50 protein-coding genes and 1 pseudogene (2 of these 51 running past the window's edge) are annotated in these 57,671 nt (G+C 43.0%); 24 read left to right on the forward strand and 27 right to left on the reverse strand.

Annotation, left to right across the window (positions count from 1 at the left end; translation table 11 throughout):
• The 3 genes from MNQ98_RS28920 to MNQ98_RS28930 form a co-directional block, all read right to left on the reverse strand.
• A protein-coding gene (locus tag MNQ98_RS28920; protein WP_241931262.1) for an ABC transporter permease crosses the window boundary here: on the reverse strand, positions 1-922 show its 5' portion. The gene continues 677 nt to the left of window position 1, outside the view; only the first 922 of its 1,599 coding nucleotides appear in the window; its start codon is at positions 920-922; its stop codon lies beyond the left edge, outside the window.
• Positions 915-1,628 (reverse strand): ABC transporter ATP-binding protein, encoded by a 714-nt coding sequence (locus tag MNQ98_RS28925; protein WP_241931263.1) that lies wholly within the window; start codon positions 1,626-1,628, stop codon positions 915-917. The genes MNQ98_RS28920 and MNQ98_RS28925 overlap by 8 nt, the downstream gene beginning before the upstream one ends.
• A 259-nt stretch (positions 1,629-1,887) precedes the next feature.
• Complete coding sequence (locus MNQ98_RS28930) at positions 1,888-2,772, reverse strand: AraC family transcriptional regulator (protein ID WP_241931264.1); 885 nt, start codon at positions 2,770-2,772, stop codon at positions 1,888-1,890.
• A gap of 183 nt (positions 2,773-2,955) precedes the next feature.
• Between MNQ98_RS28930 and MNQ98_RS28935 the strand changes: the two genes are divergently transcribed.
• From MNQ98_RS28935 to MNQ98_RS28950, 4 genes are all read left to right on the forward strand, one after another.
• Positions 2,956-3,636, forward strand: coding sequence for a response regulator transcription factor (locus MNQ98_RS28935; RefSeq protein WP_241931265.1), 681 nt, complete (start codon positions 2,956-2,958; stop codon positions 3,634-3,636).
• Positions 3,637-3,727: 91 nt separating this feature from the next.
• Entirely contained in the window at positions 3,728-4,651 is a 924-nt protein-coding gene (locus MNQ98_RS28940; RefSeq protein WP_241931266.1) for an ABC transporter ATP-binding protein, read from the forward strand.
• On the forward strand, positions 4,644-5,441 hold the full coding sequence (locus MNQ98_RS28945) for an ABC transporter permease (protein ID WP_241931267.1): 798 nt from the start codon (positions 4,644-4,646) through the stop codon (positions 5,439-5,441). The genes MNQ98_RS28940 and MNQ98_RS28945 overlap by 8 nt, the downstream gene beginning before the upstream one ends.
• 11 nt (positions 5,442-5,452) lie before the next feature.
• On the forward strand, positions 5,453-6,346 hold the full coding sequence (locus MNQ98_RS28950; protein ID WP_481856693.1) for a sensor histidine kinase: 894 nt from the start codon (positions 5,453-5,455) through the stop codon (positions 6,344-6,346).
• A 304-nt stretch (positions 6,347-6,650) separates the two neighbouring features.
• Here MNQ98_RS28950 and MNQ98_RS28955 read toward each other — a convergent pair whose 3' ends face one another.
• Positions 6,651-8,663, reverse strand: a complete 2,013-nt coding sequence (locus tag MNQ98_RS28955) for a PTS fructose transporter subunit IIABC (RefSeq protein WP_241931269.1) — start codon at positions 8,661-8,663, stop codon at positions 6,651-6,653.
• A 244-nt stretch (positions 8,664-8,907) separates the two neighbouring features.
• A complete protein-coding gene (locus tag MNQ98_RS28960; protein ID WP_241931270.1) occupies positions 8,908-10,860 on the reverse strand; it encodes a BglG family transcription antiterminator in 1,953 nt (650 codons plus the stop codon).
• A gap of 260 nt (positions 10,861-11,120) precedes the next feature.
• On the opposite strand from MNQ98_RS28960, the gene MNQ98_RS28965 reads away from it, so the two are divergent.
• The 3 genes from MNQ98_RS28965 to MNQ98_RS28975 all read left to right on the forward strand — a co-directional run bounded on the left by MNQ98_RS28965 (position 11,121) and on the right by MNQ98_RS28975 (position 14,658).
• Positions 11,121-12,182, forward strand: a complete 1,062-nt coding sequence (locus MNQ98_RS28965; protein WP_241931271.1) for an endonuclease/exonuclease/phosphatase family protein — start codon at positions 11,121-11,123, stop codon at positions 12,180-12,182.
• A gap of 216 nt (positions 12,183-12,398) precedes the next feature.
• On the forward strand, positions 12,399-13,820 hold the full coding sequence (locus tag MNQ98_RS28970; RefSeq protein WP_481856694.1) for an MFS transporter: 1,422 nt from the start codon (positions 12,399-12,401) through the stop codon (positions 13,818-13,820).
• A 205-nt stretch (positions 13,821-14,025) separates the two neighbouring features.
• Positions 14,026-14,658 carry a sterol desaturase family protein gene (locus MNQ98_RS28975; protein WP_241931273.1) on the forward strand — a complete coding sequence of 211 codons (633 nt, stop codon included), beginning with the start codon at positions 14,026-14,028 and terminating at the stop codon, positions 14,656-14,658.
• Between the two features lie 98 nt (positions 14,659-14,756).
• Here MNQ98_RS28975 and MNQ98_RS28980 read toward each other — a convergent pair whose 3' ends face one another.
• Positions 14,757-15,893 carry a VanZ family protein gene (locus tag MNQ98_RS28980; RefSeq protein ID WP_241931274.1) on the reverse strand — a complete coding sequence of 379 codons (1,137 nt, stop codon included), beginning with the start codon at positions 15,891-15,893 and terminating at the stop codon, positions 14,757-14,759.
• Positions 15,894-16,313: 420 nt separating this feature from the next.
• On the opposite strand from MNQ98_RS28980, the gene MNQ98_RS28985 reads away from it, so the two are divergent.
• Positions 16,314-17,048 (forward strand): glycosyltransferase family 2 protein, encoded by a 735-nt coding sequence (locus tag MNQ98_RS28985; RefSeq protein ID WP_241931275.1) that lies wholly within the window; start codon positions 16,314-16,316, stop codon positions 17,046-17,048.
• Position 17,049: 1 nt separating this feature from the next.
• Positions 17,050-17,769 carry a glycosyltransferase gene (locus MNQ98_RS28990; RefSeq protein ID WP_241931276.1) on the forward strand — a complete coding sequence of 240 codons (720 nt, stop codon included), beginning with the start codon at positions 17,050-17,052 and terminating at the stop codon, positions 17,767-17,769.
• Positions 17,770-17,831: 62 nt separating this feature from the next.
• On the opposite strand, the gene MNQ98_RS28995 is transcribed toward MNQ98_RS28990, so the two are convergent.
• Entirely contained in the window at positions 17,832-18,185 is a 354-nt protein-coding gene (locus MNQ98_RS28995; protein ID WP_241931277.1) for a helix-turn-helix domain-containing protein, read from the reverse strand.
• A 277-nt stretch (positions 18,186-18,462) separates the two neighbouring features.
• On the opposite strand from MNQ98_RS28995, the gene MNQ98_RS29000 reads away from it, so the two are divergent.
• Entirely contained in the window at positions 18,463-18,744 is a 282-nt protein-coding gene (locus MNQ98_RS29000; RefSeq protein ID WP_241931278.1) for a hypothetical protein, read from the forward strand.
• A 126-nt stretch (positions 18,745-18,870) separates the two neighbouring features.
• Here MNQ98_RS29000 and MNQ98_RS29005 read toward each other — a convergent pair whose 3' ends face one another.
• Together MNQ98_RS29005 and MNQ98_RS29010 are read right to left on the reverse strand one after the other, a co-directional pair.
• Positions 18,871-19,611, reverse strand: coding sequence for a Bax inhibitor-1/YccA family protein (locus MNQ98_RS29005; protein ID WP_241931279.1), 741 nt, complete (start codon positions 19,609-19,611; stop codon positions 18,871-18,873).
• Between the two features lie 135 nt (positions 19,612-19,746).
• Positions 19,747-20,613: a LysR family transcriptional regulator gene (locus tag MNQ98_RS29010; RefSeq protein ID WP_241931280.1), complete on the reverse strand. Its 867-nt coding sequence runs from the start codon at positions 20,611-20,613 to the stop codon at positions 19,747-19,749.
• Between the two features lie 161 nt (positions 20,614-20,774).
• Between MNQ98_RS29010 and MNQ98_RS29015 the strand changes: the two genes are divergently transcribed.
• Complete coding sequence (locus MNQ98_RS29015) at positions 20,775-21,737, forward strand: DMT family transporter (RefSeq protein ID WP_241931281.1); 963 nt, start codon at positions 20,775-20,777, stop codon at positions 21,735-21,737.
• Positions 21,738-21,894: 157 nt separating this feature from the next.
• Here the strand turns inward: MNQ98_RS29015 and MNQ98_RS29020 are convergent, their stop codons facing one another.
• Positions 21,895-22,806: a LysR family transcriptional regulator gene (locus tag MNQ98_RS29020; RefSeq protein ID WP_241931282.1), complete on the reverse strand. Its 912-nt coding sequence runs from the start codon at positions 22,804-22,806 to the stop codon at positions 21,895-21,897.
• Between the two features lie 128 nt (positions 22,807-22,934).
• Here MNQ98_RS29020 and MNQ98_RS29025 point away from each other — a divergent pair, with 128 nt between their 5' ends.
• A complete protein-coding gene (locus tag MNQ98_RS29025) occupies positions 22,935-24,125 on the forward strand; it encodes a coenzyme F420-0:L-glutamate ligase (RefSeq protein ID WP_241931283.1) in 1,191 nt (396 codons plus the stop codon).
• A 182-nt stretch (positions 24,126-24,307) separates the two neighbouring features.
• The gene (locus tag MNQ98_RS29030) at positions 24,308-25,027 is read left to right on the forward strand and encodes a hypothetical protein (protein ID WP_241931284.1); all 720 of its coding nucleotides are present in this window, start codon (positions 24,308-24,310) and stop codon (positions 25,025-25,027) included.
• Here the strand turns inward: MNQ98_RS29030 and MNQ98_RS29035 are convergent.
• The 3 genes from MNQ98_RS29035 to MNQ98_RS29045 are packed head-to-tail and all read right to left on the reverse strand — an operon-like array spanning position 24,981 to position 28,030.
• The gene (locus MNQ98_RS29035) at positions 24,981-26,132 is read right to left on the reverse strand and encodes a DHHW family protein (RefSeq protein WP_241931285.1); all 1,152 of its coding nucleotides are present in this window, start codon (positions 26,130-26,132) and stop codon (positions 24,981-24,983) included. The two genes, MNQ98_RS29030 and MNQ98_RS29035, sit on opposite strands and share 47 nt — an antisense overlap.
• Before the next feature lie 20 nt (positions 26,133-26,152).
• Positions 26,153-27,538: an MBOAT family O-acyltransferase gene (locus tag MNQ98_RS29040; RefSeq protein WP_241931286.1), complete on the reverse strand. Its 1,386-nt coding sequence runs from the start codon at positions 27,536-27,538 to the stop codon at positions 26,153-26,155.
• Positions 27,539-27,544: 6 nt separating this feature from the next.
• Complete coding sequence (locus MNQ98_RS29045; RefSeq protein WP_241931287.1) at positions 27,545-28,030, reverse strand: DUF4358 domain-containing protein; 486 nt, start codon at positions 28,028-28,030, stop codon at positions 27,545-27,547.
• Between the two features lie 343 nt (positions 28,031-28,373).
• Here MNQ98_RS29045 and MNQ98_RS29050 point away from each other — a divergent pair, with 343 nt between their 5' ends.
• The 7 genes from MNQ98_RS29050 to MNQ98_RS29080 all read left to right on the forward strand — a co-directional run bounded on the left by MNQ98_RS29050 (position 28,374) and on the right by MNQ98_RS29080 (position 38,154).
• Positions 28,374-29,720, forward strand: coding sequence for an extracellular solute-binding protein (locus tag MNQ98_RS29050; protein WP_241931288.1), 1,347 nt, complete (start codon positions 28,374-28,376; stop codon positions 29,718-29,720).
• Positions 29,721-29,833: 113 nt separating this feature from the next.
• Positions 29,834-30,724, forward strand: coding sequence for a carbohydrate ABC transporter permease (locus tag MNQ98_RS29055; protein ID WP_241931289.1), 891 nt, complete (start codon positions 29,834-29,836; stop codon positions 30,722-30,724).
• 16 nt (positions 30,725-30,740) lie between these two features.
• On the forward strand, positions 30,741-31,622 hold the full coding sequence (locus tag MNQ98_RS29060) for a carbohydrate ABC transporter permease (RefSeq protein WP_241931290.1): 882 nt from the start codon (positions 30,741-30,743) through the stop codon (positions 31,620-31,622).
• 95 nt (positions 31,623-31,717) lie between these two features.
• Positions 31,718-33,571: a sensor histidine kinase gene (locus tag MNQ98_RS29065; RefSeq protein WP_347272238.1), complete on the forward strand. Its 1,854-nt coding sequence runs from the start codon at positions 31,718-31,720 to the stop codon at positions 33,569-33,571.
• Entirely contained in the window at positions 33,556-34,716 is a 1,161-nt protein-coding gene (locus tag MNQ98_RS29070; RefSeq protein WP_241931291.1) for a helix-turn-helix domain-containing protein, read from the forward strand. The genes MNQ98_RS29065 and MNQ98_RS29070 overlap by 16 nt, the downstream gene beginning before the upstream one ends.
• A gap of 474 nt (positions 34,717-35,190) precedes the next feature.
• Entirely contained in the window at positions 35,191-37,176 is a 1,986-nt protein-coding gene (locus MNQ98_RS29075; protein WP_241931292.1) for a methyl-accepting chemotaxis protein, read from the forward strand.
• Positions 37,177-37,350: 174 nt separating this feature from the next.
• On the forward strand, positions 37,351-38,154 hold the full coding sequence (locus MNQ98_RS29080) for an AAC(3) family N-acetyltransferase (RefSeq protein WP_241931293.1): 804 nt from the start codon (positions 37,351-37,353) through the stop codon (positions 38,152-38,154).
• A 133-nt stretch (positions 38,155-38,287) separates the two neighbouring features.
• Here the strand turns inward: MNQ98_RS29080 and MNQ98_RS29085 are convergent, their stop codons facing one another.
• Positions 38,288-38,602: an antibiotic biosynthesis monooxygenase family protein gene (locus tag MNQ98_RS29085; protein WP_241931294.1), complete on the reverse strand. Its 315-nt coding sequence runs from the start codon at positions 38,600-38,602 to the stop codon at positions 38,288-38,290.
• A gap of 136 nt (positions 38,603-38,738) precedes the next feature.
• On the opposite strand from MNQ98_RS29085, the gene MNQ98_RS29090 reads away from it, so the two are divergent.
• Positions 38,739-39,620 carry a LysR family transcriptional regulator gene (locus MNQ98_RS29090; protein ID WP_241931295.1) on the forward strand — a complete coding sequence of 294 codons (882 nt, stop codon included), beginning with the start codon at positions 38,739-38,741 and terminating at the stop codon, positions 39,618-39,620.
• Between the two features lie 242 nt (positions 39,621-39,862).
• On the opposite strand, the gene MNQ98_RS29095 is transcribed toward MNQ98_RS29090, so the two are convergent.
• From MNQ98_RS29095 to MNQ98_RS29120, 6 genes are all read right to left on the reverse strand, one after another.
• Positions 39,863-40,771, reverse strand: coding sequence for an SMI1/KNR4 family protein (locus MNQ98_RS29095; protein WP_241934075.1), 909 nt, complete (start codon positions 40,769-40,771; stop codon positions 39,863-39,865).
• 109 nt (positions 40,772-40,880) lie between these two features.
• Positions 40,881-41,489: a response regulator transcription factor gene (locus MNQ98_RS29100; protein WP_208916981.1), complete on the reverse strand. Its 609-nt coding sequence runs from the start codon at positions 41,487-41,489 to the stop codon at positions 40,881-40,883.
• A 4-nt stretch (positions 41,490-41,493) separates the two neighbouring features.
• On the reverse strand, positions 41,494-42,606 hold the full coding sequence (locus MNQ98_RS29105; protein ID WP_241931296.1) for a sensor histidine kinase: 1,113 nt from the start codon (positions 42,604-42,606) through the stop codon (positions 41,494-41,496).
• 14 nt (positions 42,607-42,620) lie between these two features.
• Positions 42,621-43,790 (reverse strand): DUF418 domain-containing protein, encoded by a 1,170-nt coding sequence (locus MNQ98_RS29110; protein ID WP_481856804.1) that lies wholly within the window; start codon positions 43,788-43,790, stop codon positions 42,621-42,623.
• Between the two features lie 225 nt (positions 43,791-44,015).
• Positions 44,016-45,668: a glycoside hydrolase family 13 protein gene (locus tag MNQ98_RS29115; RefSeq protein WP_241934076.1), complete on the reverse strand. Its 1,653-nt coding sequence runs from the start codon at positions 45,666-45,668 to the stop codon at positions 44,016-44,018.
• Between the two features lie 95 nt (positions 45,669-45,763).
• Positions 45,764-46,768: a LacI family DNA-binding transcriptional regulator gene (locus MNQ98_RS29120; protein ID WP_241931298.1), complete on the reverse strand. Its 1,005-nt coding sequence runs from the start codon at positions 46,766-46,768 to the stop codon at positions 45,764-45,766.
• 399 nt (positions 46,769-47,167) lie between these two features.
• Between MNQ98_RS29120 and MNQ98_RS29125 the strand changes: the two genes are divergently transcribed.
• Positions 47,168-48,613: a DEAD/DEAH box helicase gene (locus tag MNQ98_RS29125; RefSeq protein WP_241931299.1), complete on the forward strand. Its 1,446-nt coding sequence runs from the start codon at positions 47,168-47,170 to the stop codon at positions 48,611-48,613.
• Between the two features lie 344 nt (positions 48,614-48,957).
• Here MNQ98_RS29125 and MNQ98_RS29130 read toward each other — a convergent pair whose 3' ends face one another.
• The 4 genes and pseudogenes from MNQ98_RS29130 to MNQ98_RS29145 form a co-directional block, all read right to left on the reverse strand.
• A complete protein-coding gene (locus MNQ98_RS29130) occupies positions 48,958-50,070 on the reverse strand; it encodes a transposase (RefSeq protein WP_241931300.1) in 1,113 nt (370 codons plus the stop codon).
• A gap of 412 nt (positions 50,071-50,482) precedes the next feature.
• A pseudogene (locus MNQ98_RS29135) lies at positions 50,483-51,003 on the reverse strand (hypothetical protein).
• Positions 51,004-52,083: an ankyrin repeat domain-containing protein gene (locus tag MNQ98_RS29140; protein WP_241931301.1), complete on the reverse strand. Its 1,080-nt coding sequence runs from the start codon at positions 52,081-52,083 to the stop codon at positions 51,004-51,006.
• 142 nt (positions 52,084-52,225) lie between these two features.
• On the reverse strand, positions 52,226-52,975 hold the full coding sequence (locus MNQ98_RS29145; protein ID WP_241931302.1) for a hypothetical protein: 750 nt from the start codon (positions 52,973-52,975) through the stop codon (positions 52,226-52,228).
• Positions 52,976-53,420: 445 nt separating this feature from the next.
• Here MNQ98_RS29145 and MNQ98_RS29150 point away from each other — a divergent pair, with 445 nt between their 5' ends.
• Both MNQ98_RS29150 and MNQ98_RS29155 read left to right on the forward strand, forming a co-directional pair.
• Positions 53,421-53,843: a DUF4259 domain-containing protein gene (locus tag MNQ98_RS29150; protein WP_241931303.1), complete on the forward strand. Its 423-nt coding sequence runs from the start codon at positions 53,421-53,423 to the stop codon at positions 53,841-53,843.
• Positions 53,844-53,974: 131 nt separating this feature from the next.
• Positions 53,975-54,517: a hypothetical protein gene (locus tag MNQ98_RS29155; protein WP_241931304.1), complete on the forward strand. Its 543-nt coding sequence runs from the start codon at positions 53,975-53,977 to the stop codon at positions 54,515-54,517.
• A 441-nt stretch (positions 54,518-54,958) separates the two neighbouring features.
• Here the strand turns inward: MNQ98_RS29155 and MNQ98_RS29160 are convergent, their stop codons facing one another.
• The 3 genes in view from MNQ98_RS29160 to MNQ98_RS29170 are tightly spaced (at most 41 nt apart) and all read right to left on the reverse strand, a layout consistent with a single transcriptional unit that may run on beyond the window.
• On the reverse strand, positions 54,959-55,642 hold the full coding sequence (locus MNQ98_RS29160) for an MAE_28990/MAE_18760 family HEPN-like nuclease (protein ID WP_241931305.1): 684 nt from the start codon (positions 55,640-55,642) through the stop codon (positions 54,959-54,961).
• Positions 55,635-56,747, reverse strand: coding sequence for a GmrSD restriction endonuclease domain-containing protein (locus MNQ98_RS29165; protein ID WP_241931306.1), 1,113 nt, complete (start codon positions 56,745-56,747; stop codon positions 55,635-55,637). Before MNQ98_RS29165 ends, MNQ98_RS29160 begins: the two co-directional genes overlap by 8 nt.
• Positions 56,748-56,788: 41 nt before the next feature.
• On the reverse strand, positions 56,789-57,671 hold the 3' portion of the coding sequence (locus MNQ98_RS29170) for an Eco57I restriction-modification methylase domain-containing protein (protein WP_241931307.1). 653 nt of this gene lie beyond the right edge of the window; 883 of the gene's 1,536 nt are visible here — the last part of the coding sequence; the start codon falls outside the window, past its right edge; it ends in the stop codon at positions 56,789-56,791.

A 57,671-nucleotide genomic window follows, 5' to 3' on the forward strand; every position in this document is an offset into this window, starting at 1 on the left:
GACGCAGCTCCTTCTTGTACAGTGCACGAAAAGGTGATGATGTTTCTAGTGGTTTCATTATATATTTGCTGCTTGCATGAGAGGTCGTTAAGCCTGTATGAATAGCTTTATATCTTGTGCCAAGTACAGTGGTAAACAGCATAAACGCAAGCACCGATATCGCAATAAATAATAGCAATGAACCAATCTCATATGAGCAAACGGCATCTACATACATGACTGTAAGAGGGTACAGCTTAAATATCATATCTGCCAATTGTGTACTCATATCAGCAAGAACCAGCTCGTTACCATTTATACGGAACGAACCCATCATAACTCCAATTATTACAACGAAGGTTAAAATGAGGCTGATCATTCGACTCGCTTTAAAACGGGAGGAGATCCAGCTAATTAGTGCGCCAATAAAGGTTGCAGCAATGATGGGTAGTAACGGAATAAACAAGAGTGCAATCAGAAAAAACAGATAATATAGCGCTTCAGGATTCACTTTTATTGCATAAACCGCACCAGCTGGCAGCATCACCATTAAAGTAAAAAATAAATTCAGCACATAGAGCTGAAGAACACGGCTCGCTACAACATAGCTTGTTTTGACAGGCAACGACATGACCAAGTCGAAATCTTTAAAGCTAAATAATACTCCACTTGCTTTATAGATCGTTGTAAAGAATCCAACAATAGAAGTTACAGCCATCATAATGGCAAGCAGCAAATCCATACGGCCTATTTGTTCAAAGGTCATTGCCATCATGAAGCTGTATCCAAATGAAGCCACTGCAATCATGATCACACCAATTAGAATGCCGATGCTTAGCAGAAGCAATTTGCGTCTTTCCTTAACATCGCGCGTATGCAATGCTTTATTCAAGCCAAATGAGGAAAGCAATTGTATCTTTGTTAATCTCCATATATTAGTCATTGTCTATCAACTCCAGGAACACATTTTCAAGGCTGTTGTCACCCTTTACTTCTTCTGTCCTACCATGAGTTATCAATTTGCCCGCTTTAATGATCGCAATCTTATTGCAGAGCTTTTCTGCCACATCCAGTACATGGGTTGAGAAGAAGATTGCACTACCACTGTTGCACAAATCTGCCATGATCGTCTTTAACATGTGAGCAGCCTTAGGATCAAGTCCAACAAAAGGCTCATCCAGCACTAACAATTTTGGTTTATGAATGAGAGCTGAGATGATAGCGAGCTTCTGCTTCATACCATGAGAATAAGAGGAGATCATACCACCCAAATCGGCTGTAATCTGAAAAGCATCGCCGTATTTTTTAATGAGTGACTCACGATCCGCTTTGGATACGCTAAAGAGATCGCCAATAAAATTCAAGTACTGTATGCCGGTAAGATGATCGTAAATATCCGGGTTATCAGGAATATACGCAGTAACCGCTTTGCAGGCAACTGGATCTTTCTTAATCGAGATGCCGTCGATTTCAATGTCCCCTTCTTCAAAGTCAAGGACACCAACTACTGCCCGGATCGTTGTTGTTTTCCCTGCACCGTTATGTCCGATAAAGCCGTAAATATCGCCCTTCTCGACCACTAAATTCAAATCATCTACTGCCTTTTTGCCACCCTTATAGCTCTTGGTAAAATGTTTTATTGTGAGCATTCTTCCTTCACCTCATCATTGGAATATACAGAATTTTGATCAGCATCATTTCTTCCCCGTACGCTTTTCTAGTAGAATAACTATAATACGTCTAACCTATGCTGAAAGTTCATTTGTACCTGATTTTTCTGATTGCTCTCCTCATTGGGCCATTCGCAAGCGCCCTGTCTGTAACGGCAAGTTTCACGGTTCACTGATCTGATGCCAAATACAAAAGAACACTTGAGCAGCGGGGCTCTAGTGTCCTAGTAACAAGTTATTAAGCTTTTCGTCTGATGGGAACCCATACCTCGCATATGGAATCGATTTGTTTATCGTCGACCCAATAATATTTTTCAATACATGGTCCCTCAGCCTGCTCAAAATTCACTGTAGGAAACCATTCCGAATAAATCCGTCTCCATACATTATGAATTCCGGTACTAATAACAACATCATCTGTCATTTTGTCTGTACCTTCAAATACGGCATATGTGTGTGCGGGAATGGTCAACACAGTAAACCCTGCAGGAGCTTGAGATCCTTCAGGAATCGAAGCACCCATCAGATAACATCTGTTACCTTCTTCATCAAAATCATAGTGATAACCATACAGCAGTGTCTCTGGTGGGTTCCCAATGGCCTCATTAATCCGATCATGTGTGCCGTCTGTCCATAAAGCTTCTACAAACTCTGTTATTTCCTTAAACGGGTCCTCCTTGATCTGCGCATGCTTGCCCACTACAATCGATGCCGGTTCTTCTACAATGCGATAATTCATTTCCGATTCTCCCTTAATCTGAATTTGAAAGGTGATTTTGGAGAAGGCCTTAAGCTTTACATTCGTCTTTTTTGCATTCGAAGGCGTCACACCATGCAGTCGTTGAAAGGCTTTAGCGAAAGCCTCCGGGCTCTCATAACCGTATCTAAGCGCTACGTCGATGACCTTGCTGTCCGTGCCTGCTAATTCTTCAGCAGCCAGCGTAAGTCGACGGTTTCGGATATACTCCGTTACGGTAAAGCCTATTAAAGCATGAAACATTCGTTGAAAATGGTACTTGGATAACAACGCTACCTTTGCAATCTCGTCGATCTCAACTTTGGTTTTAAGATGGTCTTCGATATAATCGATAGCTTGCCGAAGCAATCTCAGGGCCTCCACCATAATCATCTCCTTTCAAATTTAGATTATAGGAACCTTGGGCAGCATTCCTGTTCACAGATGCTCCGTTTTGTCCTGAATACATCTATACTAATGTATTTTTCAATAGCAGTAAGTTATGATTCTAAGTAGAATGTTTATTGATAATTTTGGATTTTTATATTGAAAAGGATTGGGTGATTTTTAGTGGAAAGTATTCTAATTATTGAAGATCACGAAGATGTCAATCTAATGCTGGCAGAAGCATTGATCGATGCAGGTTATAAAGTGAAATCATCCTTTACCGGCGTCGATGGAATAAAGGAAATCAAAAACAAATCGTATGATTTGATTCTACTTGATATAATGCTTCCCTACAAAAGCGGGGATGAAATACTTAAAGAAGCGCGGGAGTTTTCTGAAACCCCTGTCATTGTCATCTCCGCAAAGGATATGGTTGGCACGAAGATTGATCTTTTGAAGCTGGGGGCGGATGACTATATCACAAAGCCCTTTGATTTGGGAGAAGTTGTGGCACGTGTAGAATCCAATCTGCGGCGTGCTCATAAGCAATTACAAGAAAGCAAAGTTTTTCGATATAAGGACTTGGCACTGGATGACAATACAAAGCGCGTTACTGTAAACGAGACTGAAATGGAGCTGACCGCAAAGGAATATATGATATTGGAGCTGCTACTAAAGCATGGCGGCAAGGTTTTTACAAAATCGAACCTGTATGAATCGGTCTGGAAAGATGAATATCTCGGTGATGATAATGCGGTTAAAACTCACATCAGCAATCTGCGTAATAAGCTAAAGAAAGTAAATCCGAATGAGGAATATATCGAAACGGTATGGGGCTTGGGTTATCGTCTATACAAAGAATGAATTATCTGTTTCCTGACTATTTTTTTGCTCCCCTTAACCTTTTCTAAACCAATGGAAGTTAACCTAAAGTCAGAAAGGATAGGTGAGCAAAATGAAACGATATGTTGTAAAAACAAACAGCCTTACGAAAAGCTACCGCACTTTTTTTGCACTGCATGATGTGTCGATTACAATGGAGCCTGGTAAAATATACGGTTTAATCGGGCAGAACGGCGCAGGAAAAACAACGCTAATGCGCCTTCTGGCCGGGCTTTCTTTTCCCACGAAGGGCAACATTGAGCTTTTTGGCCATCGTGGTGAGCGTGCTTTGCAGGATGAGAGGAAACGGCTGGGCTGCATGATCGAGAATCCTGGATTTGTCCCCTATATGACAGCGAAAGAAAATCTCAAGTTTCACAGAATTATGCGCGGTGTTCCCAACAAGGAAATTGAGGGTGAATTGTTAGAACTCGTCGGACTTGCTGACACAGGAAATAAGAAAGCAAAAAACTTTTCGCTCGGCATGAAGCAGCGTTTAGGTATTGCAATCGCCCTGCTTGGCAACCCTGAATTGCTGATCTTGGACGAACCGATCAATGGACTTGACCCATTGGGTGTTGTTGAAATTCGTAATCTGTTGAAGAAGTTGTGCGAAGAGCGGCAAATGACCATTTTAATTTCAAGTCATAATTTGCCGGAGCTATATCAAACCGTAACGAATTATATCATCATCCATAAAGGCGAAATCAAGCAAACCCTCACCCTTGAGCAGCTTGATGAAAACTGCAAGCACCACATCCATATTAGCTGCGACCAGCCGGAAAAGTTAACGAGCGTATTGGAGATGCAGCTGAACACCACCAACTATAAGGTAATGCCAGATAAAACGGTTAAGCTATATGATTATTGGAACGAAAAAGATTTAGTAGCAAAGACTGTCTACGAAAATGGGATTGTCGTTTCGAAATTTTCTATCGAGGGAGATACGCTTGAAAACTACTTTATTTCTGTTATAGGTGGTGATCGAGATGCTTAATTTGATTCAGGCGGATTTATTTAAATTACGCAAATCGAAGGCAATTAAGATTCTATTAGGAATCACAACATTAAGTGCGGTAGTCATGGCAGTAATGGCATATCTGATACCACAGGGTAAGATTGAAGCCAGCATGACTGGACTCGGGTTCATGTTCTCCGATGTAAACATGATAAGCATCCTCGGCGCTGCTATCGCAGGCGTGTTTATCTGCGGTGATTTCGAGAATAAAACAATCCATGATGCGATTGCAAATGGCTGCAGCAGGAGTGCTGTCATTGTTAGTAAGGCAACCTTACTGGGATTTGCCCTAGCGTTTATTCTACTCCCCTATGCCATCATAACGGGTATTGCTCTTAGTACAGGTTCCGAGTTTAGTATGGGCCCCGTAGCAATTGGATTCCTGAATCTACTGACATCTGAGGGTGGTACAGCCTTTTCCGCATCAGAGGTATGGAAAATGCTAGCTGTCATGTTGACCTTGATGATCATATATGTGGCACAATTGAGTATCTGTGTACCACTTGCCTTTATGCTTAAAAAGCCCATTTTTGTAGTTGTTATTTATTATGGGTTTTCAATACTTTCTGCGCAATTAATGAGATTAAGCGATAGTTCTCCGGTGTTTGATCGTATTTTCTCCTTTACGCCATATGGAGGGAAGTACGCCTTTGTAACATTGGATACGGGAACGGGAGACATGGTCAGGGCAATCGCTGTTAGTTTGGTATTTATGATTGTCATGCTTGCTGTCACATACAGCGCATTCAGAAAATCGGAAATTAAGTAACTGAAAGGTTGGTGAACGCGTTGATTATTGTCGCTGGCACTTTGATCATTCTTATGATGTTGCTCGCCTTGTATATCGCTTTTCTTCAGCGGCAATTGCGCAACATCAATCGACAGTTGGACAAACGGCTGACTGAACATACACGTCAACCTATCCGTTTGGAACTCCTGAGCAGGGAGCTTAATGCTTTGGCTATCAATATTAACAAATGCCTAAAGGCGGAGGAAAACCTCCGTCTTAAAGGCATTCAAGAGGAAAAGAACTTTAAGGAGTTAATTGCAAATATTTCCCATGATTTACGAACACCGCTTACTGCTATAAAGGGTTATCAGCAGCTTATGAAAAATGGTGACTTGAACGACGATCAACTAAAGAAACTGCACACTGCCCAAAAACACGCTGATGAATTGGGGCGGTTGATTGAACATTTTTTTGAGTATTCCTATCTCCTGAACGCTGAACCCGAACTAAACATCAGACGAATTAACCTTACCAATCTTGTGGCAGAGTGCCTTGCAGCATCAGTTACCACATTGGAGGAACACAATCTGGGTGTACACCTTGAGGAAACACCACCAATATTTGGCCTTGCTGATAAAGAAATGGTTACGAGAATTATTCAGAATCTAATTCGAAATTGTGTTCAGCACTCAAATGGAGATATCACAGTAAGCTTGCTGGCTACAGACAAAGCAATTCTATCGTTTAAAAATCCGATGAAAAATACTTCCGTTATTGATATAAACCGGCTTTTCGATCGCTTCTATACTGGCGATAAAGCAAGAAGTAATAGTACAGGGTTGGGCTTGTCTATTGTTAGGCTATTGGCGGAACAGATGGGAGGCAGCACAGGTGCATCATTACAAGACGGGTTTCTCGAGATAATAGTTGAACTTCCGCTATAGTCTCACTGTATTACTTCCTGAATATATATGTGAAACCCTGACTTTGCTCCTTCCGAATCGGATGATATCCGTTACGAGCAAGTATTAATCCAATCATGGCATTTGTTAAATTGAAGCCAGCCCCGCTCATTTCTGTGCGGGGCTGGCTTCAATTGGAATGCTCCATAAAACTCTAATACGATGAGATAATGGCAGCAATACTAACACCAGCAGATCACCCATTATACTTGTGCTATGATAAGGCAAAACTCCTTTGCTCCTGTTGCCCAACCCATGGTTCAGTGAAGTCTCTCAGCGACTTGAATTAATGCACCTGATCCAGCAATTGATATGCTTCTTCCTTCGTTGTCACCGCCAACAGAGCTTCTCTGAAATCATCGTCCATCAGCTTACGGGACAACATTTGCAGCACTTTCAAATGCGCATTCTGTTTACTATTTCGCGGTACAGCAATCATGAAGATCAGTTTCGCTTCACTGCCGTCCAGACTCTTCCAATCGACACCATCCTGCTTGATACCAAAGACCACGCTTGGTTTCAGGACAGCATCCGATTTACCATGAGGGATCGCAATATTCATGCCGATGCCTGTGGAGCTTTCAAGTTCCCGGGCCAATATGGCCTGTTTAAAATCTCCGTCAGCGTTTACCGCCCCAGTCCGCTCCAGTACACCGATCATTTCATCAATAACAGCATCCTGTGTCGTTCCGACCAGATTCAGGTTAATGAGATCTGGTGTTACAATATCCGTCAATTTCTCAATGCGAATAGAAGGTGCTTCCGTTGCTGTGCCGTTATTGATCGCGGTTGAAGCCGCTTCGACTGAGTCTGCAGCCATAGGTGCAGTCACGTCTACTGCCAACTGTTCACCTACTCCAGCTGAGTTTTCTATCGCTCCTTCTCCAACAACTGCCGGAGTCACAGCTGCAATGTTTTTCTTCAGCAGGCTCACCATCACAACCGATACGGCTGCGCCGACAATGACAGCGAGGAAGAACATCAACACATTGTCAACGGCACCGAGTACAGCTACAATCGGCCCGCCATGGGCTACACTATCACCCACGTTACCAAGCATCGCAACTACCGAACCGGCCATCGATCCGACCATGATACTTGGAATAACGCGTAGTGGATCTTGCGCCGCGAATGGAATTGCACCTTCGGTAATACCGAATAGTCCCATCGTAAATGTAGCTTTTCCAGCTTCACGTTCCGCTGGTGTAAACTTCTTTTTGTTAATCATCGCTGCCAGTCCCATCGCAATCGGAGGAATACAGATGGCAACGGCAATTTGACCCATAATTTCATAGTTTCCTTCACCAATCATGGCCGATCCGAACAGGAACGCAACCTTATTCACGGGACCACCCATGTCAAAAGAAATCATAGCGCCCAGAATAAGTGCCAGCAGAATCGAACTTGTACCCTGCATTCCTGCGAGCCAGACTGTTAAAGCTTCAAACAGATCCGCGATTGGAGCACCAATCACAAAGACGAAGATTAACCCTACAACTAGAGAAGCCAATACCGGAATAACGATAATGGGCATAATCGGCTGTAACGACCGAGGAACCTTGATCCTTTTAATGCCAAGCGCAACATAACCCGCCAGGAAACCGGCAATAATCCCCCCGATGAATCCAGCTCCCGCTTCACTTCCATAAAGGCTACCGTTCACAGCAATGAAACCGCCGACCATACCAGGCGCAAGACCTGGTCTGTCCGCAATACTCATTGCGATAAATCCGGCGAGGATCGGAACCATGAAGGTAAACGCAGCCGCGCCGATATTTTCAATCGTTTTCCAGATTGAACCTTCAGATATAACCAGACCACCCGGCGTTTTCACGCCGCCCATTGTCAGTGCGATTGCGATGAGCAGCCCCCCGATCACGATAAACGGTACCATATAGGATACCCCGTTCATCAAGTGACGGTAGATAGGGTTTTGTTTAGGTTTGTTCCCTTCTGTCGTATCTTCGGCTGACTTGGACTGTGCCTGATAGACCGGCACATCCCCTTTTATTATCCGTTGGATCAGCTCTTCTGGACGGCGGATACCATCTTGTACACCAACGACAAGCAATTTTTTACCGACAAACCGGTCCTTTACCACCGTCTTATCCGCTGCGATAATAATGCCATCGGCTTCACGGATATCCTGCTCCGTGAATTGATTCTCCACGCCAATGGATCCTTGGGTCTCGACCTTCATCTCGACACCCAGCTTCGCCCCTGCCTTCTGCAGATTCTCAGCAGCCATATACGTATGTGCAATTCCGTTAGGACATGAGGTAATCGCTAATATTTTCATGGTCATTCTCCTTTGTTGTCATGTTCCCGCTTACATTTATAGTGTACACGCCGAAAGCGCTGTTATCGGACGAACTTTTTACCGGAACTTCCGGAAAAACGAGTTTATTTCGCAATAAAATATCCCCACAAAGTGGAGCCTATGCTACGATGCTTATTCCAAATACTTTGCGGGGACCCCAAAAAAAATGTAAAAAGCAGGACGTATACGTCCTGCTTCATCATCATAGTTTCTAATACTAATATTACCCTTTCAACGTACTCAGCAATCGCATCACGTCCGTCTCCTTAGACAACGCACTGACCAAAGCCGGCTGCTCACTGATCAGCGACAATTCTTTGAACAGCTGCCGCATCTCTTTCCGCTCATCATGCTTGACCGCAAGCAAGAACACAAGCTCTACTTTCTCAGTTCCCCAGGTGATCGGCTGCTTCAAAGTAACAATAACGATGCAGGACTGTATAATCCACTCCGAGCTGCCATGAGGGATCGCAATGCCACCCCCAATTGTCGTAGTAGACATATTCTCACGATCCAGCACACTTTCCGTATACCCTGCCTCGACATACCCTTTGTCCTCCAGCATTTGCGCAAACTTGGCGATTAACTGTTCTGGACGCTCTACCTCCTGCTGAGGAAAGACGAGAAAAGGTGTCGTATATTTCAAAAAGACCGATTCCTCAGCCGCCCTGCTGTCCGGCTCATCAAGCCGCCGGATCGCTTGCTCCAGCTTACGCTCGTCATTGGCCTCGAGCAGTGGGGAAACGAGGATGTGAGGTGATTTTAGCTCCGGCAGATCAACGGTCGTAATGACAAGATCCACCTCATGAGCGGCCAGATAATCCTGCACTTCCGCTCTCGACATCGTTGTCTCCACATGCACGGACGGGAATCTCCGTTCCACCTTCATGAGAAGCAATTGGGACATCCCAATGCCCATGTGACACACGATAATGACCCTCTGGGGGTGGCTCTTGTTCTGGTGAAGCCGTTCTACGGACGCCTGAAAATGCAGTGTCAAATACGCGGCTTCCTCTTCGGGAAAGGACAACTGAAGCGCTCCCCCCACCTCTTCCAGTGCCATAATGACCCGATCGAACATGTATGGGTACATCTTCTTGATCTCAGCCAGCATCGGATTGGACACAGCCAGACCATAATGGAGACGGTTCATGGTCGTGTACAAATGTACTTTCAACCCGTTCAGTAATACGTGGTCCTTGGAGAAAGGGATCATGTTCAGCTCCGACATCCGCCGAGTCAGTTGCTCAACCAACTGGGGCAAGAGGGGGTGGCTGTCTGCTAGATCGCTCCGTCCTACGCCCCCGTCCTCCTGCTTATATCGGAACTTCCCGCCAAGCAGGTGCAGGGTTAGATAAGCGGTTTCTTCCTTGGAAAAAGGTACAGCAAACAGCTTTTGCAGCTGCTTCAAAAATGCCGTAGCCCATACAAATTCCGCTTTGTTCTCCAAAAAGTTAATGTCCTGCTCGGAGAGCGAAATCGGCTGTCCCAGCTTGGTCCGTTTGACCATGAGCAAAATATGCAGCATCAGGCTTTCAAAGGTTTCATCGGTAAAGCGGAGCTCATGTTGCTTTTGTAATGCCTTCAACTCATTGTATACGGTTGCAATCTCATGCGGTTCATACTGCTTGCGCATCATCTGTCCTGTTAACTCCGGACGGTTGATCAACTGGTTCAACCGCGCCAGCGCCATCCGTTTGCTCTTCTCTGAGCCTTCGATCATTAAGCCCACGCGCTGCTTGGTAATTAAGTTCAGATCAAAGCTGCGCAGCCAGCCCTCAATCTTCTCCATATCTCGACGGATAATCGTCTTGTTCACATAAAATCGTGAAGCCAGGTTCTGCATGGTTACGGGCTTTGCGTTCATCAAGAGCCGGTAAGCCAGGTGCAGCACCCTTTCCTCATCGGATTCATGCTCGGTGGTACTCTCGTTTGCATACAAGCGGTGGAATAGATCAGCCTGATCTGCTTCTCCAATCTCCAGATAAACGCCGAGTCCCGGCCTTTTCACCAGATTACCACTGGAGTGCTTAGCTATATGTTCTTCAATCACCTTCAGATCGTTTCGGATCGTCTTCTCCGAGCACTCGGTCTGATCCGCCAGATCCTGAACTAGCCACAGCCGGTTCGGTTCCATTAACAAATTGCGAAAAATCTCTTTTTGCCTATTATTCATTCCGATCTCCCATATTCAACTTATTTGGAGAGCTCACTAATTTGTGAGCGGGTACATTGTCCTACTGTATATCATATCCGGTCTCTGTGGCAATCTGATCTAGGATGGTACATGAAGGGTGTTATTTTGGGAACTGTATACTCGGCGAAAAATAAATTGAGATAAGAGGTTGTGAACAACCCAGAAGAAAGAATATCCAGTATAATAGTCTTTAATTCTAAATATTTAATGCCGAATATATAGGAGGTAACAACAACCTAATGATCATAAAACCGTTAAAGTGGCTTGCCTGTATCGTGCTAGCCCTAATTGCTGTTCTTGCCATTTTTCTAATCTATATTACAGCGATTGATTATAAACCCCCAGCTCAGACAGAACTTCATACCAACAATAATAACAGTCCAATACTTAAGCAAGGTGAGCCGTTCACCGTCACTACGTTCAATATTGGCTACGCCGGCCTCGACCAAGGACAGGATTTTTTCATGGACGGTGGAACGATGACCCGATCAAAAAGTAAGGGACAAACGGAGACCAACCTGAATGCCATTGCCAACTTTCTCAGCGACACTCACTCAAATCTGTATATCCTGCAGGAAGTAGATATAAACTCCTCACGTAGCAACCATATTAACCAAGTCGAGAAAATAAGTCATAGCCTGCAAGGGTATAGTGACACATTTGCTTATAATTACAAGATGCCTTGGGTACCCGTGCCGTTGACTCATCCGATGGGAGCAGTGCAAAGTGGTTTACTAACCTTATCAACGTTCAATAGCACATCTCATATTCGCTTCAATCTGCCTGGAAAAGAAAGTTGGCCTGTTCAGTTGTTTGAGCTGGATCGTGCATTTATAGAGAGCAGGTTTCCAGTAGATAACGGTAAAGAACTCGTCATGATTAATCTGCATTTGTCGGCATTCGACAAGGGCGGTACAATCCGCAAACAACAACTTGATTTCCTTGAGGACTATATCAATCAAGAAGTGGAGAAGGACAACTATCTCATTATAGGCGGGGATTGGAATCACTCCCTACCTGGAACAGATCACAATAAGTTTCCTACCAAGCAGGAATGGCCGGAGTGGCTACAACCATTTCCCGATACCTTCGGCCCGGGTGATTTCCAGTGGGCGGTAGACCCGAACACTCCTTCCGTTCGAACGCTAGATGTAGCGTATCAAGAAGGTCTCAATTTTCTCGCTGTGATCGACGGATTTCTCGTATCTCCGAATGTTGATATTGCTGATGTTACCGGACACGATCTGAACTTCGAGAACAGTGATCATAACCCTGTTACAGGGAACTTTATTCTGAAATAAGCCTACATCATCCTCGAAGAAGCCAACACCTCTGATGATCAGAGATGTTGGCTTCTTTTTTCGGAATACGAATTTAACCAGCAATTAAGAGCCCTCCTATTAGTCATTATCTATGATTGACAGTCAATAAGTTTAGGAACTATACTAATTTCTAACTACGTATTTTTTTGGATATATAGTATAGTTTCTAAACTATCAAACAGAGATTGAGGGTGAATGATATTGGGCTCATTAAATTTGTCAAAACAAACTTTCAACACTACCCCTCGCTTTTTCATGTTTATAGCGATATACTTGGGGGCATTTATTTCACATTTTACAGCCGGCGTCGTCAATGTTTCCCTTCCCCAATTCGTAACTATCTTTCATACGAGCTTGGGTACGGTCCAATGGATCACGACAGGTTATTTACTCGTTATCGCATCCCTGCTTCCTGTCATGGGAAAGCTAGGAGATCGATATGGTTACCGACTCATTCATAATCTTGGGTTATTGCTTTTCAGCATCAGCTCCGTACTGGTCGCCATTTCTCCCACAATAACCGCCTTACTCATCTTTAGAATGGTGCAGGCCATCGGCGCTGCCATGTTTCAATCTACAAATATTGCGCTAATTACGATTCACGTGCCTAAGGAAAATCGGGGCCGAGCACTTGGAACTCTTAGCACGTTTGTTGCACTTGGCGGAATGATTGGACCGATAGCAGGCGGCTTTATTGCGCAGTGGTTCAGCTGGCAATGGCTTTTTTTAACCCATGTACCAATCACCATAATTGCCACTTGGCTTGCATTTCGCTACATACCTGTAAGCAAACATGGTAATAGAACGGGTCCTCTCGATATTTTTGGAGCGGTTACGTTCGTAATAGCAATCGGATTCAGCATCTTCGCAATATCGATGGGAAGTACCCTGGGCTGGCGATCGCTTGAAACGATTTCCTTACTCGCAGTTGGTATGTTCACTTTAGCTACGTTCCTGCTTTGGGAACTACGTCATAGCGCCCCCTTTTTACCGATTAAGGCATTTCGGATTCCTGCTGTTACTAGCGGCTTAATCGTTAGTGTCGCTTCTTTTATGTTTGCTAATACGGTCATCGTAACCGTACCTTTTTATTTATTAAGGATTCCTGACATTCTACCCTCTACCGTTGGAATCATCATGATCGCCTATCCAGTACTATTAGCCTTTACTGGGCCGGTCGCGGGTCATTTATCGGATCGTTTTGGTTCCAACCGTCTAATGTTTGCCGGGTTATTCACCATGGGGAGCGGACTTGCCATTTTTGCCCTTTATCCGAATCAGCTGCCCATAACTTTAGTTATTGCCGCACTCGCGCTGGTAGGACTGGGAATGGGGCTCATTGCATCACCGAATAACAGCTTCATTATGCAGCATGCGGAGGCGGAACATATTGGTTCTATAGGAGGAATGATCGCCTTAACGCGGAACATGGGAATGGTTATAGGCGCAGCATTAGGACTCGGGTTTATGAATGGAGTGCCTGAACAGGGACAGGAATATCTGCACCATGCCTTCAGGTCGGTTTTTCAAATCAATGTTTTGTTTTGTATCGGTGTCACGATCATGCTTGGGTACTACGCCTACAATAATAATCCTCGAAGAAGCCAACACCTCTGATGATCAGAGATGCCAAACTTTTAGTCAATCGCTGATTTCAAACAATTTGGATTGTTATATAATTGTGGTATTACCACAATTAGTAACTTTGTAATACCGCCAGATTTCTATGCATATTCGTATTATGGGAGGGAGGAGCAAAGGAAATTTGACTTCGCTGGTGTGGAGAAATAGACAAGAATTATGAAGTATGGAGGCGGTATGAATGAAAACTAAGTATGTTAAAGAATTTTTCTTCTTCCCTGACATATTCATCATGAGTGGTCTCTTCTTCATTAGTTTTGGATTTATGATTCCTAATCTAACATCTGTAGGGACCTACATCGCATTCGTAATAGGGATGATTTCCTATTCAATCGTTGAATACTTGACCCACAGATTTCTCTTTCATATTAAGACACCAAAAAATGCATTTTTCTTGAAATTAATTAAACGCTTACATTATGATCATCATTCAAGTCCTAATGATTTGAATTTATTATTTCTACCTCTATGGTACTCGTTGCCGAACATGGCGATCGCAGGAGTGGCTGCCTACTTCATGACTTCAAATCTCGTAATCACGAATGCTTTTATCGCCGGTGTTATGATTTTTTTATTGTTTTATGAGTGGAAGCATTATATAGCCCATCGTCCAGTAAAGCCAATTTCTCCGTGGGGACGTTGGATGAAGAAAATTCATTTATGGCATCATTTTAAAAATGAAAATTATTGGTACGGTGTGACAAACCCGGTTTATGATTGGGCAATGGGAACCTTTAAGGACCAAAACAACGTTGAACAAAGTCAAACCGCCCGAGATCTTGAACAACGCGGTAAGCAAGAGTTTGAACTATAACTGCTCTGCAAACAGTGAAATATTATCCTCGAAGAAGCCAACACCTCTGATGATCAGAGATGTCGGCTTCTTTTTTCCGGCATTGGCGCTAGTTATTATCATTTTTCACGAGTGATTCTTACAGCCTCTATTCGACTATATCGATTAAAATAAGGAGCCTTGTCCTTTTTGATCCATCTGATCACAATATGACAGAAGATAATGAACCATAACAGACTTGTAAGGAGAACTACTCCAATTGTAAAAAGGTTAGCTAGAAGATCTTCACCCATATTATTAGAAAATATTTTTGATAATGCTGAACACAACATAGGTATATAGACAATGAAGTAACGTCGGCTTAAACTTCCTAACCAATTCCCCTTTTCCGGAAGTAATTTCATACGAACAATTGCAGAACCAATTGTATTTCCTTTCCATACTACAGGGACAACTACCATGAGTACAAAGAAAACGATGGCAAAGATTATCTCTTCAACAAATATTCCTGGACTCTTTAGCAACCCAAAAATAAAATTTGTAATCACTCTGGTGAAAATAATGTTTAGAAGAACCTCAATGAGTTGGGCACCAAAAGTTGCTCTTCTTTGATTGTTAAAGAAGTTACTCTGTTCATTAAGAATTTCTCTTGATGGAATTAACACCAAAAACATGGGAGCAAGTAGAAAGCCAAGTAAAGTCCCAGTAGTATTCGTCAGTAAATCATCTACATCAAAAATACGGTAAGGACATTTAAACAAACCATATAATGCGGTTAGTTGGGTTATTTCAAAGAACAGCGAAACACCAAATCCAATAAGAGTAGCATATAACCATTTAGCTTTACTCTTAAAGAAATACCTCAAATAAACACCTAAGGGAAATAGTAGCAAAACATTAAAAAACATTTGATAAAAGGCTCTCGTTGTTAATAAATCGATATAACTTGAAGGCACAGACCAATGAAATCCCGTTTCACGTGTAATGTCCCGAATAAATTGAAAAGGACGACTCTGAATAAATTTTGCACCCGCATCAATCGAAACACAATTATTCCGAACACTGGGTATTGGAAAAATCACTAAAAAGAAAGCACTTAGCCCATAAAAAATAAAGCTTAAAATAAGCATTGTTTTCCAAAAGCTGAAGTATCCATGTTTACGATATTGATAAACTGTCCATGGAAACGTTAGAATGGTCGCTAATAAAAAACAAACTAATAATGCAACGAGAATAGGCATTACATATACTTGCATTTCATTTTCTCCTTAAAAGTAGCCTTCGGCAGGTAAACTACAGCAAAGGATGTTCTACTTTATGTAATTAGCCGATTGATGATCCCCATACTGATTGCCTAAAAGCATCTTTTGTTTATAATAATTATCCTCCTTCTTTTGAGCTTAAATACTATGCTTTTTTTTCCATATCATTAAGTGCTTGGTTGGCTCATCGGTCATCTTCGTAATCCATAATAGATCCTACAATAACTATTGGGCAAGAGAAATATGAACTACTTTCGAAGGCGGACCAGATAGGGGCGCCTGATCGATAAACTCTGTTTTTTTCAGGGTTTGCTTTTTTCGTTACTGGATTAGTGATATGCCGTTCCTCTTATTTTTCATTTTCATATTTTAGAGTGAGATAGGATAGAATTTACGGGTAAAGGGAGTGATGTAATGGAATCCGGCCCAAGAAACACTATGAAGCAGCACGGAGTTTCCATTATTACCTGCACGAATCGACAGGGTTATATAAGAAACCTGATTGGTAATTACATCAGGCAACACCATTCCAAGAAAGAGCTCATCATTATAGTCAACGACAATAAAATACCTCTGGCACCCTATCAACGCATAGCCAAAAAGCTTCGAAACGTGCAAGTTTTTCGCGTCCCGGCACATAACTCTCTCGGCGCTTGCTTGAACTATGCCGTCAAGAAAACGAAATATAGCTACATCGCTAAGTTTGATGATGACGACTATTACTCTCCCTATTATTTGAAGGATAGCTTGCAGGCAATTCAAAGAACCCATGCCGATGTCTTAGGAAAGCGGAGCCATTATATGTATTTACGAGGGTCAAAAAAACTCATCCTCCGTTTCCCACACGAAGAGTTTCGACCTGTCGCCAAGCTGCCAGGCGCTACGTTGGTCTTTAAACGGGGAGTGTTCAACAAGGTTCGGTTTCCTAATCAAAACGTTGGGGAAGATGACTTGTTTTGCCTAAGAAGCAGAAAGAAGGGGTACAAGGTTTATTCCGGAGGAAAATACAATTTTGTCGCCATTCGGAGAAAAAACTCATCGGGCCATACCTGGATCATCAGCGATCAAGAACTGCTTGCGCACCATAAAGTCATCCCGAATGTAAAGAACTACAAGAAATTCGTACAAAGAAAGCCAACGGGTGATTAACATGGCGGGACGGGGTATTTATCGAGGTCAGCAGGCTGTTTCTATCATTACTTGTACCAAGCGGCGGTACTGTATGGAGACCCTTTTTCACAATTACAACAGACAAAATTATACGAATAAAGAGCTTATAGTCATCTTAAACAATGACAGCCTTAAGATCAGTGAATATATTCAGGCGGCCAAATTCTATAAGAACGTAAGAATATTCAGTTTATCGGATCATGTATCACTCGGCAGCTGCCTCAATTATGGAGTTCAATTATCCAAGTATAGCTACATTGCCAAGTTCGATGATGACGATTATTATGCTCCCGATTATTTAACAGATAGCATGCGGCTCATGACGAAGACCCATGCCGATATCGTAGGCAAACGAGCCCACTATATGTACCTGAGCGGTAAAAAATTGCTCCTGCACCGTTACTATCAAAAGGCTGATCAATATGTTTCCATGGTCCAAGGAGCAACCCTTCTCGTAAAAAAGCGCGTTTTCAGCAAAGTCCGCTTCCCCAATCAAACTCGGGGCGAATGCGTAAAATTCTGCTCGGACAGCCTGGCCAGAGGATTTAAGATTTATGCGGGTAATCCGCGCCATTTTGCTGCCATCCGCAGGAAAAATTCCACAGATCATACCTGGATCGTAAGCGATAATGATCTTTTGGCAAGGGGAGTTAAAGTAGTGAAAGCGGACAATATCAGGAGGTTTGTGAGTCGGGGGTAAGAAGCGCTTGGTTTTAGCTTGGCAAGCAATAAAGACGAATAGAAAACAAAGAGCCTGAGTCGTCATGACTGAGGCCCCTTGTGTTTACTTTCTTCCCATTCAAATATGCGCTTCATTACGCTTAAGATCATGGCTTGATCTTCGGTAGACCGGGAGGACAACAGTTCGTTGATTTGTCCTATTTCATCCGGCTGTTTCATCGGGTCAATGTAGCGGAACAACTCTTCCATGGAAACATCCAAGCCGGCCGCAATTTTGCACAGACTATCAATTGTTACATTCTTCTCGCCACGTTCTACTTGACCTATATAGTTGTTATGTAATCCGGAACGCTCTCCAAGCGTGTCCTGGCTAATCCCCTGTTTTTTTCGCAGTTGACGAATTCGCTTACCCAGCCGTCGAATAATTTCGTTCATCGATATCACCTCACTCCAAGCTTAAAAGAGAAGCGATAAATACTTAACAAACTATAAATGTTTATTGACACAATAAAAGAATCTATAGATAATATATATAAACAAAATAACATTTATAGTATTCCACAGACTGGATAAAACATTCTAAATAATACTGTTAGCATCAAATTTATTATTTTTTAGAATTTTCCTGTTTTTTCTTTATGTTCATTCACGTGATCATCAAGTTTCTAACAACCGAGCCCTATTAAAACTATTTAACTCTAGGAGGCAGGTTATGTGTAATTTTGCGGAAGTATATGAGCAATTCGTTTTGGAAGAAGATATCTTATCCAAACGTATCTATACATGCGACGAGATTATTGCTACTATGCTTTATTTGTTTTATAAAAACAGCCGCGATTTACATAGGGATACCATAGAGGAAGTATTGATGTTCATTCATGAGATCAAAAGTGATTTGCAGACAGAGCAGTTACATATTCGGATTGAAAAAACACTTACCGCCTCGGCCTTGAAAGAGCCCGTTCAGCTGGAGCAAAGTGCTGAAGCAGATTAAGAATGGTGTGTATTTATTCAATTTTATGGGTAAACCGCCTTCCGATCCGTTATCGTATCGAAAATGAGGACAAAAAAGCTGTCGAGAAAGACTCGACAGCTTCTTTTATAAGTGCAATGTTTTAAATTAATCCCGGTTCGCCAGCTTCGCAAGCAGACGGATAATCTCTATGTACAGCCATACGAGAGTGACCAATAAACCGAAGGAGCCGTACCACTCCATATATTTCGGTGCGCCCTGCTTGGCCCCCTCTTCGATAAAGTTAAAGTCCAACACGAAATTCAGGGCGGCAATAATGACAATGACAATCGAAATCCCAATCCCAATCGGGGTGCTGTCATGCAAATACGGCACCGACATACCGAACATTCTAAGTACAAAGCTAAGCAGATATACAAGCGCGATCCCCGCCGTAGCTGCGATGACACCTCGCTTGAAGCCCTCACTCGCCTTGATAAGGCCGGTCTTGTAGGCAAGCAGCATACCCATGAATACACACATCGTCAGCAGAGCTGCCTGCAGTGTAATGCCATAATATAATGATTCGTAATTAGCCGATAAAGCCCCAAGAAGTAAACCTTCCAAAATCGCATAGATCGGCGCCAAATACGGTGCTGCCGAAGGCTTAAAGCTGATGATCAGCGCCAGAATCAAGCCACCAATCGCACCACCGATCATATAAGGGAATACATCGTACCCATTGAAAAACATAGCCCAGGATATGACAGCCGCCCCTATGAGCAGCGCTAGCAGCATGAACGATTTGTTCACCGTTCCGCCGATCGTCATCGTCTCTTGGCCATTGTAATGTCCGCTCTTCTCAAACGTTTTGTCGTTGAGTGTCGGATTTCCGCTGCGACCTATCAATTAAATGCCTCCCCAACTTTTTTATTTTCATTTTATCATATGTTGGGATATTTTAGGTTGTATAAAAGTGTCGTTCATAAATCTTTCCAAATATTAAATCTGAGCCAATTGTCCTGGAACGCATCCTTGCCTCGATCATTCATGTTCCAGTCTGGTTCGAGCAACAATTTCATCCATAAAGCATTGTAATGTACTCGTTATATATGAATCTTTTCGCCGAATAAAAATAGTCGTGATTTCATGATAAGGTTCAGGTACACTATGGCAGAATACGGTGCCATTGGCAACTAGATCGGCAATGGATGATTCCGGGATAATCGTGATTCCAATTCCTGCAGATACGCTGCCTATAATCGTCCCGAACGTTCCAAACTCCATGATCTGTTTAGGGATAATTCCCTCCACCTTCATCCAGCTTTCCAGTCTTTCACGATAACCGCAACCTTTATTGTATAGCAATAGAGGCCTTTTTGTTATTTCCTCCATGGAAAAGGTGTTTCCTTTGGTTACAAATACTAGCTTTTCTTGAATAACCTCAACCTGTTCGATTAATGGATGCCTGATGGGCCCTGTCACAAAGGCTCCGTCTAGCTTCATATCAATTACCTGTTGTAACAAACGATCGGTAACCCCGGCTTTTAATGATAATTCAACATCAGGGTACTTATTATAATAAGAAGATAAAATATCTGGAAGAGCCATCACAGGCTCCACAATACCAATTTCTAAAACACCGGAGGGGTTCGATTTATCCAGAAATGTGCGTTTCATTTCCTCCATTCCCGACAAGATCTCCCTTGATTGTTCTAACAACCGCTTTCCTTCCGGGTTTAAGATCATCCCTCGCTTATGCCGATAGAACAGTGGCGTATGAAGCTCTTTCTCAAGCAGCTTAATTCTGGCTGTAACATTGGATTGAACGTAGTTTAGCTCCAATGCAGCTTTACTAATGCTTCCATATGTAGCAACCGCATGGAAAATTTTCAAATCATTGAACTCCAATGCAACATCTCCTCTCCGATACGTAAACCTCTCTCGCGCCAGACATCATTATAAATGATAGTAAACTTGATTATCAATCATTTTACTACAGATCCACTCCCTCCTATGATGTTATATACAGACAAAAATGATGGCAGCATCTTGATAGGGAGAGACAATACATGCTAAAGAAACAAATCGTCATCGGGTCCATGCTGTGCCTGATCGCAAGTATGTCATGGGGAGCTATGTTTCCCGTTGCACACATAGCATTACAGCAAATTGATCCATTTTATTTTTCGTTTATCCGTTATTTCGTCGTTGCAGTCATACTCAGCGTATTGCTTTGGATGAAAGAGGGGAAAGCGTCATTTCGCATGGAAGGAAAGGGTAAGACTTTATTATTTTTTGGAACGATGGCATTTACGATCTATAATATGTGCGTCTTCCTCGGACAGCAACTCATGGGGGAGACAGGTACAGTCGCCGCCTCCATTATGGAAGTACTCATGCCGATGATATCCATTATGGTCTTGTGGATAACGACAAAAAAGGCTCCGAATAAATTTACGCTTACGAGTGTTGCTATCGCGCTTATCGGTGCTCTACTTGTTATTACCAACGGCAAATTTGCCTTTTTCAGAATGGCTGGTCAACATCTTGTTCCTTTGTTTTTGATTTTTGCGGGAGTTGTGGGATGGGTCATATATTCAATGGGGGGAAGCCGGTTTAAGGAATGGTCGATCCTGCGCTATTCTACTCTAACCTGCTTGCTAGGAAGCGCTGTGTCTTTTGTCATCGTTACGCTTGCCTCCGTCTTTCATTTAATTCCCGTCCCTACATGGCATACGATCCTCTCGATTAAATATGAAATGTCCTTCATGATTTTATTGCCAGGGCTAGCGGCCTTGCTCTGCTGGAATCAGGGGATCAAATTGTTATCGCCGCTTAACGGTATATTATTTATTAATTTTGTTCCCATTACCACATTCGTTATTATGGCTTTTCAAGGCTACCAAATCAGTAATTATGAATTTTTCGGAACGTTGCTCATTATCTTTGCCCTATTACGGAACAATGCGTATCAAAGGAAAACCATACGCGTTAACCACGGCAGAGCCTATGCCTCTGTCCAAGAGCAATAGCTGAGCGTTTGTGGTTGTTGAATCATTGGACTCACCTATTCCTATATACAGAAAAAAGGTACGATCTCCTCATTTTTCGTGAGTAACCGTACCTTTTCCCGTATATACGAGCGAACACTTCGATCAGATTGGTTTTCAGTAATCTGGCCAGCATGGCTTATTGCATTTTGGAAAAATGCTCCTGACCCCGTTTATTTTCTAGTATCTCAACGAATTTTGTCGATGCTGGCGATAGAGATACACTTTTCAAAAAACATACGCCTATACTTCTCTTTGGTATTTCCTGAGTTAGCTGAACTTCATACAATAATCCTTTATCTAAATACTCTTGGGAGAACTCTTTCGTCACACAGGCTACCCCTAAATTTATTTTTGCAAACTCCAATAACAGATCATGTGATCCTAATTCAAAATCTGGCGAAATTTTTATTCCTTCAGACATCATATAATCTTCTACATACTTTCTGGAATTCGATTTCGATTCAAGAAAGATTAATGGCAGCTTTATTACCTCGTCAAGGCTAACAGGTCCGGATAATATTGTCTTGAATTTCTCCCCGTAAACAAAAATATCTCGAATATCAATACATGGTCTTATTTCTAATGCAGGATCTTCAAGTGGAAAATTACAAATTCCAATATCAACCTCACCTGATTTGATGATGGCGCAAATCTCAAGTGTGGTACCATTAACAATTTTAAACTTAATATTCGGATATCTATTATGAAAAGCCTCTAAATAGGGAAGTAAAAAATACCTAGATATCGTATCACCAACACCTATTTTCAACTCGCCTGTCGTTAAGTTCTTAAACTCCAAGATTTTTTCTTCTCCAACGTGAATTAAATTTATAGCCGAATTCGCATATTCAAATAAAAGACTGCCTTCGTTGGTTAAAGATACCCCTTTAGGTGTTCTTGTGAAAAGACGCGTATCTAGCTCTCTTTCTAATTGCATGATCGCTTGACTAACTGCTGGTTGTGTCATGTAAAGATCTTTAGCCGCTTTGGAGAAGCTTCTACTTTTTGCTACCTTACAAAACACTTTATATAAATCTAATTTACTCATTGTATAAGCACCTCTTATATCTATTATACGATATATTGATTTCACTTATATCATAAGATTGATGTATATTAAAAATATATATGTCACGTCATTAAAATTAACTTTAATAGTTCTAAGGAGCGATTATATTGGAAAGAGTCGTTGGAACAGTCGTTAGAGGTCTCCGTTGCCCAATAGTAAATCGAGGGGACAGCATAGAGGAAATCGTTGTAGATAGTGTGTTAAAAGCTTCAGAGGTTGAAGGCTTTAGCATTAATGATAAGGATATCGTTACGGTAACAGAATCAATCGTTGCTCGTGCTCAAGGTAACTATGCTACGATCGATCATATTGCGAAAGATGTTAGTTCCAAATTTGGAGATGAAACGGTTGGCGTCATATTCCCGATCTTAAGTCGTAATCGGTTTGCAATCTGTCTTCGTGGTATTGCAAAAGGAGCTAAAAAAATTGTTTTAATGCTAAGCTATCCATCTGATGAAGTTGGAAACCACTTAGTCGATTTAGACATGCTTGATGAAAAAGGAGTTAATCCTTGGACAGATGTTTTAACAGAACAACAATTCCGCGAACATTTTGGATATGAGAAACATACCTTTACTGGCGTTGATTATATTGATTACTATAAATCGTTAGTTGAAGAATATGGTGTGGAATGCGAAGTTATTTTCTCAAATAATCCAAAAACCATTCTCGAGTACACCAAAAATGTTCTGACTTGTGATATACATACGAGATTCAGAACAAAGAAAATTTTAAAAGCAAACGGTGGAGATAAAATTTATAGCCTCGATAACATCTTATCTGCGTCTATTGATGGCAGCGGATGTAATGAAGCATATGGTCTGTTAGGATCAAATAAATCAACAGAAGATAGTGTGAAACTGTTCCCACGTAATTGCCAACCTATCGTTGATAAAATACAGCATATGCTCAAAGAAAAAACGGGCAAGCATGTTGAAGTTATGATTTATGGAGATGGAGCATTCAAAGACCCGGTAGGTAAAATATGGGAACTTGCTGATCCCGTTGTATCACCAGCTTACACATCAGGACTTGATGGTACACCTAATGAAGTAAAGTTGAAGTATCTTGCTGATAATAACTTTGCTGATTTAAGAGGAGAAGAACTTAAGCAAGCTATATCTCAATATATTAGCAATAAAGAAACGGATCTAGTAGGAGCGATGGAAGCCCAAGGTACTACACCTAGAAAATTGACGGATCTCATCGGTTCTCTATCCGATTTAACTTCTGGAAGTGGAGATAAAGGTACACCTATTATCTTTATACAAGGATATTTTGATAACTATACAAACTAAATTTCATAGTAAATAGATTTGTGTAGACATAAAAAAAACTAAGCAAGCTAACGTCGGTACTCAACTGGCGTTAGCTTTTTTAGCTTTCACATTAAAATAATACATAAACAGTTGCCAAAACTAATATTATTAGTTATTTTAATAAGTGAGTTAGTTATTTTATTTATAAAGGAGCAGAGCCTATGTTAGAAAAGACAGCCAATATGGCACGCAAGGACCATCCGTTTGTTCCAAGACGGTCCGCTAATCCTTCCTTTATGCGATTTGCGGCTATTGCGCTAACTATCGCCGGAATTCTGTTTGTCTTTTACCCTTCCTTACGTCCTTTTTCCGATGAGAAATCTTTGCTAGGGGCTGCAGCATTCGCTTCAACAGAATGGATCGTCTCGCACACTATGGCCATTCTGGCGTTCATATTTTTGACAATCGGAATGTTCGGTCTTTATCTCTCGCTCCAAGACACTTTTGTGGAAAAGCTTGTGCTTCGTGGTCTTGTTTTAATTTGGGTAGGGACAGGGTTAACCCTGCCGTTTTATGGAGCTGAGGTTTTCAGTCTGCATGCAATCGGCCAGGAAGCAATCAAGCAGCAAAGTACGGACTTAATGAATCTCTCTAATGATATCCGTCTGGGTCCCGGTTTCTTCATGATCCTGGCGGGGCTTATTATAGCAGCCGTTGGCTCAGTCCTGGCAGCTATTGCGATTTGGAAATCCAGGACGATGGCCAAATGGAGCGGTATCCCTTTTGCTTTCGGTATTCTGATGTACCTTCCGCAGTTTACCGGAACTCAGCCGATCCGAGTTGCTCATGGACTGGCGCTTGCGGTTGGATGTTTTTGGATCGCATATTACCTGATTATTTTTTCTTCGTATCCAATTTCAAGAGTGCAGAATTGTCAATAAAAGTGGTTGTATTGAAGAGTAATAGCACGTCCTTAATGCCATTCTCGGACATATAGTCGCTGATGCTACCGTTATAATAACGTATGTCGATCACATGGATCTCTGGCACATGTAGTGTTAGGAATGGGATTACGTTATGAGCGTAGGAGTCTTTGATGACTAACAGCTTCTCTTGTTTGATAACATGTGGATCAAGCTTACTTGTAAACTTCATAAGGGCATGAACCCCACCTAAGAAGTGGGAATATTGATCCTTTTTGTCTAAAAAGCTGGCATCGTACATGTTCGTTAACGTTTCACCTGTATCTGCGATATACATCTCGGTCGATGTGGGCTGAATAGGCTTGTAGACTTCAATGGAATCCGGAGTTACACCGTTAAACTGACTCCGGGTATGGTAACTTCCCAGAAACGAATTGCTCACGGTCTGAATATGGAATTCCTTCTTGGACAAGGGATGCCAGCCCATCTTCTCGGCATAGGCTACATAAGCTAAGTAGGCACCATTCGTCGTCCAATGGTGATCAGTTCGATAGTAAATCGGTTCTGAAGCATATGGGCTCAGGAACTCAAATCCATCCATAAACGACACGCTGCCCCGCACGTAATCAGCGATATATTGATTTACCTTAGATTGAGGGTAGTTTGGAGCTAGCCAGGGTAACCGATCAGCGTAAATGCCAACCGATGTAGGTGCGAGCATAAAAGTGGTGTTCGCTTCTGGATGGCTAATGGCAAATTGTTTTATAGATTCCGCATATTGTTGAATCTTTGAATAATCAGGTTCAACGAACTTTTCGAACAAATAGCCCGAATGTCCTTTATAAATCCCGTTATTCTCTTGCTGTAGCCGTAATTGTTCAACAGAGGATTTAACCGCTAACCACTTTGAACGAAAAGGAAATTGATCTGTTACGAAACTTTCAGCATCTTCGGCATACTTTTTGGACAAAAGATTGTCCCATGTCAGATTTGGAGCGCTCTGTAGAACGCGATTTTCTAACTCGGAGAAGTGTTCCTTTGGAAGTAAGAGAAAGGTTAAAAACATGAGAAACAGCGTTAGGACAAATCCCCCAACTAGTAACTGATCTGCCCTTTGCTTCATCAACTACAGCCTCCTCATAGTTAGAATCGGAAATATAAAAATGGGTTAAATGTTGCGTCTACTAAGTAGGCGACCGATTGGAAGAATAGTAAACCATACCAGACGAGAGGCAATAGATGCCTAGTATCATGTTTCGTGGATTGTTTCCTTGGCATGGATGCAATAATCAATACTATAATCAAAATCGCGTTTGTATACGCAAAGTATAACGTAGTGTTGTCCAAGAGTGGTTGGTGATTGAATCCCATCATCGCTTGTAAATAGCCCAGCCCCATAGGAAGTTCATCAAAAGCAAACAACACCCATCCAATGAGGATAAGTAAGAGTGCATAGATGTGTCTTACGAAGCGTGGTAAGCGACTCAGTAACCGTAAACCCCACCATTTTTCGATGATAAGAATAACGCCGAAGTACAACCCCCACAATAAGAAATTCCAACTTGCTCCATGCCAAATACCTGTAAGTATCCACACAACTAGAATATTGCGCAATTGAATGCCGAGTCCTCGGCGATTACCGCCAAGCGGGATGTAGACGTAATCACGGAACCAACTTCCAAGCGAAATATGCCATCTGCGCCAGAAATCAGTAATGCTCTGGGCGGTATAAGGCTTGTTGAAGTTCTCGTTAAATTGAAATCCGAACATAAGACCAAGTCCAATAGCCATATCGGAATAACCACTAAAGTCGAAATAGATTTGAAAAGCAAAAGCAATAATGCCTAGCCAAGCCGTTAATGCAGGCATGGTATCGAGGTTAGACGTAGAGATGGTATCCCATAGTAGTCCTATATTATTGGCAAGCAGCACCTTTTTGGCCAATCCAATCGTGAAGCGCCTGACTCCTTCTGCAAACTTCTCGATATTCACCGAACGCTTACGTAATTGCTCAGCAACGGTATTGTAATGAACAATGGGGCCTGCAACCAATTGTGGGAACAAGGCAACGAACGTCCCAAAGTCAATCCAGTTGCGCTGTGCTTTTGCCGTCCCACGATATACGTCAATAATGTAGGATATGGATTGAAACGTATAGAATGATATGCCGATTGGGAGCGGTAGGTCTGTTAAAGGGATATTCGTTCCAAGTAGTTCATTCACATTCAGAATAAGAAAATCTGCGTACTTGAAGTATGATAGCAATCCCAGATTTACGACAATGGAACATACGACAATCCACTTCCGTTGAACAGCACTTAGCTTCGGCCTACTGAGTAGTAGACCGAAGCTGTAATCTGTAAAGGTGGACAGCAACATGATGACAATGTATACCGGTTCGCCCCACGCATAGAAGATGAGGCTGCTTAAGAATAAGATAAGATTTTTAATTCGCCAAGGCGAAATGTAATACAGCGCAAGGACGAACGGCAAGAACACGAATAGGAACAGTAGGCTGCTGAATAGCATAGAGGACTATTTTTGAACAAAGAAACTATCGAATGACTTCACAAGTTCATCAGCGTCTTCGGAAATAAAGAATAACAGATAGTTGCCTTTCGTAACAAGCTTATAGTTCTTGGCATTCTCGTATTGGTCCGGAAGGTATGTTTCGAATTGTTTTTGCACGTCTTCCGCACGTTGTTTAATAGCGGTCTCGATGGTCGGGATATCTTTCTCTTCCTTGACCTTGAAGACAGAAACTTCGTTCGACTTCACATTCATCATCGGAATTCTAACGGTATATTCCTCTAGCAAGGAAGGATCTAAATGGTATTGCTGCTTCACTGAATCTTCATCTAGCTCAATTAATCCCGGTTGCTCTACTTCTGTAATCATCTTATCAACCATTTCTTTCACAGGTACAGTTGATTCGATCGGTGCCGCCTCATTGCTGGAACATGCGCTAAGCGCTAGAGTTAATACGATTGCTAGCATAAGAACGAAAGATTGTTTTTTCATGGTGTATACTCTCCTTGATGTGTATTGGTATTGCTTGTTCTTAGATTTACGACGTGTGAAGTAAATAAAAGGTTTCACCATATATGTGTTTCCCAGAATTTACAGGATTCAGGCAATCAGCCGGGCTAACCGGTATGACCAGCACGGCTAAAACGGCATTATGGCTTTAAAAAATCTCGGCTTTTACTTATACGAACCGTCCGGACTTGTCCCGGACGGTTGTTTCTGTTGAAAATATGCAACATCTAAAGAAAGCAAACATCATATCTTAAGTTCACGCATTGTAAGGGCTGTCATGACCAAGGGATAATGGAACTATTCAAATAAACAAGGGGGATTACGAATGCTAAAGAAGTCGAATGTTCTTTCCTTAGTGATGGCGGGTATCCTGGCAGTCAGCTTGACGGCATGCGGCGGTGGATCCACATCTAAAGATGCGGCCGGATCAAGCACTGCTTCTAACGATACGGGGGGAACCGGGCAGACAAAGCAGGAGAAAATTACGATTACGTTCCAAAATATCTTTACTGACCCCACGGATCCCAAGGACGCCATGCTGAAGCGGATCGTAGCTGATTACGAGGCTAAAAATCCGAACATCAAGATTGAGCTCGACTCCTTGAATACTGACCAGCAAAAGCTCAAGTTGAAGACCCAAGCCGCCTCCAAAGAGGTTCCGGACATTACGGTTGTAAATCCGTCCGCACAAATGAAACCGTTTGTTGACGCCAAGCTGTTAGCCCCGCTCAATGATATGGTGGAAAAGAACGGGCTTAAGGACACGTTCCAGGAAGGGATCCTGGATTGGTATACCTTTGACGGAAATCTGTATGCGCTTCCCGACGGCAACAATATCGGGCTGGTCTATTACAACAAGGAGCTGTTTGATCAAGCCGGCGTAAAAGTGCCGACGACCTTTGAAGAAATGGTGGACGTTGTAAAGCAGCTGAAGGCGAAGGGCATTCAGCCGATGGCGATCGGGGAAAAGGACACCTGGACCGGTTCCTTCCTGTTCATGAACATTCTGCTTCGTACTAACGACGGACCCGGATTTCTGAAGGATGTGGCGGACGGCAAGAAAACGTTTGAGGATCCCGCATTCAAGGAAGCGGTAGCAAGCATGCAGGACCTGATTCAAGCCGGAGCCTTCCAGGAAGGGGTAACGTCCTTTGATTACAACGCCGGCGAGAATCTATTCAAAACCGGCAAGGCTGCGATGTATTACATGGGCAGCTGGGCGACGGGTGGCATAGAAACCTCCTCCGTAAGCAGTAAAGTCGGCGTCTTCAAATTTCCGACCGTGAACGGCAAAGGCAATCCTGACGAGTTTATGCTGGCGCCGGGAAGCGCGTTTGCGATATCCGCAAACAGTAAGCACCTGGAGGAAACCAAGGACTTTCTTAACTATTTTATGCTGGAATTCCCGAAAATAGCGTTTGAGGTCAAAGGGGCCATCGGTCTGGGGCAAAAAGTGGAAGGAGACTTTAAGGCTGCCGGATATTCGGATATGTCGATGGAGGTGCTGGACCTGTTTAAGCAGGTTAAAGGCGGGGATATTGCTTTTGACAACACGATGAATCCGGGAACTTCCCAGTCCCACTTGACGAGTATCCAGAATTTGTTCGTTCAACAGAAGGATCCTGCGGAAGTGGCAAAAGAGCATCAAGCCGCTTTTGAAAGCAATAAATAGAAACTGTAACCGTACGGTATAGAGGGATCTTCCCGAAAGATCCCTCCATGCCGAATCCTGCGTATACATTATCGGCTCTGATATTTGGACTGATTGAGGAGGAGAGCCTTAACGTGAATGTTTTGAGAGTCTCCAAATGGACGATAGCCGCTTTCGTGCTGCCGTGTTTGCTGCTCTATGTGTGTCTTGTATTTGTCCCGATTCTGGTATCGATGTATAGCGGGCTGCTTGATTGGAACGGCATTGGCGAATCCCGTTTTATAGGTCTGGACAACTTCAAAAAGCTTTTGTTTGACGATCCGGTTTTCTGGCCTTCCGTTAAGCGCACCCTGATGTTTGCCGTCTTTTCCATGCTGGAGATTCCAGTGGCCCTGTTTGTCGCCATACTGCTGAACCGTTTTATCAAAAAACCGAATTTTCTCGTATCCAGTTACTTTCTTCCGGTGATCCTGTCCGTGGTCATTATCGGCCAGCTGTGGAAAACGATCTATAATCCCGCTTCCATGGGTGGCATGCTGAACCAGTTACTCGAAGCCCTTCATCTCAACGATTGGACAAGGGCTTGGCTGACAGACCCGGATGTAGCGATGTACTCCTTGTATTTTGTCGCCTTATGGCAGTACTTGGGATACCATACGCTCATTCAGTTCACCGGGATCCAGAATATACCCACCGATGTCATCGAAGCGGCAAAAATCGATGGAGCTGAGGGCTTGAAGGCCGATTGGCACATTACGTTTCCGATGAATATTCCGATCTTTAAAATATCGATCGTGCTTGCTTTTATCGGGTCCCTGCAGGCGTTTGACATGATTATGGTCATGACGGGCGGCGGACCGGCACACGCTACGGACGTGATTTCCACCCATATGTACAACATGTCCTTCTTATCCATGAAGTACGGGTACGGAAGCTCCATCGCGGCATTTCTTGTCGTGCTGTGCCTGACGGCAACCGTCATCATTAACTTCCTGTTCTCCCGGCTGGAGCGCAAATATACGTGAAGGAGGGATTGCAGCCATGAGTCGGACCGTTCCGGCCTTTTCGGGCAAACCGCTGACTGTAGAAAAAAAGAAAAAGATATCCGTTGCCAAGGGACTTGTTCTGCTGTTCCTTTCCGTTCTGCTTATAACGCAGCTGTATCCGCTGCTGTGGCTTTTGATTTACTCGCTGAAGACGAATGAGGAAATCCTGTCGGGCAGCTTCTTCTCGCTGCCGACCGCCCCGCAGTGGAATAACTTTACCGCTGCGGTGAATTCCGGCAACTACTTCCGGTATCTGTTGAACAGTTTTTTCGTAACTTCGATCACCATGGCGGGCGTGCTGCTGCTGAGTTCGCTTGCATCCTTTGCCATCAGCAGATTCCGTTGGAAATATGGGCAGATGGTGCTACTGGTCTTTTTGATCGGGATGATGATCCCGCTTCAAGCTACCCTGCTGCCGCTCATGATTATTTTTAAAAATCTGAGCATTCTGAACACGCATCTTTCGATCATACTTCCTTACATCGCTTTTCAGACACCGATTGCCGTGTTCATCCTAAGCGGTTTTATGAAGTCTATACCGCACGAGATTGAGGAATCCGCAGTCATTGACGGAGCGGGGATATTCCGGATTTTCCGCAGCATTATCCTGCCGATCTCGGTTCCTCCGATGATGACGGTCAGTATTCTAACCTTCATTAATATCTGGAACGAGTACATTTTGGCGGCAACGTTTATTTCTGCCGAAAAGCTAAAGACGCTTCCGTTCGGAGTAAACAGCTTTGTCAGCCAGTACTCGGTAAATTACGGGGCTATCGGCGCTTTCCTCGTGCTTGGGGCTTTGCCCGTCATTCTGATTTACTTCTTGCTTGCAGATAAAATTACAAAAGGTATGGTTTCAGGAGCGGTGAAAGGTTAACTTTCATCCTCCTTTTTCCGTATACGGATATATACCTACGGTGTTATGGTGAAATAAGGACTTTATACCGCATATTTGAAAGGAGAAGGACTATCGTGGGCCGCAGCAAGCATACTATTCATAATCGTTTGTTTCTGCTGTTTCTTTCAAGTATGACGGCACTCCTATTGATCGGAAGCTTTCTGTATTATCAGAAAATTACGGATATTATCCATGGAAAAATCAGCGACATGGCGGAGAAAAACATCTCCCAGACGGCCGGGCTGTTCAATCTGCTCCTTGAGGGATATAACAGCGTTACCAAATCGCTGAACAGCAATTATGAGCTGTTAAGGCTGCTCCAGGAAAGGGACAAGAGCCAAAATCCTTCGCTTAGCGTCATCGACGAACGGACCATCACCAATATCATTGGCGCCATTTATTTTTCACGGGATGATATCGTCGGGATTCATGTCATCAGCAGGGCGGGAAAGAGCTACCATTATGAACCCAGATATGCAGGTGTGGTGGATGTCGATTACTCTTCTTCGGAGTGGTACCGAAAGCTTCAGGACTCGGATGGGGAGATGGTTTGGATGGGCCTGTTCCGAAACTCCGTCATCAACAGCTTTCAGGAGGATCCCGTCTTTGTGTTTGGCCGCAAGCTGTTTGATTTAACGAGCCAAAAAGAACAGGGAGTCGTTCTGATTGAAACCAAGCCCGGGCCCATCCTGGCCGCCCTATCCAATGTGACTATCAGCCCGAACAGTCAGGTTTATATTGTCGATAAAGACAGCCGCGTCATCGCTTCCACAGATGACAAGAAGGTACAGACCCTCCGCTTCGGGCAGCTTCCCCGTCCCCGGAATGATCAAATTCTTGTCGACAACCAGAGCGATCAACTTATTGTGGCAGCCAACGCCGCCATGGCCGAATGGACAGTATACGGCTTGACGCCCAAGGGAGACATCAGCGCCGAAGTGGATAAAACAAGGCAGTATCTCTTGTATGTCATCCTGATTCTGGTCCTGATATCCACCGCCTTGGCCACCTTGATTTCCCGTAATATTGCTTCTCCGTTAAAACTGTTGATCCGTGAGATGAAACAGGTGGAAATGGGGAATTTCAGAGGTTCCGTGAACGTGAAGTCGTTTGAGGAAATCAACAGTCTGGTATCGTCCTTCAATCGGATGGTGAACCGGATGGATGATCTGATCGACGGGATCACGAGTGCGTCCATTAGCGAGAAGAATGCACAGCTTCAGGCGCTGCAATCCCAGGTGAATCCCCATTTTTTGTACAATACGCTCGATATGATCTACTGGATGCTGGACGAACGGGAGAATGACAGGCTAGGACGCGTCGTCCTGGCATTGTCGCATATGTTCCGGTACAGCAGCGACTGGCAGGAAGCCTCCCGGACGACGCTTGAGCAGGAAATCGATCAGATGCGCCATTATATGACGATTATTGAAAGCCGTCTGGAGGGTAGGGTCCATGCCGATATTCAAGTCGACAGCCGCTGGCTGAATGTTGTGCTGCCGAAGATGACCATTCAGCCGATTATTGAGAATGCGGTCAAAAGCGGACTGGAACCGCTAGACCGTCCGGGCGTGCTTCGAGTGTATACGGAAGTTGATGAACGGGAGCTTCACATCGTTATTGCCGATAACGGCGTCGGTATGGAGGAATGGATGCTGCAGCAAATCAGGGAGTCGCTTGCAGACAGCGGGACGAAACGGAACAAGGATGAGGAAGAGAAAGGTCGCGCTTTTACCGTGAATAATGCCGAACTCCCTGATCAACCGACAAGACGCGGCATCGGTCTGCCGAATGTACACCGGCGGATAAAACTCATGTTTGGCGATTACTACGGATTAAGAATTGAGAGCCAAAGCGGAATAGGGACAACGGTGACGATCGTTATTCCCCTGCCCGGGAAAGGTGGAGAGGAATGGACATTCTCATAGTTGATGACGAAACGGTCATTCGGGAGGGAATTCAGCGGACATTACGGCAACGCTTTCCCAAATTTCGCACCTATTTGGCGTCTAACCCGGAAGAAGCGCTGATTATCCTGCGCAACCACAGGATCCATATTGTGCTGACGGATATCCTCATGCCGAGCATGACGGGACTTGAACTGATGAATATCGCGAGCAAGAGATATCCGTATATGAAATGGGTAGTCATTTCCGCTTATTCCGAGTTTGCCTATGCCCAGGAAGCCGTCCGTTTGGGAGCCAAGGATTATCTCCTTAAGCCGATCGGCAAGGATGTGCTGGGCCAGATGATCGATAAGCTGAGCGAGGAGATCGAGCGGGAAAACCGGCTGACAAAGGAGGCACAGCTGCTTCAGGCGAACCGCAAATACTTGCGGGAGGCCGTCTTTAAGCGTTGGGCATCGGGATTGGATATCGGACGCATCGATATCCACCCTTTTATGGAGAGCCATCCGGATTTCCACCTTCTGATGGTCAGGATGGAGACGGATAAAGTCGTGAGGCTGGAGCATTTTATTATCGAAAACGTGCTGGAGGAGTTGATCCATAAATATGGGAACGGTTTTGTCAGCATTTTGGATAACAAAAGCCTCTTGGGGCTCGTTACCTTGAACGAAAGCACCGGCCTTCCCATCCTGATCGAACAGCTGAGAGGACATTTGATCAAGTATTTGAAGGTGCCCTTCCAAATCATGAGTACAGAGCGGATAAGCGATTTCAACCAGGTGCCCGGGGAAGTTCAGCGCATGTGGAAAGCGTCCTCGACACAGGTTTATGAGCATTATGCCAGCGGCGGGGATCAGGCGGTGGAGGTAGCCCTGCAATATATCAGAACGCATTATCATGCGGATTTATCACTGGATAAGGTTGCGTCCGTCGTTTATCTGAATCCGGTTTACTTCAGTCAGCTGTTTAAACAAAAAACAGGCTGCGGCTTCAAGGAGTACGTGATTCAATTGAGACTGGAACAGGCCAAGCAGCTGCTGCAAAATCCAAAGCTGAAGCTGGCGGAGATCGCGGTACGGATCGGCTATCAGGACATGCGGCATTTCTCCCAGTTGTTTCGCAAAAAGTACGGCGTCACGCCAAGCAAGTATCGTCAAAACTCATAGTCGGCGTTCCGGCAGCCGAAACTAAAAAAAGACCTCCCGAAATTAGTATATAAAGTAAAACCACTCCTAATTTTTTGGGGTCACTTCATCAAACTGTGGTTACTTTGTCAACCGTTATTTGTGGTACGGCTCTGCTTACAAGCTAGAACAGCTAAATTTAAAAGGGATGGATAGCCAATACGCTAAATCCATCCCTTTTTTGATACTTCGTTTACTTCGCACTTACATACGCGCCTAACATTCTATGCCTCTGTCCGGTTGTAATAAAGGTTACACTGCTGTCCGTCATTTTCAGTAATTTCAATCTATTAAATCACGGGTTCGGGGCTGTTATTACTATCTTCCACTAATTACTATTGTTTAAGAACGTGTTTTATATACACTTTTATTTCCAATTTTCCGATAAATATTAAATATTAATATTGTCGCCCTAAGCAACTAATTATCTTACAGCTTTGAGAGGAGTCATCACAGATGATCAAAAAAATGTTTACCCGTTATAAAGCATCCCTATCTAGGCAGATGCTGCTCTTCCTTGTCTTTCTTATCGCCGTCCCCACCGTCATTCTAAGCCTTTCCTTGACACAACTTGCTCGCAACCAACTAGAGCGCGAATTGTTGTCCCAAGTCGAAGCCGTTACAACAATGGTTACTCATGTTCTTAATAATTCGCACAGTGACTATTCCGTCACAATTGACAGCTTTGCCGATCTCCATGTTCCTTCAGGAGAAAAATCGGAAACGTATATCAAAGACCGTATCATCCATATAGAGGAAGACATCGATAATGTGTTGGCCGCTTTCATGTTCTACGACAATCGATACTACAATTCTTCTGAAAAGGACGGCAAAGGTTACGATCCGACTACTCGCGAATGGTACAAGCAAGCAATTCAGAATAAAGGTCAGATCATTATGACGTCTCCATATATCGACGTCGTAACTGGAAGCTACGTCATTACATTTGCCAAGACGCTTTCCGACGGTTCAGGCGTTGCTGGAATCGATGTCGCCATAGATCATTTAAACGAGCTGGTAAGTACATACAAGATCGGAGAACAGGGATATGTCAGCTTGTTCGATCGGAACAACGTAACGCTGTCGCATCCGCGATTCCAGCAAGGCGAGCCGCTTCAAGACGAGCGATTCCAAGTGATGCGCAATCAAGCTCACGGCACGTTCATGCTTGCCGATAAAGATCTTCAGGAATATTACCATTTTGACAAGCAAAATGCGCTCGGCTTAAACGTTGTATCCGTCATTGATTGGAGTGAAATTAATCATAAAACCGGACCCTTGTTGTGGATTTCGTTCCTGTTTATCGCACTGCTGCTAGCCCTCATTTCCTTATTTATTTGGCTATTCATGAAACGGATGATACGGCCTGTACTGCAATTGAAGCAACTGACCGACTCCATCGCCCAAGGCGATTTGACTGTCCGGTCCATCGAGAGCGGAAGAACGGATGAGATTGGGCAACTGCAATCGAACTTCAATACGATGTCGCAATCGTTATCCGATGTACTGCTGCTAATTACCGATCATTCTGAGCAAATATCTGCTTCTTCGCAGCAATTGTCCGCTACTTCAGAACAGAACGTCGTAACGATTGAACAAGTCGCCACCTCCATGCAAGAAATATCGTCCATGTCGTCTGATATGAATGTAAGCATGGACGCCGTTAAACGGACGGCTGAGCTTGCCCAGCAGGAACTCGACGATGCCATTCGCACTATACATAAGAGCACTGAAATGTCTCAATTGATCAATGTTCTGGCGAACAAAGGGGAGAAATCTCTCGGCGCCGCGAGACAACAGATGGATACCATTCTTGAGGACTCCAATCGCTCTAAGAATGAGACGGAGGAGCTAAACCGGGTTGCCGGGGAAATTAGCGGGGTAACGAATTTCATTCAGGAAATTGCTTCACAGACCAATTTACTTGCGCTAAACGCCTCCATTGAAGCGGCGCGAGCCGGTCAGGAAGGCCGCGGATTCGCCGTCGTTGCTCTGGAGGTGCGCAAGCTGGCTGATCAGACAGCGTCTGCTGCCGAGAAGATTGCCACCTTGATCAGGGAGGTGCAGGAACGTGCCCGCCACATGGTTGGACGCATGGAGGAAGGCGTGGAATCTGCCGCAACCGGAAGCGATATGACGCAATCGGTCGAGTTGCAGTTCAAGGAGATGTATAAAGCGATTGGACGCATTGACACGCAGCTCGGCCAAGTGACTAGCGTCAGTGAACGATTGATGCAATCGAATGAAACGATGATCACGGCGTTTGATAAATCTAGTGCCCTTAGCCAGGCCACTGGACAAGAGGTCGACCTTGTCGCCGCTTCGAGTGAAGAACAGAACGCTTCGATGGAGGAAGTTGCCGCCTCCGCTGCGCATCTTTCCGGCATCGCCGAAGAATTGCAGTCACTAGTGCTCCGCTTCAAATTGAAGCGGACAGAGTAGTTCTAGCGATCGCTGCTGTAACGGAAATTTTTCTGCCAGGAGCTATTGTTGTAAATGAATGCCGCTGGTATAATATAGAAAATGAATCGAAGGGCACTGCTTCCCTGGCTACGCTAGAGACAACCCCGCTACTTGCAGCGGGGTTGTCTTTTTTTAATGAAAGGCGGAGATAATATGACTGAAACAAAAGAAACAAGAGCCATCTTAACGAAAGAAGATCTAATCAACCAATTTAAAAACTGCGGACTAACAAAAGGACAACACATATTCGTACATACTTCTTTAAGCAAACTCGGTTTTGTTGTAGGCGGACCCGAAACATTAATTCGGTCCCTTCTTGAAATTGTCGGTGAAGAAGGGACATTGATGATGCCATCCCAGACATGGAAGAATCTCGATCCTTCAACAGGCGTCCACTGGGAAGAACCTATGGAATGGTGGCCGATTATTCGGGAACACTGGCCCGCCTATGATAAAGAAATTACTCCTGCGATCAGCATGGGAGCCGTGGCCGAAATGTTTCGCAAGTGGCCGGGATCCAAACGATCAGATCACCCTGCACGGTCTATAGCCGCAGTAGGCAAGCATGCGGAATATTTAACGCAAAACCATGATTTATGCAATATTTTTAGCAAGGGCTCTCCGTTGGATAAATTGTATCAACTGAACGGTCATGTGCTCTTAATAGGCGTCGGCTATGATAAAAATACGTCGCTGCATCTGGCGGAAACCAGAGCCAATTATCCTACTAAGAAATTTGTCTATGAAAGCAGTGCAATTATGGATGAGGGCAAGCGAAAGTGGGTAACTTACGAAACACAAGCTGTGGACGACGGAGATTTTGTCCGCTTAGGCGAGGAATATGATAAAGAAATGAATATCAGAATTCATAGAGTCGGAAACGCCGAAGTCCGATTTCTGGAACAACGGCCACTGGTTGACTGGGCTACTGCATGGATGGAGAGGAACAGGGTTTAAAAACTTATAACTGAATTTCTTGCCTTTACTTATGATACGGTTCATCTATGGTTACTCATTGGTAAAGCAGCGTTCATAAAAACATCGTCTTCTGATTTACAGAAGACGATGTTTTTTATACTCACACTGTCTGTTAAAAGGAATACTCTCTTTCAACTTTACAAATTTTCACTTTGTAATTTTGGTACCAATCTTGCTTACCTTTCTCCTGAGCAACTTTGTGAGATTGATGCTGCTTCCAGTTACTAATCGCATCCAAGCTCTCCCAATAGGAAATGGTAATACCAACTCCTGAAGAATCCCTGACACTTTCCACTCCTAAAAACCCAGGTTGTTGGGTTGCAAGCTGCTCCATTTTTTCAGCCATGATGTTATATCCGTTTTCCCCCTCCGTACGTTGACTTGAAAATATGACTGCATAATATGATCCGTTTGATTCATGAACCATTCCGATCAAGCCCCCCTTCAATCGTAGATGTTTTTGTATAAAACAGATTATACTATTATAATTAAGATAAAAATAATGAATATTTATAATAACTTTGATGAATTTTTCTCATGCATTATAGAGGAGACAATTAATTATGAATCTAATTAAATATCAGATTTTCAGTAAGGTAGTCGAACTCGGCAGTCTTACCAAAACAGGAGAGATATTGAATTTAACACAATCAGCAATCAGTCATGCGGTCTCTAGCTTGGAACTTGAGTTCGGACTGAGTCTTCTTATAAGGAACAGATCGGGTATCCGGCTAACCAACGATGGGGAACGCTTGATCCCACATATCAGAGAAATCCTACAACTTAATGAAAAACTAAATCAAGAAGTAGCTGCGTTAAAGGGAGTCGAAATCGGTACAGTGAAGATAGGTACTTTCTCTAGTGTATCGATTCAATGGTTGCCCCAAATCATTAAACAATTTCAGAATCAGTTTCCTCATATTGAAATAAAACTACTTGATGGTAACTACTATGAAATAGAAGAATGGATTGCAGATGGATCTGCTGATTTGGGATTTGTAAATCTGCCTACTCGAGAAGCATTTCATGTGGTACCCCTTCAAAAAGATAGGATGGTATGCATTATGTGTTCGAATCACCCCCTCGAACGCCAATCAACCATCCGTCTAGAGCAATTGATTGATGAACCTTTTATCATGCCAATTGCGGGTTGTGACACCGATGTAAAGCGAATTTTCTCGCAAAATAAACTTACACCAAAAACCAAATATGAATTAGAAGATGACCATGCCATAATCGCCATGGTACAAAACGGTTTAGGGTTAAGTATTCTCCCCGAAATGATTTTGTCACAACTCCCTGACAATGTATGTTGCCGCCCATTGGAAGGAGAGTATTATCGTTCTATTGGCATTGCTGCCGATTCTTTTAAAAATGCCTCTCCAGCGACAAAAAAGCTACTTGAATTCATTACACAATGGATCACGCATCGTGCCCCCATCTAAATTACATTGCGCTCATTCAAACTCACAACTCTACCCTTCGCTTTACCACTATTTGTGGTACGGTTCCCCGTAAGTATATCTAAACACTAAGTCAGTTTGTACCATAAGGTATATTAGTATATAAAGTAAAACCACTCCTAATTTGCTAATTTGGAGTGGTTTCTTTGATAGACCTGCGCCTATCCGCATTTCCCAAGATGTTGTATATGTCCAGCCGGTGTCCGGATAAACCATGCTAATATTTAAACCTCGTAAATCTCCTCATTCACCAGTCCGCGAATAAAGGTCTCAAAGTTTGGGGCAAGACTGGTAATCTTGTGATTATTCTCTTTATCCACATGAACAACTTCTGGTTCGCCGTCATTTCCGGATGAGCGGTAATCCAGCATCACTACCCCAGACTCCGAAGGACAATCACAAATCACCACGCCAATTTCAGGATAACCCCCATTCTCAATCACAGACCGGCTGCCTAAATCTCCGCACAGCGACTTTCTCTTCTCTCGTCCAATTCCCAGAATGCCTGAAATCCTAATATGGTCTTCTGCCCCGGAAACTGCTTCCCCTGTAGGGAAACACCGGTTGTGGGGAATTCCCCCGTTATGTACCCTCATCATATTAATATAGAAAGCTGGCAACTTGAAGACCAGTTCCTCTTCCACGGAAGCAATTAGCTCATCTGTGGGGGGATCCGAAACATATTGTTCCAACGCATGCTCACTGTCATCCCAAAAGTTCGTGAAATCGAAGTCCGTATCAAACTGGACACTAGACACAGTGGCCTCTTCTGCAGGCTTCTGAGCGGTTTTACTCCGAATCCAATCCAGGAACTCCAAAGTATCCTCATCCTCAGGATCTAATTGATCTGCGATTTCAAATTCTCTTAAGGCATCATCATATTGTTCCAAATAATAATAGGCAACCCCCATGCGGTAATGCCAAAGCGGATCATCCTTACCCTCTTCTGCAATGGTTAAGAACTGTTCAATCGCCTCTTCGTAACGTTCGAGATTATTCATCGCTCTGCCCAAATGACTGATCAGTACATAATCTCTGTCCTCCGCAGGAATCTCCATAATGGCATCTACGACTTCTTCAAATTCATCTTCTTCATGCCACTCATCCAGCTGTGCCAAAAGATCCTCTCTCATCATTCATGCCTCCCACTCTAATGCCTTTTTGCAATTATACCATTTCCAGCATAGCTCTCTCCAACATGGCAGAGCTTGCAGCACCTTTTAGTACTGATATTAACCCTGCCTACGAAATCCACCCGCGTTCATTCGCTTTTTCAGTCGCCTGCTGCCTGGTCTGCACCCCCAGCTTTTGAATGGCGATAGACAAGTAATTCCGGACGGTCCCCTCCGTCAGAAATAATTGCTTGGCAATTTCCTTGGTCGACAGTCCAGACTTGGACAATCGTAACACATCCGTTTCGCGTTCGGTCAGCGGATTTTCTTCCCTAAGGAACAGAACCGCCGCCAAGTCAGTGCTAATCACTCGCTCACCAGCCATTACCTTGCGGATGGATTGGATTAAGAAATCAATCGGTTCATCTTTTAATAAATAGCCTTCTACCTTTAATTCCATTGCTTTTTGCAAAAATCCGGGTCGAGCGAATGTCGTTACGATGATGATTTTTGTGGAGCGTCCTTCTTGTCTGAGTCTCTCTGCAATTTCAAGTCCTGAAAGGAAAGGGATCTCGATGTCGAGCAAGCACACATCCGGCTCATAATGACCAATAGCTTCCCATGCCGCCTGTCCATTCTCTGCTTCCGCTACGATTTCCATGTCCTCCTCCATAGATAACAACGCTGTCAACGTCCCCCGAAGCAATTTCTGATCTTCTGCGATGACTATACGTATCACCTCGCTACACCCTCCCGTTGCTTATCAGTGGTACCTTAAGCGTAATAACCGTTCCTTGGCCCGGACTTGCCATCATATACATATCTCCCTGCAGCATCGTCATTCTTTCCTTCATCGTGTTCAAACCGTTTCCTTCTCCCTGTCTCAAGTTTCCATGCCCGTTATCACTCACTTGGATACAGTAATACTCCGTCTCAATGTATGGTGTGATCGTACACTGGTCGGCTAAGCTATGTTTAATGATGTTGGTAATGGCTTCTCTAACGGAAAGTGCCAGCATCGTTTCGGCCACGTTCGACAAGGTGAGCATGGCCCACTCATCCTTCACGACTAATTCAATGCCAGCATTCTGTAAAATATCCTTTGAAATCTCCACTTCCTTCTTAAGGGATATAAATTTCATGTCGGTGACGAGCTCCCTCACCTGCTTTAGCGCATAACGTGAAGTGTTCAAAATATCATGCAGCTCATGTTTCGCCTTCTCCGGGTCTTTCTCCACCAATCTCATCGTTAGCTCACTTTTCAATTTGATCATCGTTAAGGTCTGACCGAGCGTATCATGGAGATCCCTAGCAATCCGATTTCGTTCCTCCTCCTGAATATACCGCTCAAGCTGGGCATTGGCGACTGCCAGCTTTTCCTTCAAGATATTCGCCTTTCCTCTCGTATACACCACAACAGGCACTACAAGCTGGGCAACCATAAACAGAAGTTCCAGTGTTGAAAAAAACGCAAAAGGACTTCCCGCATCAATCCAACTGAACAGCACAAACATCGCTATAATTCCAGCCATCCCGGCGATCATAATCGCCATCCGATAGGCTCTGCCGAGCAAATCGGCAAATACAAAGCCGTACAGCAAGACCCAATTTCCTGCGTAAATGCCAAAAGTTAAAAGCAATGAGAAGCCAACGAGACTGGCCACAAGCAACCGCCAGTCCCGATACCATAGTCCAACATAATAAGATGCCACGAACAACAAAAGAAACCCTACCTTGATCCCCCAATGGATGGTGTCTTTTTCAAAGAACACGTTAAAAACTAAAACTATAATGACAAATACATCGATCATAAGATATTTTTCAATATGCTCTAGGGGATATATTTTTCTTTTCATCGTTCATACACACCTTATTTGTTCATCTCTTTCGTTACTGATTTACTTATGAGACTTGAGGTGAATCTTCGCGCTGCTTCCATTGGACCATACTTGAATTGCTTTAGCCATATGGAAGCAAAAATGATTTGGAAATAGCATATCACGAGCCAGATCAATACAATGGTGACCGAATCCACCCTGCCGCCCAATCCGAAGCCCCATCCATAAAAAATGACTGCAGAAATGACATTTTGCATCACATAACAGCTTAGCGACATTTTGCCTACTTGTTCAAGCTTGCTCCACAGCCATAACTTCTCATTGGCTTCTACCAGTTTAGCGATCAACCCGATATATCCGATAGCAAGGATGGGTGCAAATAAATAGCGCACAGGCAAATCAAAGTATCCACCGGGTATGAAAATAAGTAAATTAAGCGGAAGGCCTACGCAAAATCCAATGTGAAAAAGCTTCTTACGTTTTTTCTTGCCATTCTCGTCAGGAGCAAAGACCCCCGACCTCATTATACGTATGCCCAACAGGAACAGAAAAATGTTCATCGGGATTACAAATAGAACCTCTGACCGCAGTATCAAAAAATTCCCGAGCCTGTACGCTACCTGCTGAAGCCAACTACCCTCCGTATATAACAATACAGTCTCCTTCATATCGCCTAAAGACATATTGCCACCTGTTACGGCAAGATAGGTAAAGAAGATTAAAATGAGTAGCATAACCGCCCCATGCAATCCGCCGATGATCTTCATCGTTCTGCGAATGGCGCGATCTCCGCCTTTTATAATAAAAGCAGTAATAATAGCCGTGATGCCGTAACTCATGAGAATGTCATATTCCATTACAAGAGTGAAATGAATGAATCCCTCTGTCAAAAGGATAACAGATGTCCAAATATAAATGCCGGGCCATGCGTTTCCTCTTTTTAATGCTTGCTGATACTTCATCTCCAGTCCGACCCCGAACATAATGGTCAACAAGCCGAGCAGCTTGCCATTGACCAGAAACAGGACGAACACTCTTACGAAGTCTTGAATGGAGGTCCACCATTCATTATCAATAAAGGTGAAAATATAGTTCAAGTCACCCATATGAGCAAAAATCCATATATTCGTGCCCAGCGTTCCCAATACCGCAAAGCCCCTCAAAATGTCCAACAAGCGCAACCTGCTGCCGGTCCCTTTCATAACGATCATCATCCCCTCCGTTCATTCGTACTTTTATCTTATCCCTGAACAGAAACAGACGATATTCACACCAGTCAGCCACTTGGTATGACAGTGTCATATGAGCAGTAGGTCTACAAGTTATTTTGACCAAGATGGTCTTGTCCCCCCCTGTTTTCTCCTGCCCACACCTATAAGATCTACTTATGAAAAAAGCTCACACAAAAAGCGTGTGAGCCTTACCATTTAAACCTTTAACGCAAATACTTCATACGGTCTTAACGTTAGATGTTTGACATCGATTTCTGTACGATTGTAGTTACTCATAATGATTTCGGAGACTTCCTCATCTACAGAAAAATCATTTTCCTTCTCAGAAATATTCGCAGCAACGAGCCATCTTTCTCCTTCATATAAGCGATAGTAAGCAAACATATCATCAGGAGTATTTTCTATCAGTTCAAAGTCGCCCCATACTATAATCGGGTTGTCTTTACGCAGCTGGATTAAACGTTGATACGTATAGAAAATAGAATCTGGATTTTCAATATTTTGTTTTACATTAATGGTTGTGTGGTTCTGATTAACGTATAACCAAGGCGTACCGGTAGTAAAGCCTGCGTTGTCACTGCCATCCCATTGCATCGGTGTACGAGCGTTATCTCTTCCTTTTGCGTTAATAGACTCAATGATATCACTTACAGCATACCCATTAGCCAAGCGAGCATGATACATATTCACAGATTCAATATCTTCTACTTCATCAATACTCGAAACAGGATAATTAGTCATTCCAATTTCTTCACCTTGATAGATGTAGGGTGTACCTTTCATCATGTGTAAGAGAACGGCAAACATTTTCGCGCTTTGATCATGGAATTGTTTATCATTACCCCATCTTGAAACAATTCGCGGCAAGTCATGGTTGTTCCAGAATAAACTATTCCACCCTTGATCACCCAATGATGTTTGCCACTTCACCAAAACCTTTTTTAACTCCGCAATATTCAAAGGTTTTAGATCCCATTTATCTTTGCCTTCTTGCTGGTCTAAACTTACATGCTCGAATTGGAACACCATAGATAGCTCATTTCGTGCTGGATCCGAATAAAGCTTCGCAATTTCCGGTGTTGCTCCCCAAGTTTCGCCTACAGTAAGGACATCATGAGAACCGAACGTTTTTGGGTTCATTTCTTGCAGATATTCATGCAGCTTTGGTCCGTTACCCGTAATTTCCTTATCCGGAATTTTACCGATCAAATCGATAACGTCCATACGGAAGCCGCCTACACCTTTATCTAACCAAAAATTCATCATATCGTAGACCTCTTGGCGAACTTTTTCGTTCTCCCAATTCAAGTCTGGTTGGCGTTTGCTGAATAAATGCAAGTAATACTGGCCGCTTGCTTCATCCAATTCCCAAGCAGAACCACTAAATATAGAACCTAGACCATTAGGAACGCCCCCATTTTTGGGATCACGCCAAACATAGTAATCTCGATATTCATTATCCCGGCTTTTTTTAGCTTCAATAAACCATTTGTGCTCGTCTGATGTATGATTAACGACTAGGTCCATAATGATTTTTATGCCAGCCTCATTCGCCTTAGCAATCAATTCTTCCATATCATCCATCGTGCCGAATTCATCCATAATGTCTTGGTAATCACTAATATCATAACCATTGTCATCATTTGGAGATTTATAGACAGGTGATAACCAAATAGCAGTAATCCCTAGCAATTTCAGATAGTCAATCCGGTTTATGATTCCTCTCAAATCACCGATCCCATCTCCATCACTATCCTGAAAACTTCTCGGGTAAATTTGATAGACTACAGCCGTCTGCCACCACTTTACGTCTTTTTCTCTGGTTATGGTTTCTCTCTTTTCTCTCATTGCTTCCATTATTCTTTCACTCCACTTTCAGCTTAATTTTGAAGGGTAGAAATGCAACGTAAACGTTTACGTAATGCACAAAAAATTATCTCTATTCAAGATAATTTTTTTACTGACTTGCGTACAACTAACTCATGAGGAATAACTTTAGACTCAATCTTGATTTTATTTTGAATAGAGGCAATCAACTTCAAGCAACCCTCTCTCCCTATTTCGTATAAAGGCTGTGCAACCGTTGTAAGGGGAGGGATGGACATATGTGAAACCTTAGAATTATCGTAGCCAACGACTGAAATATCCTTTGGTACTTCAAGGTCATTTTCAAAACAAGTCGAAATGATACCTAATGCAGCTTCATCACTTGCACAGAACACGGCCGTAATATCTACATGATTTTCAATATACTCCTGCATGGCTTTTTTTCCTGACTCAAAGCTGAAATCCCCTGCCTTAATCAGATTCAAGTCAACCTTGATGCCATGATCTTGTAGTGCTTGAATATAGCCATTAATTCTTGGGGAACCCGCTATAGGATCATCAGGATTAGCCCCTGCCATAGCGATGATTCGGTGGTTATTCTCAATGAGGTAATTGACAGCTGTATACGCCGCACTAAAATCATCAACTTTAATATATGGCGTGTCTTCTCGGTCGGTTTTGGTAGAGAGCAAAATAAAAGGAATACCGAGAGATGACAAAGATTCGATTTCCGCCTCGTGGAGTTCAACAGAAACAATAATGAGCCCATCTACTCTTCGTTCGCCCATCAGATTCATACTCTCATGGATTCGGGCACCACTCATACCGGCATGCGTTAATATCACACTGTACCCATGCTCATAAGAAACATCCTCTATTCCTTTTATAATGTCACCATAAAATGCTGTAGTGACCTCTGGCATAATTACACCGATTGTCTTAGTCGACTTCTGCACCAAACTTCTAGCATTTTCATTTTTTCTATATTCTAATGCTTTGGCAACGGCCAGAACTTTTTTCTCGGTTTCCTCATTGTATCCGCCAAGATTATTAATCACTCTAGAGACAGTCGCAATAGAGACACCTGTAACCCTTGCAATGTCCTTGATAGTAGCTGCCATAAAATCACCTCTCCTACGTAAACGTTTACTAATCATAAAAAGCTAATATAAGAAGGGTATTGACCACACTTGTTAAACGTTTACGTAAGTTATATTAGTGCTCTGATTTTCTTCTGTCAATGATTTTACGAAGCGCTTATGATCAAATTTTTTTCATAGGAGTTTCAGACACACCATAATATCCATCTGTTAACGGAATTACTCAACATCTGCATCAAAGTAAATTTACACCGTAACACACGAAAGGAGAAATTTCAGGGCATCCAACTGTGTGTCCTTTTCGTTCATGAATGTACCGATAAATATCATTGGGTTCAGAGTATAATGGATGAGTATACAATAGATGTACGGTGGAACTGTATATATAGGTATTCGAATATAGCGTAGAAGAGGTTAAAGATGAGTGAGAAGCATTTTACAGATTACCAATTAAGTGAAGAGATTGGGAGAGCGCTCAATAGTTTGGGTTATGAGACACCGACACAGGTTCAGACAGAGGTCATTCCTGTTGCGCTTGAGAAGAAGGATCTTGTTGTCAAATCGCAAACAGGCAGCGGCAAAACAGCTGCTTATGGCATCCCGCTCTGCGAGCTAGTGGATTGGAATGAAAATAAGCCGCAAGCATTAATTCTAACGCCAACCCGTGAACTCGCGTTACAGGTCAACGAAGACATAACGAATATCGGACGCTTTAAGCGGATCAAGGCGACGCCTCTTTTTGGGAAACATCCTTTTCATATCCAAAAGGCCGAGTTAAAACAAAGAACGCATATCGCAGTAGGTACGCCTGGACGTGTGCTGGACCATATTGAACGCGGCACGCTATCGCTAGAGCGGATTGCCTATCTCGTTATCGATGAAGCTGATGAGATGCTGAATATGGGCTTTATTGAGCAAGTTCAGTCGATCATTCAAGCGCTGCCTCGTGACAGGGTTACCATGTTATTCTCCGCTACGTTTCCTGAGGATGTGGCCAAGCTGTCACGCAAATATATGGACAATCCTGCCCAAATTGAGATCCAAGCGAGCGGTATAACAACGGCCACGATTGAACACGCTCTTATTCAGGTGATGGAGGCAGATAAGCTGGCACTGCTTGAAGATCTACTCATTGTTGAAAGTCCTGACAGCTGCATTGTTTTCTGCCGTACGCAAGAGCATGTGGATAAACTATTCAGAGAAATGGCTGATCTCGGTTACTCATGTGATCGTATTCATGGTGGGATGGAGCAGGAAGAGCGATTCGAGGTCATGCATGCGTTCAGAAGGGGACAATTCCGTTACTTGATTGCAACAGATGTAGCCGCTAGGGGTATCGATATCGCGAATATTACCCATGTTATTAATTACGATATTCCACTTGAGAAAGAAAGCTATGTTCATCGCACGGGACGTACAGGTCGTGCAGGCAAGACGGGTAAAGCGATTACCCTCGTCACGCCGAAGGATTTCAAGCGATTAGCCGAAATTGAGGCGTATATTGGATTCGCAATTCCGAAAGTAAAAGCTCCCTCCGAAGAGGATGTTGACCGCCATAGAAAAGATTTTGAACAGAAACTAAATATTAAGCCTGAACTGAAAAAAGATAAGCGCGAGCAATTAAACAAGCAAATCATGAAGCTTAACTTCAATGGCGGCAAGAAGAAAAAACTTAGAGCCGTGGACTTTGTCGGGACAATCGCTAAGCTTGACGGGGTAACCGCAGACGATATTGGGATTATTACGATCCTCGATTTTGTGACAGATGTTGAAATTTTGAACGGCAAAGGACCGCTTGTGCTTGAAAAGATGAAAAACACGACAGTAAAAGGCAAACTGTTAAAGGTGCGCAAAGGGAATAAATAAAAGTTGATATGACAAAAAAAGGGTGAGATTGGCATCGTGCTAAAATCACCCTTTTCTGTTGAACTCGTTTGTCACAAGCAGCGAACTCGTGTTGCTATCATCACGCGACTGGTATATCCCCGCCTGCTCATCGTTATTCTTTTGGAGGCCACATTCTGCGCCCATCAAGCGAATGTTTTCGTTCCCTTGATTTAAGTCAATGACCAGTCATACTCCTCCTAAGTGAACTACCCATCACTTAAAACCTCACGGTTTTTGAAGTGGGGGCTTCTCGACTTATCGCTGCTTTTAGTAGCCAGCGAAAACTGACCGAGCTATCCCTCTCGTTCCAAGAGGTCTTTTTGCTATACTAACGCTAATAAGCGCAGTCCTTCATTTTTGATATTGATCGAAGCATTCCAGTCTCGATCTGCTACAAATCCACAATCACAGTGGAATGTCCGCTCAGAAAGAGATAGGGACTTCCTTTTGCGACCGCAACTTGAACAAGTTTTGGATGATGGAAACCACTTATCTATTTTGATAAGCTTCTTACCTTGTTCTTCTAACTTGTATTGTAGATATGTCGTGAACATACCCCAGGCATTATCAGCAACACTTTTACCAAAATGGAGAGCTTGTGACATTCCCTTCATGCTGAGGTCTTCGATCACCACGCAATCATATCGTTTCGCTAATACGTGTGATTCCTTATGTAGAAAGTCTTTCCGCCCATTTGCAATCTTTTCATGTAGCTTTGCTATTTTCAACCGCTGTTTATGCCAGCGATTAGAGCCTTTCATTCTATGCGATAGAATACGCTGTTCCTTCGCTAATTTTTCCAGGGCCTGGCGATAGAAACGTGGATAATTGGCTGTCTTACCCTCATTACTATCGACAAATAAGCCATTCATGGAAAAATCTAAGCCAATAACAGCATGTACTTCTTTTGGTACAGGTTGATGTTCATACTCGGTGAGGATCGAAACATAGTATTTTCCCGTTTTCGTTCGGGAAACGCTGCAAGACTTGATGATATGATATGACGGAATTTCCCGATGCTGCTTCATCTTCATAAGTTTTAGTTTCGGTAATTTAATATAGCCATCCAAAAGCATAATGTTTCCGTTCACCACATTGGTTGTGTAGGATTGTTTTGCCTTACGGTTTTTGAACTTGGGGAATTCAGCACGACCAGAAAAGAAGTTTTGATATGCCTTCTGCAAATTGAGTTGTGCGTTCGCTAGTGCAAGGCTGTCTACTTCCTTTAGCCAAGGGTACGCACTCTTGTATTTTGCTGGTGTAGGTAGTTTTTGCTTCATCAATGCTTCTTTGTCATCCTTGAATTGCTCATAGGTTTCCTTTCGTTCAGCCAACATTTTGTTGTAGACGAAACGAACAGAGCCGAAGGTTTTTGCAAGAAGTTGCTCTTGTTCTTGAGTCGGGCACAGACGGAACTTATATGCTTTGTTTGCCATATCGAATCACCTCACTTCATTCCTTGGTTTTCTATATTTCTTACTTAAGACCGATTGTATCACACCGTGGAAAATGTAGAAAAAGACTCTAGGCTACGCCTACGAAAATTCATCTCCCACTATCATCATGCTTCGCAAGACTTAGAAGTGGGAGACTTCTTTCGGAGGGACGTTAAATAAACGCAAAAAAGCCCACATGAAGGTGGACAAGATAAAACGCGAAATGCAGCTTCTGGTCGAGGTTATTCCAGCTAAATTTTTCGTCGTCACTTATGATACGGTTCTCCGTAACGGTCATAACTACAAGACTTAAGGGTACTCAATGCGAGTGACCTGCTAGGTAAGTTTTGCAAGCTGATTTAGATGGGTTATCTGATTGACTTTAATCAAGTTTCATCACCACCACGCTAAATTATGAGAATTGCCAAAAGCCTGCTACTGGACTTTGTATCTCATCCGTCCCGATTTTGGCGAAAATATATAGAGATCCAAAACTAAAAGGATAACTGTAATCGTCTTGAAGCAACGTTTCGGGGTAACCATCTTCATCTGCCTGAAATAAAAAAGAAAATGACTCCTTCTTCAGCTTCGTAAAATAATAGTCTTTATTTTGGATAAGTCTCGGGTTTCCGCCTAGTTTGATCAAAAAAGACTGATCCATAGATTTTTCGTCATTGCTTATTTCCCCGTCTGAAATTGCATGTTTTATAAGACCTGGGTTAGTAAACATATCTTTGACGCTTTCAGTTGAAATTGGATGCTCAAGTAAAAATAATAATTCTGGTCGCCTTCATGGATGGCATCCGCTTTATCGTCAAAGTAGGCAGGTGCATTTCCGCCGATCCAGCTGGTACAATGCTCTGTCGATGGACCTGGGCTCACCTGATACAGAATACAGTCCGTTCTCTCATCTAAAATGTTCGTATAATTCATTTACAACTCTCCCTCAAGAAACTTGATGAGGTACAATTCAGGCTGCGCAAGGAACTCGGTAAAGCTGCATAAATCGGCATACTCCTGATGCTCCACATCATAACAACCAATCAGTCCTTTTTTCTTCGGATTCCACAGGAGCTGCAGATGGGAGTAATTGTCGATATCGGCTGACAGACGCAGCAACTTTTGCCGACCGACTTTCATCTCGATCGTATCGGTCAATGTGAAAAAGTCGATATATCCGATTTCATAATCATTTTGCGGTAGCTCAAGGCGCAGCTGGTCTCCTGTCAGAAAACTGACGAGTTCATCGGTTAATTTATATTTTTTTAGCTCATACTTCTTGTTCTCCATATTGTGGAGCTCGGCTGGCTCCAGCGATTTCAAATAGTCGGCCAGGACGGTATCCTTATTGCTGACCGCAATTGTATACGGTCGTTCGCCATCCTTTTCCGCTAAAGCTACGTCAGCGCCGCGCTCAATCAAATATTTGACCATGGCTAGATTACCCATACGTGCAGCAACGGTTAACGGTGTCGCTTGATAAGGATAGACCATGTCCGGTTGATTATAATTAATGTCCACCCCATGGTCGAGTAAATACGTGAGTGTCTTATAGTCATGGTTCGACACGGCTTGGCGCAGTACAGCGCCGCCATGCAGCTTGATATCTAATCCCAGCTCATGAATGAGCGGGATATTGTTTTTGTTGCCATAATAAGCCTGTGAATATGCACCTGACCCGGTTTGATTGAGCTTGTCCAGCTCGGCGCCTTGCGCTGCAATGTAGCGAACGATATCTTCCTTGCAATAGCGAACAGCCCCCAAAAAAGCTGGGTTATGATGGACATTCAGGTTAACGCCGTGCTCGACTAGCAGCTTTACAACATCCTTTCTCTGTGAGATAAGCGCCAGATCGAGCGGACTTAACGTAGTATACCTGCTAAGTACGATGCCCTCTTCAATATCCCAACCAGCAGCAATTGCATCCTGCAAAGCCGAAATATTTCCTTTGTAAATGTGCATCGCAATTTCCGTCAGCTCTTCGAACTTTCCAATATCTTTCAGATTGATCATCCAATACCCGCTCCTACTCAAAGTTATATGGAAAGTATAGAAAACTACTTGGCAAATAACAACGGACTTAGGTCTCACTAAGTACTTGATGGATCAGCCCCCTAAGCCAGCGTCTCACTCAGCGACATTGAGGGCACCCAGATCATCTGTTATTTTCTGAAATCGATTCACACCCTTTCGACAACAACCATTGCTCCATAACGGCAAACGCCTGTTGTGCATCCTGTTCATAGAAGACGGCCACCTCTTGCTTGTAGGCATAATTCAATCGTACATAGCCGCCCAGTTGCCGGTAGAACAAGAAGCAAGCATATGGGGTCTCAATGGACAAATCCGGTGGAAAATCCGCTTGGCACATTCCGGCCAGATCGGGCAGCGAAAGCTGGTCCTGCCCCGGCGGCAAACGCAAAAAGAGATGGCTCCGAGTACCCGTCCACGGTTCATAATAGACCGCTCCCTCTTGGCTGCTTCCATACACCTGACGATATATTTCTTCCAGAACCACGGCGTACATCCCTTCGTCTTCCTGCTCCCGCGCCTGCAGCAAAATCGCCTTTAAGTGCTCCGCATGCCGAGGCAGCCAGAGCAGCCCAGCCGTCTGGGGATGCACCGCCAGAAAATCACCGTCCACGGTTGTCCCTATAGCGATACACTCGCCGATCTGTTGCTCGGTAATTGGGCTGTCTTCGTCGTGCTCCCATAACCCGTACTCGGCAAAAGCTTTTAGCACCTCCGTATCCGGCAACTGGACATTCATCCACCCTCTATAAGTTCCTTCTCCGAATCGCTGCAAAAACCGGAGGTAGCCCGGTGGATAAACAGCGACGTCTTCCGTTGCAAGCTTTTGGTTCTGGCCATCAGACAGCGGTTTTGGCTGAGATACAATATACATGAATTCTCCTGTCTTCCCTCAACGAGCCTCAATTGGCACGGTCCTGGATGATAGGGTACGAAAAGGCAATCGCGAGGATCCCTAGAACGGGTTTGACCCCGGGAACATCCGTGATGTCGATCTCCATGGCCATCGCACCTCCAAAAAAGTAGTGTAAGAATCTAATCTATTATTCCACAAATTGTTAACGGACTCCTTTGTTACGTATGATAAGGTTCAGCTTACGGGATTAGCAGCGAAAAATTCTCCCCGGCGCTTAACCGCCAACCTTCTTAGTTCATTACCGGAGCTGTCGTGGAACGTCGGCAATCGTACCCAGCCTCAGCCTCAATCAAGGTCCGTTAAAATGTCGCAGCTTTAATGAAGAACAGGTCAAAATATGCATAATTTTCCTTGAAATTCGTGTTAAAATAATAGAAATACACAAAGAAAGGTGAGAAATACGATGGGATCGTGGGGAACAGCATCGCTCGAAAGCGACGAAGGACTTGATGTTCTTAATGCGTTAATCGAATATGCAATGGACCGCAAGTCCATCAAGTTGAAGGATCTAATATCTCAATATAGGGAGCTCGGATTACTCTCGGAGGATCCGGAAGAGGAGGATTTCCTTTACGATAATACAGCCATTGCTCTAGCTGAAATTGTATGCGCCTATATCGAAAACGGCAAGACGCAGTACGAGAAATTGAGCGGTCTGAAGGAGATTGTCTGGGAAACAGAGGATCTGCTCGAGTTGAAGCAGTTGGTTCAGCAGGTGCTGGATAATAAAGGTGGAGAACGCGAGCTATATGAACTGAGGGATGGAGATTCGGACTGGATTAAACATATGGAATATGTGGTTCGTATTTTGTCAGAGCGGCTATAAATATTGGAAAATAAACGCCGGATGCCACCGCTTAAAGCGGCCGATTGCATCCTATTATAAGTCGCATAACACGGCTTTTTTTTCAAAAAGCGTTCGCTATAGATGTTTACGACGTTAAGGAGGAGATGGAGATGAACGCTTTGGCCCAAACGACAAACAGCGTTCCATGGCAGCGGTTGACGACAGCCTATGGAAGAGGGACGGACATTCCGCGCCTCATGGAGAAGGGGCAATATGAGGAATTGGCCAACCTGATCGAGCACCAAGGCACCTTGTGGCAGACGACGCCATGGGTCCTGTTTATGCTCCTGCGGGAGCTTGCAAAACAGAAACCAGAGAAGGTCTCTTCGGAGGAAGTTGAGCTGTACTTGGCTGTAGCTTCTGCTATAACCGTGGAGTATATGGATTCACAAAATACGGTTGAGACGATGAGTGAGCTGCTGGATGAAGAGTACTTATGGCCAGAGAACGAGGAGGAAGATGAATTGCGGTGGGAGGAAGAGGAGCCGCCCGGCTATGAGACGGAGGTCTTTTTCAGCTATTATTATTTCAGTTATTTGCTGCTAATGGATGCAGTTCCTGTTTTCACCGCGATTATGAACGGTAACGATAAGCATGCTCCCGCTATTCGGGAACTGCTGCTTCTACTCGAACCAGAAGGTACCAGTGAGTAGAGGCATGCATGTTCAGCCAATAGTAAGAAGGAGCTGGCTCGCCCTATGTGGGAATAGAGACTGCGACTATACTTAAATAACCCCATTAAGTGGGGACTTGGCTTCGAAACTGATTCTGGTACTTTGGGGGGCACCGGAATTATAAATTCTTTAGATGTAAAAAAAACGCAGCCTCATTGGCTGCTCGCTTTTCCTCCAGACCTTTTCCCCCTTCACTTCGAAATGCCTCACCAATCGCTGTGCCATGGCATGAGTAGTTTAATACCCCATCCTTGTTTGAGATACATATTTACAGCCTTCCGCTTAAACTCGATGGTATAAGTCTTGCGTATTTCACCCATGAAAAACCCCTCCAAATAGACTTTAGTGCTCTTACTAAGCACTTGTCTACTCAAAGGGGATAATATCATTAGGTGCCCTTATCAACAGATACTGAGAATTCTATTTCAAATAATTTTTACTGAACGCAGCATCAAATACCAATTCTTTAAATTTCTCCATAAGGTGTAGAATTTCATAGTATAGATTTTCAAATTCATCTTTCGCCCTTTTTTCTTCATCGCGCTTATCTTTCTTGGGGTCCACTATTAACACATATTCACCATGAGCAATTTTATTTCGTTCAAGTACTAGATTCTCTTTTATAAAATTATCTTTCATCTCAAAATCTCTACTATCCAAACCCAAACTAAACAATATATCTTCCAAGATATCATATGTTAAGTTTGAATCAGTATCTACAATGAGTTTATCCATTTCATTCACATTAAAAATTCTTTCCGATTCATATAATAACTCACTTATAATTTCAGAGTGCGACAAGCATTTATTGGATTGCCTCGAGTTAATTATTGTTTTCTTCATAGATAAAGTGATGAAATTATCCTTCATATCAATACATTTTATATTTAGACAATTTAAATACTTTAAATAATCCCGAGCAGTTGTTTTAATAAACCCTTCCCAATGGCTATATAACAACGTTATTCCTGATCTTATTGAAGTAACTAATAAATTCCCCTCTGCTCCATCAACATTATTTTTCAGTATCGTAAGCTCACGCTTTCTCCAAGAGATGTTTTTATCAAGTTTTGTTTGAAATTTCTCGAGAGAAAACTCAGCCATTCATAAATACTCCCTTGCTTAATGTAGCCAGCTCTTTTAACCTAGTAATAGGGCGAGCCCCACCTCTAGCTGTGATACTTAAATATTGAGGGGAATTATAGATGTTTTTTATTTTCTCACTCATTTCCTCTGGGTCGTTCGTAATTATATCATCAATATTCTCACTTAACCCTGCAATAATTACTTCGAATGCTGGCATCAAAAAAGCACCTCTAAATTTGCCTTTCTCATGATCGAATTTTCGGAATACGTCCTCAGAAAGTGCTCTATCAAGATATTCAAAGGTTTTATGGAATACCTCTTCTTCTCTTTGTAGATCTATTAATCCATTTTCAGCTATATTAATGATTTCCTCAGAGATAAACTCACCAATATCTTCATTACCTTTAATTTTTGTTAGATCTGCATGTCGGATAACTAGATAACGCATTAAGATTTCCATATTGAACTGTTCTAATTGTTGTTTATCTGAAAGTGGTATGCAATTTATAAATGGCTGATATTTCACAAGTTCTGCGGCCCACAAATAAAAATCCCTATTAACCATAATTAATAGGCAATTTCTAACTTCTTGGTCTGATAACTTTGAACCACCTGTATTAATTCTTTGAAAGAGTTCATATTTAGCATCTTTATCACTTGTTTTTTTAATAATTTTAATATCGAATTTTGATCTTTTAAAATCAATTCTTAACTCTTGAGTAAAAGAGTTTTCTGGATCATCAAGATTTTCCCACACTTTATTCTCCAAAGACGGCAAAAACTTTGTACCTAATAATTTACTGGGTGGCTTCAATGTATCGTCAGAAGATTTTAATAAACCCATAAATTCAAATATTGTCGATAGTCTCTGTAGTCCATCAATAACATCCCATATTCCCTTTTCACCATGAGCGACAAATATTGGCGGTATTGGAATTCCTAAAAGCATTGATTCTATTAATTTAGTCTTTTGTGAGTCCGACCATCTAAAAAACCTTTGAAATTCTGGATTGACTTTTAACTCCCCATCTTTATACATATTCGCCAACTCGCCAATTGACATTGGATATCCATCAACTTGAATTTCTTTTGCCTTTTTATCTATCTCTTCTTGTAATGACATTACTTAACCCTCCCAATTGTTTATTCTTGCAAACATTAAGTTTAGAATAATTCGCTTATCATCAAGTCAATATCATTTTGTTCAGGAAATTGAATACCTATTCTTTTACCTATTTTCTCTAATTGTTCAATATTAGGATATTTAAGATTTCTTAAATCAGTTGCATTTACTTGAGTATGACCATTGAACTGACGTAAATAAGAGTCAATTAAAGATGAATTTAAAAACATAGCTAACCCTTTTGCTATTCCTTCTGTCAACCCTTCTCCGTTAATATGATAGTAGTTCACATGGTTTTCAAATCCAACCTTTGAAAACGCCACTTTCCTAGGGTCATAAATAGCTGCAACCACTCTTCTGCGTTCCTCTTTTGAAGAAAACCGCTTAACTAAAACATAAAAGCCAGAAGGAAGTAGGAGTCTTTCTGTCTCATGGTTCTGAATAATAGAATCTTGTTTTTTACTATTTACTTTAGGCCACTTTACAAATCCGTCCTCAAAGTGACTGGAATAAATTAGTGGTACTGTTCCGTGAAATGAATCCTTTCGCAGATACTCTTTAGATCTAAAATCGACTACTTTACCTGTAGATACTGAAATCCCTAGATCTTCTAGCGTATTTCCTAACCTATCTATTTGATCTGAAATCTGATATTCTGAATCATTTTTCAATATCCTAATAAACTTCTCTTTATCATTCGGCTGTACGAACTGATCGTATCGTATATTATATTTAGCAATTTCATCTGTGCCTACAAAACTAGATGAAATAGTTACATTATAATTGTTTTGTGGCTTCCCTTTAATTAATTTAAAAATAATGTTTTCTTGTTGTACTCCATCTTCACTGAATGTACTTCTTCTTGAATCAAAGGTATGAATATGACGAAATGTTGTTTCATTCAATATTTCTATTCGAAAAGAT

This window comes from Paenibacillus sp. N3/727 (assembly GCF_022637315.1).
In the GTDB taxonomy this organism is placed as follows: domain Bacteria; phylum Bacillota; class Bacilli; order Paenibacillales; family Paenibacillaceae; genus Paenibacillus_AQ; species Paenibacillus_AQ uliginis.

Coding starts and splice junctions, on each gene's coding strand:
- MNQ98_RS28955 (WP_241931269.1), bottom strand. CDS start 8,663: ATGAAAATATTAGCGATTACCTCATGTCCTAACGGAATTGCACATACG.
- MNQ98_RS29130 (WP_241931300.1), bottom strand. CDS start 50,070: ATGGCAAACAAAGCATATAAGTTCCGTCTGTGCCCGACTCAAGAACAA.
- MNQ98_RS28945 (WP_241931267.1), top strand. CDS start 4,644: ATGCTTAATTTGATTCAGGCGGATTTATTTAAATTACGCAAATCGAAG.
- MNQ98_RS29040 (WP_241931286.1), bottom strand. CDS start 27,538: ATGCTATTCAGCAGCCTACTGTTCCTATTCGTGTTCTTGCCGTTCGTC.
- MNQ98_RS29160 (WP_241931305.1), bottom strand. CDS start 55,642: ATGGCTGAGTTTTCTCTCGAGAAATTTCAAACAAAACTTGATAAAAAC.
- MNQ98_RS28940 (WP_241931266.1), top strand. CDS start 3,728: ATGAAACGATATGTTGTAAAAACAAACAGCCTTACGAAAAGCTACCGC.
- MNQ98_RS29070 (WP_241931291.1), top strand. CDS start 33,556: ATGGACATTCTCATAGTTGATGACGAAACGGTCATTCGGGAGGGAATT.
- MNQ98_RS29000 (WP_241931278.1), top strand. CDS start 18,463: ATGTGTAATTTTGCGGAAGTATATGAGCAATTCGTTTTGGAAGAAGAT.
- MNQ98_RS29085 (WP_241931294.1), bottom strand. CDS start 38,602: ATGGTTCATGAATCAAACGGATCATATTATGCAGTCATATTTTCAAGT.
- MNQ98_RS29035 (WP_241931285.1), bottom strand. CDS start 26,132: ATGAAGCAAAGGGCAGATCAGTTACTAGTTGGGGGATTTGTCCTAACG.
- MNQ98_RS28960 (WP_241931270.1), bottom strand. CDS start 10,860: ATGAATAATAGGCAAAAAGAGATTTTTCGCAATTTGTTAATGGAACCG.
- MNQ98_RS29145 (WP_241931302.1), bottom strand. CDS start 52,975: ATGTATATTGTATCTCAGCCAAAACCGCTGTCTGATGGCCAGAACCAA.
- MNQ98_RS29125 (WP_241931299.1), top strand. CDS start 47,168: ATGAGTGAGAAGCATTTTACAGATTACCAATTAAGTGAAGAGATTGGG.
- MNQ98_RS29050 (WP_241931288.1), top strand. CDS start 28,374: ATGCTAAAGAAGTCGAATGTTCTTTCCTTAGTGATGGCGGGTATCCTG.
- MNQ98_RS28975 (WP_241931273.1), top strand. CDS start 14,026: ATGAAAACTAAGTATGTTAAAGAATTTTTCTTCTTCCCTGACATATTC.
- MNQ98_RS29045 (WP_241931287.1), bottom strand. CDS start 28,030: ATGAAAAAACAATCTTTCGTTCTTATGCTAGCAATCGTATTAACTCTA.
- MNQ98_RS29120 (WP_241931298.1), bottom strand. CDS start 46,768: ATGGCAGCTACTATCAAGGACATTGCAAGGGTTACAGGTGTCTCTATT.
- MNQ98_RS29150 (WP_241931303.1), top strand. CDS start 53,421: ATGGGATCGTGGGGAACAGCATCGCTCGAAAGCGACGAAGGACTTGAT.
- MNQ98_RS28970 (WP_481856694.1), top strand. CDS start 12,399: ATGATATTGGGCTCATTAAATTTGTCAAAACAAACTTTCAACACTACC.
- MNQ98_RS29115 (WP_241934076.1), bottom strand. CDS start 45,668: ATGAGAGAAAAGAGAGAAACCATAACCAGAGAAAAAGACGTAAAGTGG.
- MNQ98_RS29090 (WP_241931295.1), top strand. CDS start 38,739: ATGAATCTAATTAAATATCAGATTTTCAGTAAGGTAGTCGAACTCGGC.
- MNQ98_RS29030 (WP_241931284.1), top strand. CDS start 24,308: ATGTTAGAAAAGACAGCCAATATGGCACGCAAGGACCATCCGTTTGTT.
- MNQ98_RS28980 (WP_241931274.1), bottom strand. CDS start 15,893: ATGCAAGTATATGTAATGCCTATTCTCGTTGCATTATTAGTTTGTTTT.
- MNQ98_RS29060 (WP_241931290.1), top strand. CDS start 30,741: ATGAGTCGGACCGTTCCGGCCTTTTCGGGCAAACCGCTGACTGTAGAA.
- MNQ98_RS29095 (WP_241934075.1), bottom strand. CDS start 40,771: ATGAGAGAGGATCTTTTGGCACAGCTGGATGAGTGGCATGAAGAAGAT.
- MNQ98_RS29140 (WP_241931301.1), bottom strand. CDS start 52,083: ATGATCAATCTGAAAGATATTGGAAAGTTCGAAGAGCTGACGGAAATT.
- MNQ98_RS28965 (WP_241931271.1), top strand. CDS start 11,121: ATGATCATAAAACCGTTAAAGTGGCTTGCCTGTATCGTGCTAGCCCTA.
- MNQ98_RS29165 (WP_241931306.1), bottom strand. CDS start 56,747: ATGTCATTACAAGAAGAGATAGATAAAAAGGCAAAAGAAATTCAAGTT.
- MNQ98_RS28995 (WP_241931277.1), bottom strand. CDS start 18,185: ATGAACGAAATTATTCGACGGCTGGGTAAGCGAATTCGTCAACTGCGA.
- MNQ98_RS28990 (WP_241931276.1), top strand. CDS start 17,050: ATGGCGGGACGGGGTATTTATCGAGGTCAGCAGGCTGTTTCTATCATT.
- MNQ98_RS28925 (WP_241931263.1), bottom strand. CDS start 1,628: ATGCTCACAATAAAACATTTTACCAAGAGCTATAAGGGTGGCAAAAAG.
- MNQ98_RS29015 (WP_241931281.1), top strand. CDS start 20,775: ATGCTAAAGAAACAAATCGTCATCGGGTCCATGCTGTGCCTGATCGCA.
- MNQ98_RS29110 (WP_481856804.1), bottom strand. CDS start 43,790: ATGAAAGGGACCGGCAGCAGGTTGCGCTTGTTGGACATTTTGAGGGGC.
- MNQ98_RS28985 (WP_241931275.1), top strand. CDS start 16,314: ATGGAATCCGGCCCAAGAAACACTATGAAGCAGCACGGAGTTTCCATT.
- MNQ98_RS28930 (WP_241931264.1), bottom strand. CDS start 2,772: ATGGTGGAGGCCCTGAGATTGCTTCGGCAAGCTATCGATTATATCGAA.
- MNQ98_RS29020 (WP_241931282.1), bottom strand. CDS start 22,806: ATGAGTAAATTAGATTTATATAAAGTGTTTTGTAAGGTAGCAAAAAGT.
- MNQ98_RS29155 (WP_241931304.1), top strand. CDS start 53,975: ATGAACGCTTTGGCCCAAACGACAAACAGCGTTCCATGGCAGCGGTTG.
- MNQ98_RS29105 (WP_241931296.1), bottom strand. CDS start 42,606: ATGAAAAGAAAAATATATCCCCTAGAGCATATTGAAAAATATCTTATG.
- MNQ98_RS29075 (WP_241931292.1), top strand. CDS start 35,191: ATGATCAAAAAAATGTTTACCCGTTATAAAGCATCCCTATCTAGGCAG.
- MNQ98_RS29080 (WP_241931293.1), top strand. CDS start 37,351: ATGACTGAAACAAAAGAAACAAGAGCCATCTTAACGAAAGAAGATCTA.